The organism is Bradyrhizobium sp. Leaf396 (genome assembly GCF_001424605.1).
GTDB classification, from domain to species: domain Bacteria; phylum Pseudomonadota; class Alphaproteobacteria; order Rhizobiales; family Xanthobacteraceae; genus Bradyrhizobium; species Bradyrhizobium japonicum_C.
The window spans coordinates 170010-227680 of record NZ_LMQJ01000045.1; the positions used below are offsets into that span (position 1 = coordinate 170010).

Below are 57671 nucleotides of genomic sequence, written 5' to 3' on the forward strand. Positions count from 1 at the left end.
ATCGCCGTGTTGACGCCCATCACCTCGCCGTTGGTGTCGAAGGCCGGACCGCCGGAATTGCCCTTGTTCACGGGCGCGTCGATCTGGATGAAGTCGTCGTACGGACCGTTGCCGATATCGCGGCCGCTGGCCGAAACGATACCCGCGGTCACGGTGCCGCCGAGGCCGAAGGGATTGCCGACCGCAAGGACCCAGTCGCCGATCCGCGGCTTGCCGTCGGCGAGCTTGGCAAACGGGAAGTTCGAGCCGCCCTCGACCTTGATCAGGGCGAGGTCGGTGCGCTGGTCGGTGCCGATCACCTTGGCGGTATAGGTCTTGCCGTCATCGGTGGTGATCTCGACCTTGTCGGCACCGTCGACCACGTGGTTGTTGGTCACGGCATAGCCGTCAGCCGAGATGAAGAAGCCGGAGCCCTGGCCCTGCACGACGCGGCCCCGACCGCCCCTCATGCCCGGTCCCGGGAAGCCATCCGGTCCGCCGAAGCGGCGGAAGAAGCGCTCCATCGGCGAGCCCGGCTGGAACGGCGAGGATGAATCGTCGCCGTCATCATTGCTCGCGGTCTTCTCCTTCATGTTGACCTTCACCGAGATCACCGACGGCTTCACGCGCTCGACGATATCGGCGAAGCCGATCGGGCGTTCGACCTTGCGAACCTCGTTGTTGACCTGCGCATGCGCCGGACTGGAGAACAGGTCGGCCGGTGACGTCGACGGACTGAAGCCATAGACGGCCGCGCCGAGCCCCGCGACGACCGAAGCCATCAGCGCGAGCCTGCGCGCGGAGAACACCGACCGGCGCGGCTGCCGGTACGACGGAAGGTTCGAGAGGTCGATACGGTCGGTCATGCAGAAATCTCCAGGCCTTGAATTCCTTTTGGTGCCGGATGCCAGCACCTTGCGGACCTGAAGATGGGGACTCCCGCCTTACCGCGCGCTGGCGGCGGGGTTAAACTTTCGTAATGAAGGGCCGCGCGGATGCGGCGGTTTATCGCAGACCGAAAGTTCCGATATTACAGGAACTTACGCGAGCTTCCGCCGAGCGGGGAAAATCGAGATATTGAGCTCTCAGCTCGCCCTGACACTGGCGATGAACTCGTCGACTTCGCGCTTCAAGGTCTCGGCCTGCTGCGACAGGTCGACCGCGGAATCTCGCGCCTCGGCCGCCATGCGGCCCGTCTCGGCCGAGGTCGAGGTGATCTGGACGATATGGTTGGAGACATCGAGAGTGCCGTGCGCGGCGTCCTGGGCGCTGCGCGTGATCTCCTGCGTGGCATTGCGTTGCAGGTCAGTATCGACCTCAATGCCAGACATGATCGACGAAATCTCTGAAAGCGTCTTTGAAATTCCGTCGATCGCGCCGCGCGTCTCCGCGGTGATCCCCTGAATGCTGGCGACATGGGAGGTGATTTCCTCCGTCGCCTTGCTGGTCTGATGGGCCAGATTCTTCACCTCGGAGGCGACCACCGCAAATCCCTTGCCGGCCTCCCCTGCCCGTGCCGCCTCGATGGTGGCATTGAGCGCCAGCAGATTGGTCTGGGATGCGATTGCCTGCACCAGCTGGACGACCTCGCCGATCTTGTCGGCGGCATCGGACAGCGTGTGGATGGTGTCACGGCTCTTTTCCGCCTGGGACGCTGCGCCTTCGGCGCGCTGGGTCGCATCCGTGACGCGGCGGCTGATCGTCACGATCGAATTCGTCATCTCCTCGGCCGAGCCTGCGACCGTCTGGACGCTGGCGCTGGCCTGGCTCGCTGCGCTCGCGACCGCATTGGCCTTGGAGCTGGTGTCGTTGGCTGTCCGCGACAGCGTCTCGGCATTGGTCTTCAGATGCACGGCCGAGGACGCCACGCTGTCGACGACGCTGGCGACGAGATCGTTGAAGCGCTTGATCCGATCGTCCAGGAATCTCGACCGCTCGGCCTGATGCTGAGCCTCGTGCAGCTGCTGCTCGGAGAGGCGGCGTCGCTCGAGGCCGTTCGTCTTGAACACCTCCAGCGCACCGGCAAGCAGGCCGATCTCGTTGGTGCGGCCGAGCCCGGGAACGGACGTCTCGAATTTCTGGTCGGCGACCTCGCGCATGGCATGCACGATCGCCGCCAGGGGATTGAGGATGCCGTTACGCACGGCAAACCAGGTGGTGATGCAGATCGCGACGGCGAGGACGGCGATCACGCCGCAGGCCATCAGGAAATAGGAGAACGCGGTCTGCGCCTGCTGATAGATCTGCATCGCATGGTCGCGCGCGGGACCGCTCAGGGCCGCGAACTGCGAGGACAGGCTGGTGATCTCGTTGTTGAGATAGAGCACCGCGATGAAGCCGGTGCCGCCGCCGATGCCCAACAGGAACAATAGTGCAGCGACGACCGCGCCGACCAGGAATCGGATCGTCAGATTGCTGTTCGCGAACATTGGGGAGGCACTCAGGGTCTGGATTGAAATCCCGGACAAGTTTCCAGACAAAGGTCAACATAGCATGAAGCACGCGCCGCGGGCCGGTGGCCCACGTAGCACTACGTGGCTCGGCTTCAGGAGGACTTGGCGTCGTCCGACATCAAGGCCGCGAGCCGCGCCTCTTCCTCGGGCGTGAGGGGCGCCGCCGGTACATCAACACCATTCCGCGAGCGCCGTCGGATTTGCAGCCAGAGTGCCAGACCACCCCCAATCAGCAGCAGAGGTCCAAGGAGCCACAGCAGGATGGTCTGCCGCTCGAAGCGCGGCTTCAGCAGCACGAACTCGCCGTAGCGCGCGACCAGGAAGTCGAGCACTTGCGAGTTGCTGTCGCCGGCCGCAATGCGCTCGCGCACCAGAAGCCGCAGGTCACGCGCCAGCGGCGCATCGGAATCGTCGATGGACTGGTTCTGGCAGACCATGCAGCGCAGCTCGCGCGACAGCTCTCGCGCGCGCGATTCCTTGGCGGGGTCCGCCATGATCTCGTCGGGCTGGACGGCGTGGGCCGCAGGTAGGGCCAGCAGCAGCAACGCGACGAAGGCGGCCATCATCCTGCGCATCGGATCACTCCGCCGGCTGGAGGCGCTGCCTGGCCCGCGCGGGCTTCGGCGCACCGACCCGCAGGCGGCGGTCGGAGAGCGACAGCACACCGCCGAACGCCATCAGCACCGGCCCCCACCAGATCAGGAGCACCAGCGGCTTGTGATAGATGCGCACGGCAATGGCGCCTTCGGCGGTGGCGTCGCCGAGCGAGACGTAGAGCTGGCTCGCGCCGCTGGTCAGCAGCGCGGCCTCGGTCGTCGAGGAGCCGCGCGTCGTGAAGCTGCGCTTCGAGGGCGCCATCACCGTGAGTGGCTCGCCATCGCGGCTGACCTTGAACTCCGCGATCATCTCGCGATAGTTCGGGCCCTGGCGTTGAAACAGCCCGTCCAGCTTCAGATCGTAGCCGGCGACATGGGCGACGTCGTTCTGCTTCATGGTCGCGATGTATTCGCTGTTCCAGGTGGTCTCGCAGACGATCCCGATCAGAGCGACGCCGAGGCCCGCATGAGCAAAGGCGGTGCCCCAGGCCGACCGGGGCAGGCCGCGCGCACGGTGCAGCACACTTGCGAACGGCAAGCGGACCAGGCCGGTCCGCTCGACGATGTCGGTCACGGCGCCGGCGATGACGAAGACGCCCAGCCCGATCGCGAGCGGCGCCAGCGCGCTGCCGCCGCGCGCCCAGCCCCAGACGATGGCAACCACCACGAGCCCGGCCACGCCCGCCGCGAGCAGGCGCTGCGCCACGCCAAGCAGATCGCCGCGCTTCCACGCCAGCATCGGTCCGAACGGCACCGCAAGCAGCAACAGGGCAAACAGCGGAGAGAAGGTGAGATTGTAGAAGGGGGCGCCGACCGACATCTTGAAGTCGGCGAGCATCTCCATCGCAAGCGGATAGAGGGTGCCGAACAGCACGACCGCGCATGCGACCGTAAGCAGCAGATTGTTGAGAACCAGCGCACCCTCGCGCGAGATCGGCGCGAACAGGCCGCCCTGCTTCAGCGAGGTGGCGCGCCCTGCGAACAACAACAGGCTTCCGCCGATGAACAGGCAGAGGATCAGCAGAATGAACACGCCGCGGGTGGGATCGGTGGCGAAGGCATGCACCGAGGTGATGACACCGGAGCGCACCAGGAAAGTGCCGAGCAGCGACAGCGAGAAGGTCAGAATCGACAGGAGGATGGTCCAGACCTTCAGCGCATTGCGCTTCTCCATCACCAGGGCCGAATGCAGCAGCGCGGTGCCGGCGAGCCACGGCATCAGCGAGGCGTTCTCGACCGGGTCCCAGAACCACCAGCCGCCCCAGCCGAGCTCGTAATAGGCCCAGTACGAGCCCATGGCGATGCCGAGCGTGAGGAATATCCAGGCCACCAGCGTCCACGGCCGCACCCAGCGGGCCCAGGCCGCATCGATCCGCCCTTCCAACAGCGCCGCGATTGCGAAGGAGAACGAGATCGAGAAACCGACATAGCCGAGATAGAGCATCGGCGGATGCACGGCGAGCCCGATGTCCTGGAGCACCGGATTGAGATCGCGTCCCTCGATCGGCGGAGTGGCGATGCGCAGGAATGGGTTCGATGTCACGAGGATGAAGAGGTAGAAGGCGCTGGCGACCCAGGCCTGCACCGCGAGCACGTGCGCACGCAGCGACAACGGCAGATTGTTGCCGAAGGCTGCAACCAGTCCGCCGAATAACGCAAGGATCGCCACCCACAGCAGCATCGAGCCTTCATGGTTTCCCCAGACTCCCGTGATCTTGTAGAGCAGCGGCTTCATCGAGTGGGAGTTCTCGTAGACGTTGGCGACGGAGAAATCCGAGTTCACGTGCAGCATCACGAGCGCGGTGAAAGAGGCGCCCACGAACAGCAGCTGCGCCAGCGCCGTCGAGCGCGCCACGTTCATCAAGGCGGCATCTTGCAGCCGCGCGCCGACCAGCGGCACGATGGACTGGATGAGTGCGAGCGCCAGCGCCAGCACCAGCGCGTAATGTCCGGATTCTGCGATCACCGCATCGCTCCCTGCGGATTGCCTTGTGCGGTCGTGGCCGCAGGTTTGCTCTCGCCCGAGGCCTTGGTGTCCGAGGCCTTGGCATCGTAATCGTCCTTCCAGTGCCCCTGCTTCTTCAGGGCGTCGGCAACCTCCTTGGGCATGTAGGTCTCGTCGTGCTTGGCAAGGACGGTATCGGCCTTGAACACGCCGTTGCCGTCGAGTGCGCCTTCGGCAACGACCCCCTGCCCTTCGCGGAACAGGTCGGGCAGGATGCCCTTGTAGGCAACCGGCAGCTTGGCATTGCCGTCGGCGACCTCGAAGGTCACCGCGAGATTGTCGCCGCGCTGCAGCGAGCCCGGCTGTACCAGCCCGCCGAGGCGAAACCGCTTGCCCGGCTCGACGTGCTTCTCGGCGACCATGGTTGGCGTCGAGAAGAACACGATGGAGTCGCGAAGTGCGTTGAGCACCAGCGCGGCTGCGAGCGCGAGCACGGCGAGCGAGCCGCCGATGATGGTCATACGTCGCTGCTTGCGCGTCATGGCGTATCCGTTCTCCGCTCGTCTCGTCCCGACATCGTCATCCGCCGAGCCCGAGAGTCTTAAGTCCTTCGTCGAGCTGGCGCAGCCGTTCGGCGTCGCTGGCGACCGCCTGCCGGGCGTCGGCGGAGGCCCCCTTCGCCTTGTCCCGCTCGCCCATCACGAGATAGGCGCGCACCAGGCGCAGCCAGCCGTCGACGTCATCGCCGTTCTGCTTCAGCCGCGTGGCCAGACGATCGACCATGCCGCGCACCATCGCGTTGCGATCGCCTTCGGCCAAATCCTTGGAAGCGGCAATCGTCTCGTCGGACAGCGCAGGCATCGTATCGCCTCCACCGACCCGCGCCAGCGAGGACTGCACCAAAGCGCGCCACGGCGCATCCGCGGGCGCCTTTGCAAGCAAGGCGCGCCAAATCCTGGCTGCTTCGTCCTTGCGGCCATCCTGCTCGGCGGCGAGACCGAGGAAGTAGTTCGCCTTGGGGTCATCCGCATTCAGGGCGTGCGCACGCTCGAATTCAGTCTTGGCCTCGGCCGTCACCACGCCGCCCGCTGCAGCCGAGATCGCTTCGCCGAGATCGGACCGGCGCTCCGCGCTTTCGCCATTATAGGTGAGCGAGTTGCGATAGGCGCGCACCGCGTCATCGAAGCGACCGAGCCGCTCCAGGACCGGCGCGAGCACATTCCAGCCGCGCCCGTCGGTCGGATTTTTCTCCAGATGTTGCTCGACCTGGGCGACGAGGGTCTCGAGCGACTGGGCCATGCCGGACCCCGTCCCACGCTCCCGCTGCGCCAATGGAAAATCCTGAAGCCTGGGTGAACCGAGCGGCATGTAGACGCCGATGGCGACGAGCGGCAGGCCGCCGAGCGCCAGCACAGCCGCCGCACGGCGCCATTTGAGGTTCGACTTCGGCGCCATTGCAGGCTCGCTGGCCGCCGCCGCAAGCAGCCTGCGGCTGATCTCGACGCGCGCGGCCTCGGCTTCCGGGGCTGGGATCAACCCCGCGGCGAGATCACGCTCGATCTCGGCCAACTGGTCTTTGTAGACCGCGACCTCGCTGCCCTGGTCCGGCGCGCGGCTACCGCGGCCAAGCGGCCAGAGCACGGCGAAAATCGCCGCGACCGTCATCAGCGCGAACACGAACCATAGCGTCATCTGGCAAGCTTCCGGCGGCGCGCGAACCGCGCCTATAGGTGCCTTTACACCACGGCCGGACAATGCGGCAATTGACAATTGTCAATTCCACGCGACCCCATTTCAGGCTCGAAAATGTGATACTCCAACGGCTTAGCCGATCTCGAAATCCGCGCTTTGCGCCGCGTCCTCGCCGTGCCCGTTGAAGGCCCTCAGGAAGTATGTTCCCGGCTTGATCGCATCCGGCAATCTGATGCGCACCGCGCCGACCGGAACCCGAGATGCAACCCGCGTGATCGTCTCAGGCAGTTGCCGATCGCTTGCCTTCTCGACCAGCACCACTTTGGCGCCAACCATCAGCCTGCGGTACTTGGCTACGATGACTCGGTTCTCGATTTCGATAGAGCTGATGACGGGTTTCATGCGCCCACAAACGGAAATTCCCCGGATTTTCACGGGGACCGTACGGCCCGCCACCGGCACCGTCAACCAGAAATTGTGATCACGAAAACATGCGCTCAATCAGCTTGCGCGTGACGATTTGCGCTCGCCCGTGAGCGCATTCTCTGCCGCGCGACTCATCAGGGAGGCATAATCGTCGCCGAACAGAACCTGGCAGAAGCGGATAGCGGCCTGCACCTGCTGCTGCCGATAGGTGCGGACCTTGTGATCGGCGGCGCGCAGAGACTGCACCAGCTGCTCGGTCGACCGTTCCACATATTGCTGGAGATCGGAATAGGTGCGCAGCGTCACCTCGTTGATGGCAAGCTCGCTTGCATAATTGCGGCACGTCGCGACGAAGTCGATCAGCGCGACCGCTTCCTCGACCTCGGTACTGTCGATCCGCGCGCCCGGCGGAATGTCCTTCTCCGGGCGCTGGCGAAGGATGCGGCGGACGCGGCCGGGAACGCTGTCGATCTCGGATTGCAGGGCATTGGAGATGTCGGCCCGGATCGAGGTCAACTGCTTGCCCCAGGCAGAATCGTTGCGCAGATCGAGCTCGGTGCGCAGGCCGCGCACGCCATCGTGCAGCGTCTTGAGATTGCCGGCGACGTTGTCGAAATGGCCGCGCTTGATGTCCATGCGAAGGATCGCGGCAACGCAGGACAGATCATGCAGCGCGATCGTGACCGCAACGCCATAAGGCGTCGCCGCGACGCGGATCTCGTCGTCGGACGCGGCAATCTTGATCGCGAGGCGGATGATCTGCCAGGGCGCGGTCATCCGCTGCACGACCATCGAGAGCGCGAAGGGCAGCATCTGCGGCGTTTGCAGCACCGGAATGTTGAGCGCCGACGTCACCGAGGCGATCTGGGAATCGCCGAATGCGCGCAGGAAGCGCGGGAGCCTCTCGTTCAGGCTGGCGATGGCCTCCCGGACCTGAAGCACCGCACCGATCGAATAGAGATCCTCGATGACATTGGGCGGGCCGACCCGGGCCAGCGCGCGCGTCTTGTCGCCGCCGCCAGGTCCGGTCAGCTCGAAAATCGCGTCCGCGGCTACCGCCTGGAGCTTCTGCGCCAAGGCCTCGACCTGGCCTGCAGCATCGGCAGGCATGCGCGCCAGCGCCGCCTCGAATTCGTTCACCTTGGCCGGCGCTCCGTCACGGCCGAGCCATTGCCAGATCGGCTGCAGCGAGGAGCGGCGGATCTGGCCGGCCCGGATCGGGGTGCCTGCCTCGACCAGGAACGGTTCCAGGACCTGGAACAGCAGCCGCGACAGATCGTCCGTGCGCGGCGCGGGCGCTTCATCGGCTTCGCTCTTGCGGACGATCTTGCGCAATTGCTCAAGGACGAGGGTCGCAACCGCCGTATCCTGGCCGCGTTCCAGCGCACGCTCGAACTCCCGCATCAGCAGCGCCTGCGACTGCGGCGGGAGCTGCGCGAGATATTCCCTCAGCCGCTCGATCGATGTCTGGCTCATGCGCCCGGGTAATGCACGGTAAAATGGCGGACATGGGATGCGTCCGGGCGCGATCATAGGAGACCCCACTTAAGAAGCCGTTTAGGAAGTGCGGTCGAATGGCCAAGGCCCCCTCCAGACGGTGAGCAGCGAGGACAAAAAGCCGCGTCCAAACAAGGGGCTACAGTCCCGGCAGGACCAATTCGGCCCGCAGGCCGCCGGTCGGAGCAGCGCCGAGCGAAAGGCTGCCGCCATAGAGCGCGGCGAGTTCGACCACGATGGACAGCCCCAGTCCCGATCCCGGCTTGGACTCGTCGAGCCGCTGGCCGCGCCGGGAGACCTGCGCGCGCTCGGCTTCCGACAGGCCGCGGCCGTCGTCGTCGACGATGATCCGCAAATGCGGGCTGGCGCCGGCCTGGTGCGGGGTCTGGACCACGACTTCGATGAAGACGCGCGATGCCGCCCATTTGCAGGCATTGTCGACGAGATTGCCGACCATCTCCTCGAGATCCTGCCGCTCGCCCCGGAACTTCGCGGATGGATCGGCCTTGGCCTCCACCGTGATGCCGCGGTCGCGATGGATCTTCTCCATGGTCCGCCGCAGCGCCTCGATGGCTGGCGCGACCTCCGTCACCGTCGCGACCACCGAGACCCGCGCCGCAATGCGCGCGCGCTCCAGATGGTGGGTGACCTGGTCCCGCATCACGTCCGCCTGCTCCAGCACCTTGGCCGCGAACGGATCGGCGGCGTGAGCGCCAGCCTCGTTGACGATGACGGAGAGCGGCGTCTTGATCGCGTGCGCGAGATTGCCGACATGGGTGCGCGCGCGCTCGACAATCTCGCGATTGGCGTCGATCAGCGCGTTGGTCTCGCGCGCCAACGGCGCGATCTCGACCGGGAATTCACCCTCGAGCCGTTCCGCCCGCCCGGAGCGGATGTCGGCGATCGCTTCCGAGATGCGCTTGAGCGGTGCAAGGCCGAAGCGGACCTGGAACACGGTCGTCAGCAGCAATACGATGCCGAGCGCGGTGAACGTGCCGCCGAGATAATAATCGAAGCTCCGCGTCTCGTCGAAGATCTCGGTGTCGTCGCCGGCGACGCTGACGAGAAACTTGCCGTCGGCGCCGAGATCGACCGGCCGCTCCACCATGCGCAGGTTCTGCCCTTCCGGCCCATCGACGTAAGCGAGCCGGATGCCGGCGGCGGTGAGCTCGGCTCCCTGGTCCTCCAGCTTCGGCAGCTTCTTGTCCCAGAGCGAACGCGAGGAGCGCACCTCCGGCTTCTCGGTGTCGATGCGCGTGATCTGCCAATACCAGCCGGACAGCGGCAGCTCGAACAAGGGCTCGCCGAGGGACTGGAACTGGCGGTCCGGCGGCTCGTCCGGGGTCGCGACCTCGGCGATCAGCGTCCGAAGATAGAGATTGAGCCGGCGGTCGAAGGCGCGCTCCGTGGCATCCTTGTAGACCGACGACAGCACGACGCCCGTGATGGCGAGGATCACCACGAGCCAGGCTGTCGCCGACAAGAACAGTCGGTTCGCAAGCGAGCTAGCGGCCATCGGAACGGTCCCGGCAGGGGCTGGAAGTCAGGTTGTCGGACGTCATGGGCCGAACAAGGCCCGTGTCAGCGCGGCCGTCAAGCCCGGACCGCTCGACGTCCCGCCCTTACGCGCCGGGCGCAGGCGGCGGCGTCAGGAGATAGCCGAGGCCGCGGACGGTCTGGATGATGTCGACGTCGAGCTTCTTGCGGATGCGGCCGACGAAGACCTCGATGGTGTTGGAGTCGCGGTCAAAATCCTGGTCGTAGAGATGCTCGACCAGCTCGGTGCGCGAGACCACCCGCCCGGAATGGTGCATCAGGTAGGCCAGAAGCCGATATTCGTGCGAGGTCATCTTGATGGGATTGCCTGAAACGCTGACGCGGCCGGTCCTGGTGTCGAGCGTGACAGGACCGCAGCTGAGCTCGCTCTGGGCGTGTCCGGTCGAGCGGCGCAGCAGGGCGCGGATGCGCGCGAGCACCTCCTCTAGGTGGAACGGCTTTGCGACATAGTCATCGGCCCCGGCATCGAAGCCCTGCACCTTGTCGCTCCAGCGGTCGCGCGCGGTGAGGATCAGGACCGGCATGGTACGGCCATTGCGGCGCCAGGCCTCCAGCACCGAGATGCCATCCTTCTTCGGCAGGCCGATGTCGAGCACAACGGCATCATAGGGCTCGTTGTCGCCGAGATAATGCCCCTCCTCCCCGTCGAAGGCTCGATCGACGACATAGCCGGCGTCGGTCAGCGCCTTGGTGAGCTGGCGATTGAGATCGGGGTCGTCCTCAACAACGAGCAGGCGCACACGTCTCTCCAAAGATAGCCGCAAGAACTGGCTGCATGAACACCACCCGAGATGAGCAATTCCGGCGTGAACTGGATATGAACGAAGGGAACCGCCTGCGTTACTTTTTGGTCATATACGACCTGCAACCAGCAAATGCTATTGCGCCCGCCATGCCGCGGGACGAGCCGGCGGCATGGCGGGCGCAAGTGATACTTCGAACCGCGAGCCGGAAAGATCCCGGCTGTCCGGATCCGGCCGTCAGGTCCGGAAGAAGACGAACCAGACGACGGCGAGAATCAGGATTGCAAGGCCGGTCGAGATGGCGAGCAACGCTGCCACGGACGGCCCGGGCTCGCCCTGGCGCGCCTCGGTCGGAGTTTCCACGATGCGCTTCTGCTCTCGTGTGGTTGCCATGGTGTCCTCAATCTGTGGCTGTCGCGTCAGGTGGCCGCGACTTCCTCGCGGCGTCTTATTGGCGGGGCAACGCGTGATCGCGGGCGATGTTCCGAACCATGGAGCCGCCGGGCAACTCGGCGCAGGCGGCGATTAACGCCGTTGCAAGATTCCGCGCCGGCGGTTGCTATGATTCGCACCTCGGCAATGTTATCCTCAACACTTGTCCTCTGTTGCGTCTGGAGTAGCCCATGGCCCCCCGCGCCAATTGGAAGGGTTTTCTGCGTCTGTCGCTCGTGACCTGCCCGGTCGCGCTCTATCCGGCCACTTCGGATACGGAGAAGGTCTCGTTCAACCAGATCAATCGCAAGACCGGCCACCGCATCAAGTATCTCAAGGTCGACGCCGAGACCGGCGACGAGGTGACCTCCGAGGACATCGTCAAGGGCTACAAGGTGGACACCGACACCTACATCGAGATCACAAAGGACGAACTCGACGACATTGCGCTCGACTCCACCCACACGATCGAGATCGACGAGTTCGTTCCGAAGGCCGACATCGACAGCCGCTATCTGATCCGTCCCTATTATCTCGTGCCCGACGGCAAGGTCGGCCACGACGCCTATGCGGTGATCCGCGAGACCATCCGCAGCATGGACAAGGTCGCGATCGGCCGCGTGGTGCTGACCAACCGCGAGCACATCATCGCGCTGGAGCCGCTCGACAGCGGGCTGATGGGCACGCTGCTGCGCTATCCTTACGAGGTCCGCAGCGAGAAGGAGTATTTCGACGACATCCAGGACGTGAAGCTGACCAAGGACATGCTCGATCTCGCCAGGCATATCGTCGAGAAGAAATCCGGCACCTTCGAGCCTGAGCTGTTCGAGGATCATTACGAGACTGCCCTGATCGATCTCATCAACAAGAAGCGCAGCGGCATGCCGATCAGCGCGAAGGCTGCGCCGAAGACCGGCGGCAACGTCATCAACCTGATGGACGCGCTGAAGAAGAGCATCGCGAACGAGAAGGACGCTGCGCCAACCGCGAAAGCCGCCAAGGAAACTGGCAAGGAAACTGCCAAGACCAAGAAACCGAAGAAGCGCGTCGAGGGTCAGCGCGAGATGCTGCTGCCGATCGCCGGCAAGGGCGGCAAGGATGCTGCGGCGAAAACGCCGGCGAGGAAGGCCGACAAGCCGGTACGGGCACCGGCGCGCGCGAAGAAAGCCGGCTGACAGCAACCGGCTCGCGGTCGCGCCGTGATGTCTCTCTTCGCCGATCGGCCGGCCTGACATGCCGTGGTCGACCGCGTTCGACGATCCCGTTCGCGTGAGCAACAAAATCAAGCTGCTCACGCTTCAAGATGCGGCTGACTACATCATGCAGCTGCCCGACGACGTTCAGCACGAGGCGCACTGGCAGACCGCGATCGAAACCTTGATCAATGCGGCCGAGACGGGCGGCGGCTGGGTGATGTTCGCCCGCATCGCGACATTGCGGGCGCTGAATGCAACGGGCCGGCGCGGATGAGCGGCAGAGACGTCCCTGCCGGCAAGCTCAACAAACGGTTAAGAAGCCGCGCGAACCACGGCCCTGCAGCGCATCCCGCCCTCAGAGCCCCGAGGGCACCCGATTTGAGTCCATTTGAACGAATCGATGGAACCCAAATTTAATGGATGCCGTCGTATGAGCGGTGGCGGGCTCGCCCTGACTTAATTCTATTGGCGGATAAGACTTGTTCGATTGATTGATGCTTCCGATGAGACGCGGCCATACGTTGGATCGGATGAACAGGAGGTGGCAATGCGTCTGATCAGGTGTTTCCTTGCCGATGAGAATGGCGCAACCGCAATCGAATATGGCTTGATCGCCGCCGGCATTACGCTCGCTATCGTCACCGTCGTGAACAGCACGGGCGGCGCCCTCCTGAACAACAAGTTCAACTCGATCAGCGCAGCGACGAAGTAGGCGGCCCCCCGACCTATGGCGCCTCCTGAGCTCGAGGATGTCGCGACAGTACGCGAGTCTGCCACTGTCGCAGGCCATGATCTGAGTCAACAGCATCAGGACGGCGACGTCTAAGCATGGAGATCCAACTCCCTGCTGCCGGCCCGCCCATGCATCCAGACCTTCCGCACTCCCGACTGAAAATCCGCCGTGTCCGCCTCGATACCGGCCGCGAGAACGTCGTCGTCGTCTCCAGGCATTCGAAGGCGCTGCGCGCGGAGATCTTCCGCGGCTTCAGCCGTGTCGAGCTTCGTCAGGGCGGCAAGGTTCTGCTGGCAACGTTGCTGATCACGGACGACGAGATGCTGGCCGGTCCGGACGAGATCGGTCTCTCCGAGCCTGCGTTCCGGCGCTTTGCGGAGCCCATCGGCACACTTGTCACGGTCAGGCCCGCCTCGCCTCCGGAGAGCCTGGAAGCCGTGCGCGCAAAGATCCGGGGACGAACCTTGAGCCAGGCCGAGATCGGCGCGATCATCAGCGACCTCGCGCATTATCGCTACTCCGACATGGAGATCGCCGCGTTCCTGATCGGTTCGGCGAGCTTCATCACCAGCGACGAGCTTCTCGCCCTCACCGGGGCAATGGCGCAGGCAGGGACGCAACTGGTCTGGCCGACCCCTGTCGTCGTCGACAAGCATTGCATCGGGGGCATTCCCGGCAATCGCACCTCGATGGTCGTGGTGCCGATCGTCGCCGCCCATGGCCTGCCGATCCCGAAGACCTCCTCGCGCGCCATCACTTCGCCTGCCGGCACCGCCGACACGATGGAGGTGCTGGCCCGGGTGAACATCGGCGTCGAGGAGATGAAGGCGATCGTTTCGGACTGCAACGGCTGCCTGATCTGGGGCGGGCACGTGAACCTGTCGCCGGCCGACGACGTCCTGATCTCTGTCGAACGCCCGCTGAGTCTCGACACCCGCGAGCAGATGGTCGCCTCCATCATGTCCAAGAAGATCGCGGCAGGCTCGACCCATCTGTTGATCGACATTCCGGTCGGGCCGACCGCCAAGGTCACCGGCGGCGTCGAGGCCATGCGTCTGCGCAAGCTGTTCGAATTCGTCGGCGACCGCTTCGGCCGCGCCGTCGAGGTGATCACGACCGACGGCAGCCAGCCCATCGGCAACGGCATCGGCCCGGTGCTCGAGGCCAACGACGTCGTGGCTGTTCTCGGCAACGAGAAGGACGCGCCGCGCGACCTGCGCGAGAAGTCGCTGCGGCTCGCCGCCCATCTGTTGGAGTACGATCCGAAGCTGCGCGGCGGGGCCGGCTATGCGCGCGCGCGGGAGCTGCTCGACAGCGGCGCGGCGCTGAAGCAGATGCAGAAGATCATCGAGGCCCAGGGTCCCTCCACCTGCAGCACCGAGCTGGGACCGCTCAGCTTCGACGTCAAGGCAACGCATGATGGCGTCGTATCCGCAATCGACTGCCTGCGCATGAATCGCCTTGCCCGCACCGCCGGCGCGCCGCTCGACAAGGGCGCGGGCATCCGCTTGTTCAAGAAGATCGGCGACCGCGTCGAGCAGGGCGAGCCGCTCTATCGCGTCTACACCTTCGATAGCCCCGAGCATGATCTGGCCGCAGCGGCCACCGCAGAGGAGACCGGCTACCTGATCAACGGTCATGAGACGCCCCCGGGCAAGACGACGCCGTGAGCACGATCGCGCTCCAGACATTGTCGTGCGGCGCCGATGCGGCGAAGCGGCTCGCAGCGCGGCTTGGGCTCGCCTGCGGCGAGATCGCGGTGCATCGTTTTCCCGACGGAGAACTGCGCGTCGCCGTCGCGCCGGCGACCGACACGACGATTCTCTACGCCCCGCTCGATCAACCCAACGACAAGCTGATCACCCTGCTGTTCGCGGCCGAAGCCCTGCGACGTAACGGCACGAGGCGGCTGGTCCTGGTCGCGCCCTATCTCTGCTACATGCGGCAGGACGCAGCATTTCATGCCGGCGAGGCCATCAGCCAGCGCGCCATGGGCCGTTTGCTTGCAACGACAATGGATCGCGTCGTCACCGTGGATGCGCACCTGCATCGCACTCCCGACATCAGGTCTGTTTTTCCCGGCATCGAAGCGGAGAATCTGTCAGCCATGCCGGCCGTCGCGAATGCACTGGCAAAGGACAGCGTCGGTCCGTCGACCGTCGTAATCGGCCCCGACGTGGAGTCCGAGCCATGGGTGAGCGATGTCGCGAGGCGATTGCGATTGCAGCACACAGTGGCGCGAAAGACCCGGCACGGTGACCGTTCCGTGGCGCTCAGCTTTGCCGATCCCGCTCTGCTCTTGGGACGACCGACGCTCTTGGTCGACGACATCGTCTCCTCCGGCACGACCCTGATCGCCGCGGCAAAGGCGCTGACAGCAATGGGCGCCATCTCCGTCGATGCAGTCGTGACGCATGCCCTGTTTCCAGCCGCGATGGTGGCTGCGTTCGCTGAGGCCGGCATACGGTCTGTTCGCTCGACCGACAGCGTACCGCATCCGACCAATGCGATTGCGCTCGACGAAATTCTCGCCGCCGCTTTGCGGTCCGAACTGACGACGACACATCTTCCGGGAAGGACGACATGAGCATCACCGTTCGATTCTGCGGTGCCGCCCGCACCGTAACCGGCTCGAGCTACCTGTTCCAGACGGCGGCCGGCCGTTTCCTGGTCGATTGCGGCCTGTTCCAGGGCCAGAAGACGCTGAAGGAGCTCAACTACGGCGCCTTTCCGTTCCGCCCCGCCGATATCGATGCCGTTCTGCTCACGCACGCCCACATCGATCATAGCGGTCTCTTGCCAAAACTCGTGCGCGCGGGATTCGAGGGGCCGATCCTGGCGACGCGTGGCACGATCGACCTTTGCTCCTACATGCTCCCCGACGCCGGCAGCATCCAGGAATCGGAAGTCACGCAGCTCAACCGGCGCAACGCCTCGCGCGGGCGCAAGCAGGTAGCGCCCATCTACACACAGGCCGATGCGATCGCATCGCTCCAGTCGTTTCGTCCGGTCGATTACGAACGCTGGACCGACGTGATCCCGGGCGTCCGCGCGCGCTACTGGAACGCCGGCCATCTGCTCGGCTCCGCCTCGATCGAGCTCGAGATCGCCGAGCGAGCCTCGACGCGTCCGCTGCGCGTGCTGCTCTCCGGCGACGTCGGACCCGAGGCCAAGCTGCTCCAGCCCGATCCCGAAGCGCCGACCGACTTCGATTACGTCATCTCGGAAGCGACCTATGGCGACCGGGTACGTGAGGCCACGACACCTGCGCTCCGCCGCAAGCACCTCGCCGCCGAGGTGCGCGATGCTGCGGCGGCGGGCGGCGCGCTGCTGCTGCCCGCCTTCGCGGTCGAGCGCACCCAGGAGCTGATCGTCGACCTCGTCGACCTGATGGAGCACGGCGAGATACCGACGGCACCGATCTTCCTCGATTCTCCGCTCGCGATCCGCGCGACCGAGGTATTCCGGCGACATGCCGAGAGCCTCGACCCGTCCGTCGACGTCACCCGCCTGCTCAACTCGCCGCATCTCAAATTCACCGAGACGGCGGACGAGAGCAAGGCCATCATGCGCCTGTCCGGGTTCCACATCATCATCGCCGCGAGCGGCATGTGCGATGCCGGCCGCATACGCCACCACCTGAAGCGCTGGCTGTGGAACGAGCGTGCGACCGTGCTGCTCGCCGGCTTCCAGGCCAACGGCACGCTCGGCCGCTTCCTCCAGAACGGCTCCAAGGCCGTGCGGATCCAGGGCGAGGAGATCAAGGTCGCCGCCCGCATCCGCATGATCGACGAATATTCGGGCCATGCCGACGGTGCCGGCATGGCCAGCTGGATCGCGGCGCGCCGGCCCATCTCCCGCGGGCTGTTTTTGGTGCACGGCGAGGAAGAGGCGATTGCCGGGCTGGCCGAGCGCGTGGCCGGACGCATCATACCGGCAGCCAAGGTCTACCAGCCGATGCTGGACGACATTTATGAGCTCTCCGCACCGGAACCGCGCGTGCTCGACCCAGATCATCGCCGGCGGCTCTCGCCGGAGGCCGTGACCCGTCTCGACTGGCACAACGAGATGTCCGAGCTCATGCTCGATATCAACGATCGTATTGCCGCCGCCGCCGACGACCGCGTCCGCGGGGTCATCATCCGAAGGCTGCGCCGCGCGTTGGAGGAAAACGCGTAGAGCAACGCTGATGGCCGAGATAGCTCTCAGCGTTACTCCCAACATTCGTCATAGCAAGGAGCCCTTGCTGCGAAGCGATCCAGAATCTTTCCGCCGAGGGGCTTTGGATGCTTCGCTGCAGCTCGTTGCATAGCTGACCTACCGGGCTGTTGGCCGCTCCCGCTTTACGCCTCAACGAATTCCTGATCCTCTCACCTTTAATCAGCCGGACCAACCGGCCTAGCCCAAGGAGAGAGACGCCATGAAGCTCGGCACCGCCATTGCGGAAATCATGAGGCGCGAGGGAATCGAGATCCTCTGCGGCTATCCCGTCAACCATCTGATCGAGCATGCGGCCAAAGCCGAGATCCGCCCCGTGATGGTGCGGCAGGAGCGCGTCGGGATCCACATGGCGGATGCGATCTCGCGGGTGACGTCGGGGCGCAGCATCGGCGCGTTCTGCATGCAGCATGGGCCGGGCGCGGAGAACGCGATGGGCGGCGTCGCGCAGTGTTTCGGCGAATCCGTGCCCGTCCTGGTGCTGCCGATGGGCTATCAGCGCCGGCTTGCGCATATCGAGCCGAACTTCAATTCCAGCGAGGCGATGAAGCCGTTTTCGAAATCGTCGGAGCCGATCATTCTCGCCACTGAAGTCGCCAACATCTTCCGCCGCGCCTTCACCAGGCTGAAGAACGGCCGCGGCGGGCCCGTCATCGTGGAAATTCCCGCGGACATGTGGAATGAGGAGGTGCCGGAGCCGCTCGACTATACGCCGGTGCTGCGCACCCGCTATGGCGCCGACCCTGTTCACGTCAAGGAAGCAGCCAGCCTGCTCGTGAATGCAAAGCGGCCGGTGATCTATGCCGGCCAGGGCGTGCATTACGCGCAGGCGTGGCCACAGCTGAAACGGCTTGCGGAGCGGCTGGCGATCCCAGTCACCACCAGCTTGGGCGGGAAATCCTCCTTTCCAGAAACGCATCCGCTCTCGCTCGGCTCCGGCGGGCTCGCCGTGCCGCGCGCGGTGCCGAAATTTCTGACTGAAGCCGATGTCATCTTCGGCATCGGCTGCTCCTTCACCGAAACCAACTTCGGCATTGCGATGCCGAAGGGCAAGACCATCATCCATTCCACGCTCGATCCCAATCATCTCAACAAGGACGTGGAAGCCAAGATCGGCCTGGTCGGCGACGCCGGCCTCGTGCTGGACGCGCTGCTGGAGGAGATCGGCAGGACCGTCACATCCGATCGTGACGCCTCCGCGGTCGCCGCCGAGATCGCGGCCTCGCACAAGGAGTGGCTGGCGAAATGGATGCCGAAGCTTACCAGCAACGACGCGCCCCTCAGCCCTTATCGCGTGCTCTGGGACTTGCAGCACACCGTCGACATCCGCAACACGATCATCACGCACGATGCCGGCAGCCCCCGTGACCAGCTCTCGCCGTTCTGGAAATCCGTCGAGCCCCTCACCTATCTCGGCTGGGGCAAGACGACCCAGCTCGGCTATGGCCTTGGGCTCGCGATGGGCGCCAAGCTGGCAAAGCCCGACAAACTCTGCATCAATATCTGGGGCGACGCAGCCATCGGCTTCACGGGCATGGATTTCGAGACCGCGGTGCGGGAGCGCATCCCGATCATGTCGATCCTGCTCAACAATTTCTCGATGGCGATCGAGTTGAAGGTGATGCCGATCTCGACCGAGAAATATCGCTCGACCGACATTTCCGGCGATTATGCCGCGATGGCGCGCGCCTTCGGCGGCTATGGCGAGCGGGTGACGAGCCCGGAGGACATCATACCCGCGATCAAGCGCGGCATTCAGAAGACGCAGGAAGGCGTTCCGGTGCTGCTGGAGTTCATTACCAGCAAGGAGACCGAGGTGTCGCGGCCGGGCACATGAGCGAGGCGGATTTCAGCAAGTCTTCCGACACTGGTTCCAGCAGCGGAGGATGTGATAATCCGGCCCGGTGAGGTGGGAGGTGCGGCATAGGGCCGGATTGCGAATGATTAACCCTCCGACGAACAGCGCCGATGAGCTCGCCGCCGAGAGCGCGCGGCTGCGCAGCGAGCTTGCGATTGCGCGGGATCGACAGAGCGCCAGCGCCGAGATCCTCCGCACCATCGCGGCCTCTCCTTCCGATGCGCGGCCGGTCTTCGCGGCGATCGCCTCCAGCTCCAAGCGCCTGCTCGGCGGCTTCTCGGCGACCGTGCTCCAGTTCATCGGCGACGAGCTGCACCTCGTGGCATTCACGCCGACCAGCCCGGAGGCGGACAAGGGGCTCGAAGCGTCGTTCCCGCGCAAGATCTCCGACTTCCCGACCTTTGCCCTCGTGCGCGACGGAAAGACGATCCAGTTTCCCGACAGCGAGGCGGCCGAGGTTCCCGAGCTGAACCGGGAGCTGGCACGGCTTCGCGGCTTCCGCAGCGTCCTGTTCATGCCGCTGATGAACCGGGGCACGCCGGTCGGCATGATCAGCGTCACGCGCGCCGAACCCGGTGCGTTCGCGCCTGATGTCGTCCAGCTGCTCCAGACCTTTGCCGACCAAGCGGTGATCGCGATCGAGAATGCGCGGCTGTTCAATGAGACACGCGAGGCCCTGGAGCGGCAGACCGCGACAGCTGACATCTTGAAGGTGATGGCCGCCTCGCCGTCCGATATGCAGCCGGTCTTCGACGCCATCGCTGCCAATGCCAACCGGCTGATCGATGGCTTCTCCACCGCGGTGTTGCGCTATATCGACGGCGCCGTGCATCTTGCGGCATTCACCTCGACCGATCCCGCCGGCGATCGCGTGCTCCAGGCCTCGTTCCCAGTACAGTTCGCACGATTCCCGCCCCACCAGCTCGTGGCCCATGGTCACGCGGCGCAATTGCCCGACACCGAACTCGAGCCCGCCGCGCGCGACATCGCGCGCGCCCGCGGCTATCGCAGCATGCTGTTCACGCCGCTAATGAGCGAGGGCGAAGCGATCGGCATCATCATCGCAACGCGGCGCGCAACGGGCAGCTTCGCCGATCATCATGTGCGGCTACTCCAGACCTTTGCCGATCAAGCCGTGATCGCGATCAAGAACGTCAGCCTGTTCAACGAGGTCGCGACCCGCACCAGCGAGCTGGCCAAATCGCTGGACGATCTGCGCGCGGCGCAAGACCGGCTGATCCAGACCGAGAAGCTGGCTTCGCTCGGCCAGCTCACCGCCGGCATCGCCCATGAGATCAAGAACCCGCTCAACTTCGTCAATAACTTCGCATCGCTCTCCGCAGAGCTGACGGACGAGCTGAACGAGTTGCTCGCGCCGGTCACGCTCGCAGACGACGTCCGCAGCGAAGTCGATGAGCTGACGGGACTCCTGAAGGACAATCTGCAAAAGGTCGTGCAGCACGGACGGCGCGCCGATTCCATCGTCAAGAACATGCTGCTGCATTCACGCGAGGGCGGCGGCGAGCACGGGCTGAGCGACATCAACGCACTGGTCGAGGAGAGCCTCAACCTCGCCTATCACGGTGCCCGCGCCGAGAAGCCGGGGTTCGATGTGAGGCTGAAGCGCGAGCTCGATCCGGCGGCCGGGCAAGCCGAAGTGTTTCCGCAGGAGATCACCCGGATGCTGCTGAACCTGATCTCGAACGGATTCCACGCGGTCACCAGACGCAAGGCCGACGGCGTGGCCGGTTACGAGCCGGAGGTGACCGCCGCAACGCGCGACCGCGGCGACAGCATCGAGATCCGCATTCGCGACAACGGCACCGGGATTGCGGACGAGGTCAAAGAGAAGATGTTCGATCCGTTCTTTACCACCAAGCCGGCCGGCGAAGGCACCGGCCTCGGGTTGTCGATGAGCCACGACATCGTGGTGAAACAGCATGGCGGAACGATCGACGTCGCGACCGTGCCGGGCGAATTCACCGAGTTCACGATTCTGCTGCCGCGGAAGAGCAGCTTTGCGGGCGGACGGGGCTAGCCGCTACTCCACCATCTCGGCGGATTGCTTCGCCGAAGGACCGGCCAGCGGCCGCTCCTCCATCGCGATCAGGCAGAGAGCAGCAGCGGTCATCAGCGCAGTGGCCGCGCCGAACACGTAGCGGAACGCGTGCCGCATGTCCTCGGCGGGAATAGCGACGCTACCTGCGGCGTGATGCTCGCCGAGCGGAATGTCTGCACCGAGCGCGATCAGCAGGATGGCCGCGAACGCCGCAACCGTGAACGACGACATCAGCGAGCGGAAGAAGTTCAACGCGCCGGTGATTGTGCCAACCTGCGGACGTGCGACAGAATTCTGCACCGAGACCACGCAGACCGGAAAGGTTGTGCCGAGGCCGAGCGCAAACGCGGCCATCAGCGTCAACAGGCCCCACAGCGGCAGCGTCGTGAGCGTGAGACCAAGGCCGCACAGCGCGGCCCAGGACGTCCCGATGATGGCGACACGCTTGTAGTGCTTGGCCCGCGCCATCGTACGTCCGGCGATCGCCGCACCGCAGGTCGAGACAGCCGCAAGCGGGATCAGCGCTAGGCCCGCCTCGCTGGCGCTGAGGCGGTAGACCGATTCGTAATAGAGCGGGAGCTGGACCGTGAGGCCCGTGATGGCGCCGAGCGCACAGCCCCCCGCCATCAGCCCGAACGGCACGACGCTTCCACCCAGCAGCGGCAGCGGCAGGAAGGGCTCGTCCGCGCGCCGGGCGTGCCAGACGAAGGTGACGGCGAGCGCGACCGCGCCGCCCACCATCGCGAGCACGGTCGGCGACAGCCACGGAAAACGCGTGCCGCCCCAGGTCAGCACCAACATGAAGACGACCGCGGAGGCCATCAGCAACACGCCGCCGAGCCAGTCGACCTTGCGCTTGCGGTGGAACACCGGGATCTTCTTCATCTTCGGCAGCAAGAGCGCGATCGCAGCGGCCGAAAGCGGCAGATTGATCCAGAAGATCATCGACCAGTGCAGATGCTCGGCGAAGACGCCGCCGATGACCGGGCCGAGAATGCCGCCGACCATCCAGACGCTAGAGAAATAGGCCTGGTATTGCCCGCGCTCCCTTGGGCTCACCACGTCGGAAATCACGGTCTGCACCACCGGCATGATGCCGCCGCCGCCGAGGCCCTGGAGGCCGCGCGCCAGAATCAGCATGGGCATGTTCGGCGCGACCGCGCACAGCACCGAGCCCGCGACGAACAGGCTGAGCGAGGTGATTATCATGGCCTTGCGGCCGTAGATGTCGCTGAGCGTACCGAACACCGGCGCGACCGCGGTCGAGGCGAGCAGATAGGCGGTGATCACCCAAGACAGGTTCGAGACGTCCTGGAACTGGCGCCCGATGGTCGGCAGCGCAGTCGCCACGATGGTCTGGTCGAGTGCGGCCAGGAACATCGTCAGCATCAGGCTGATGACGATGGTGCGGACCTCGTCCTGCGACAGCGGTACCGGCGGCGCGATGGACGGGGCGTCATCGACGCTGATGACCTCGCTGGGAAGCCGGGACAGCTCTTCGGCGATATCGTCAGGCAACGTCTGGACGTCGGCAGCGCTCTGCCGTTCGAACTTGTTCATCTCGATCGGGCGTCGTGAGGCGGCGCAACGCCGCGAAGGAATTCGTTCTATGCAGTCCAATGTAGACAGCAAAGCTTTCCCCAGGCAGGCACCGCGGCGCATGGGTGCATCCCGCCACCGGGTCATCCCGAACGCGTGACCCGCATCACGCGGCGGTTCAGTCCTTCGGACGTCGCTTCAGGCGAGCCCGCTTCGGCAAGGTCGCCGGCCATTGCACGATATGATCCTCCAGCTCCTCGTCCGGGATCTGCTCCTCGCTGCCTTCGACCCGGCCGCGCACGGAGACGCCGGCCTCATGCACCGTGTTGGGATCGCCTGAGACCAGCGGATGCCACCAATAGAGGTCGCGCCCTTCGGCGACGAGCTTGTAGCCGCAGCTCGGCGGCAGCCAGTTCAGGGTGCGGACATTGGCCGGGGTCAGGCGAACGCAATCCGGAACCTTGTCGGAACGATTCGGGTAGTCCTTGCAGGCGCAGCTGGCTCCATCGAGCAGCTTGCAGCCGACATGGGTGAAATAAATCTGACCGGTGTCCTCGTCTTCCAGCTTGTTCAGGCAGCAGCGCCCGCAGCCGTCGCACAGGCTTTCCCATTCGGGCCCCGACATCTCTTCCAACGTCTTGGTTTTCCAGAAGAATCCTTCCTGTCCGGAAGGTCGTTTGGGAGCTGCGGTCATGCGCCTCGATAAAATTCGAAAAGAGCTACGGCGACGCCATCTAGGGCGCGCGGCCGCAAAGGTGCAAGCAAGGCCTTGTCGAAGCCCGTAATTGCCCGGGGGCATTTATGCCTGTTGTTCAAAATCGCGAGCGTGACCATTGGTTTATGGGCCCCGCTCGGCTAGAAGAAACAGCAAGTCCCTCGGATGCTGGCCGGGCGCCTTGGGTTTGCCGCAACATTCCCTCAAGACGTCTCGATGCCGCCCCGGCCGGGTGCTTGAACGCTTTCGAAGCAAGCCTCAAGGGTTCTAGGTGCGCCAGATCATACCACCGCATTGGAAGCAGAGGGTCCGGAATTTCTTCCTCGACCTCGATGCGCGCATCGACTCCTCGCTGTTCTCCTCGGCCAAGGGCATCCGCGAGCTCTACGAGCGTTACTCGACCTTCATGGACCGGTTCTATGTCGGACGATGGAAGCGCTGGGTGTTCATCGAGCCGCTCTCCGAAGCTGCGACGCTCGGGCTCGGCGGCCTCGTCGTGATGCTCGCCCTCGCCATCCCCGCGTTCCGCGAAACCGCGGACGAGGACTGGCTGAAGAAGTCCGACCTCGCCGTGAGCTTCCTCGACCGCTACGGCAATCCGATCGGCAGCCGCGGCATCAAGCACAACGACTCGATCCCGCTGGAAGATTTTCCCGACGTGCTGATCAAGGCGACGCTGGCCACCGAGGACCGCCGGTTCTACGAGCATTTCGGCATCGACATCGCCGGCACCGCCCGCGCGCTCGTCACCAACGCCCAGGCCGGCGGCGTCCGCCAGGGCGGCTCCTCCATCACCCAGCAGCTCGCCAAGAACCTGTTCCTGAGCAACGAGCGCACCATCGAGCGCAAGGTCAACGAAGCATTCCTCGCGATCTGGCTGGAATGGCGCCTGACCAAGAACGAGATCCTCAAGCTGTATCTCGACCGCGCCTATATGGGCGGCGGCACCTTCGGAGTCGACGGCGCGGCGCACTTCTACTTCAACAAGTCCGCGCGCGACGTGACGCTGGCGGAAGCCGCGATGCTCGCCGGCCTGTTCAAGGCGCCGACCAAATACGCCCCCCACATCAACCTGCCCGCCGCCCGCGCCCGCGCCAACGTCGTTCTCGACAATCTCGTCGATGCCGGCTTCATGACCGAGGGCCAGGTGTTCGGCGCCCGCCGCAATCCGGCGTTCGCCGTCGACCGCCGCGACGAGGCCTCGCCGAACTATTATCTCGACTACGCCTTCGACGAGATGCGCAAGCTGGTCGACACCTTCCCGAAGTCCTACACCGAGCGCGTCTTCGTGGTGCGCACCGCGATGGATTCCAACGTGCAGAAAGCGGCCGAGGACGCAGTCGAGAACCAGCTGCGCCAGTTCGGCCGCGACTATCACGCGACGCAGGCCGCGACGGTCGTTGCCGATCTCGACGGCGGCATCCGCGCCATGGTCGGCGGCCGCGACTACGGCGCCAGCCAGTTCAATCGCGCCACCGACGCCTATCGCCAGCCCGGCTCCTCGTTCAAGCCTTACGTCTACACCACCGCGCTGCTGAACGGCTACACGCCGAACTCGGTCGTTGTCGACGGTCCCGTCTGCATCGGCAATTGGTGCCCGCAGAATTATGGCCATTCCTATTCCGGCTCGGTGACGCTGACGCAGGCGATCACGCGCTCGATCAACGTCGTGCCGGTGAAGCTGTCGATCGAGATTGGCCGGCGGGAACAGCCGAAGGCGCCGAACCCGGCCAAGGTCGGCCGCGCCAAGATCGTCGAGGTCGCCCGCCGGTTCGGTCTCAAGGCGCCGCTGCCCGACACGCCGTCGCTGCCGATCGGCTCGGACGAAGTCACCGTGCTCGAGCATGCGGTCGCCTACGCCACCTTCCCGAACCGCGGCAAGGCGGTGACGCCGCATGCGGTGCTGGAGGTGCGCACCGGCGCAGGCGATCTCGTCTGGCGCTGGGACCGCGACGGCCCGAAGCCGCGGCAGGCGATTCCCGCCTCCGTCGCCGCCGACATGGCGGGCATGATGAGCCACGTCGTCAGCGAGGGCACGGCGCGCCGTGCTGCGCTGGACGGCATTCCGACCGCGGGCAAGACCGGCACCACCAATGCGTATCGCGACGCCTGGTTCGTCGGCTACACCGGCAATTTCACCTGCGCGGTGTGGTATGGCAACGACGACTATTCGCCGACCAACCGCATGACCGGCGGCTCGCTGCCGGCGCAGACCTGGCACGACATCATGCTTGCGGCGCATCAGGGCGTCGAGGTCAGGGAGATCCCCGGCGTCGGCATGGGCCAGAAGCTGCCGCCGCATCATGTGAGCAACGCGCACGCCAATGCGGCGCCGAAGGTGCTGGAGACCAAGCCGGGTCCTCCGCCGGTGCTGACCAAGCGTGGCGCCGACATTCTGGTGCGCGTCGAGAGGCTGCTCGACAATGCGGCCAGGACTGCGAACAAATCGACGGATGCCGACAGCAATCCGGCCAAGCCGTCCTCGTCGACGAGCGCGCTCGCCTTCCCGCAGAACTATGCGGAAGAGAACGCCAACACTTCCGCCCCGCGCAAGAACTGATCGAAACCCGTGCGGCTGATCCTGATCACATTGACGGCGCTTCTTCTCGCGACGGTGGTCGGCCTGGGTGCGACCTGGATGACGACGACGCGCGGCACCGAGATCGGCGCGCTGACCATCGGCCCCTGGACCGCCCGCCCGCGCACCGGCACCGCCGACGTCGATCCCTATTCGCGCGCCACCATTGTGCGCAATGGCGAGTTGCCGATCGGCACCGGCGACGGTGTCGCCTTCACCGCCACGACCGACGACAAGAGGAAGGCGCTCGACGGCCGCTGCGACGTGATCGTCTCCGGCGTGACGCCGCCGGCGCGGTTCTGGACGCTGACGCTGTATGACCGCAAGGGCCATCTCGTCGCCAATTCGCTGCAGCGCTACGGCTTCACCAGCCAGGAGATCGTGCGCCAGTCCGACGGCTCGTTCGAGATCCGCATTGCCTCGCGATCGCGCGCCGGCAATTGGCTGCCGACCGGCGGCATCGAGCGCTACGCCTTGATGCTCCGGCTCTACGACACGCCGGTCGGGGTTGCGACGCGCACCCAGCGCGATGCGCCGATGCCCAGCATCACGACGGTGGGCTGCTCATGATACGACTCGCATTCACGATCGTCGCGGGCGTGGTGCTGGGCCTCGTGGTCCATCTCGTCAGCGTGCTGGCGCTGCCGCGGATCGCGACGCAGGATGCCTATTCGCGGCTGACGCCGATGACGAAGGTGAACGCGGTCACCCAGCTTCCCCTCGCCGACCCCAGCACGTCACCGATGCCGTTCATGGATCCTGCCTTTGCGCTGGCGATCTGCCGCTACGATCTGTCGAGCGGACCGATCAAGCTCACGGTGCCGGTGAGTCAGGCCTATACCTCGCTGTCGTTCTACACCCGCAACGAGATCGCCTATTACGCCATCAATGACCGCTCGGCGGGCCGCAAGGTCATCGAGCTCGACCTGATGACGGAAGCGCAACACAGCGAGCTGCCCGAGGACGAAGAAGTCACCGCGGCCGACCGCCTGATCATCGATTCCCCGACCACGACCGGCCTGATCCTGATGAAGGCGCTCGCCCCCGAGCCCGGCCTGATGGCGCAGGCGCAAAGCTCGCTTCAGGCTGCAACCTGCACCCCGCAGACCGAGCCGCCGGCCAAGGCCGAGGCGCCGCGCCGCCGGCGGTGAGCGCGGCCATGGCGGCAACGCAAAACGAAAACTGCGAAAACAACCCCATGCACAGTAGCCGGAGCATTGAGATCAATGTGCTCTTCGGTCAGCGACGACGAAGCTGCCGGGCGACGCGCGCGCTCCTTTGACTCGTCGGGCAAAACACCGGCATACTGGCAGCATCGAAAGTTCGTCACACCCGCGCGGAGCAATCCGCCGCGGGTTTCTTCATGCTCGAGTGCCGGCGGACCCCAGCGGCTGAAACTGCGATCTCGTACGTCGATCCAGCAAGCGTGCGAAAGCTGACCCGCATCTGTCGCTTTCCTGAGACCACACAGCGGCAAGATATCACCACCACTCGACATGGTAGCCGAGCAACATAACGAGATGCTGGGCCCGATCCGGCCTCTGCGCGTTTGACTCGGTCTTCCGCTGTGATACCTGTGCGCGGGGGGCAGGTGAATGACGGGGTTCGCTTACAAGCGACGGATCGGCCGGGGCACTGCTATTGTTGCAGCCTATGCGTTGGTCTTGAATGTCATCCTGTCCGGCATGCTGGTCGCAAGCATCTCCCCTCTGGCCGGCGCGGCGGCTCAAGAGCTCTGCATCAGCGGCGACAACGGAGATGCCGCTCGGACCGATGATGCGGACAAGCACGGCAAGAAGACGAACGTACACTGCCCGCTCTGCGTGGGACACCACGTATCCGGCGCTCTGCCGCCGCCTCAACCCACGTTGACCGATCGCATTCCGCTCACGGCAAGTGCTGCCTATTGGTTTCGGCAGCGGATCGTCGCCTATGCGCGATCTTTCGACCATTTGTCGCGTGGACCACCCGCACTGACCTGATGTTGCCCTCAGGCGGGCGCGAATATTCGCGCTCCCGGCTCTGATCCGCATGCCTGCCCCAGCGGCGGGACGTGCGCGCAGAGCTCGAGCGGGCTTGGCCATCGCTCATTTCCGACATCATCGGCAGGGCCGCCAGCGCGCGCCCCGCTTCCGTCATGCGCCGGCGTGATCGCTGGCCTCACATAGAAACGCTCATGTCCAACACATCAACCAGCCTGCGCCGGTCCATCCTGGCCGCGACGACGGCGCTCATCTCACCTGCCCTGCCTTGTGCGACTTCGCTGCTTCCGCCTTTCGTCACAACGGCCTCCGCGCAATCGGCGGAGCGGCTGCCACCCGTGACGGTCAATTCTCCGCAACAACGCAAACGAAAGCCGCGCGGCGTCGTCGCGGCCGCCCCACCCGCGGCAGCACAAAGCGGCGACATCTCTGCGCCAGATCAGAGTCCGAGTTCAGTGCCCGCATCCGCCAGCCTGCCGCCGAGGGCGGGTTTCGATCGCGGCCTTTCGTCGAGCGACTCCGCCTCTCTCGTCACTGCCCTGCCCGGCGGTGCGGCATGGGGTGCCGGCGGCGTCTCGAGCCTGCCCGCCATCAACGGATTTGGGGCCGACCGGCTGCAGGTCGCGATCAACTCGATGCTGATCAGCCCCGCCTGTCCGAACGAAATGAATCCGCCCCTGTCGTTCGTCAATCCGGCGATGATTGCGAAGATGCGGGCCTATCTCGGCGTCGGACCTGTATCGGTCGGAGGCGACTATATCGGCAGCCGTATCGACGTCACCACTGCGCCGCCGGCTTTCACGCCGGCACAGGCCGGCTGGGTTGCCAGCACCCGGCTTTCGAGCTTCTTCCGCAGCAACGGCAACGCCTATGGCGTCGATGCAACTGCAACCCTGGCCAACCACGACACGAGCGTCACCTACACGGGTGGCTGGGTCCGCTCGGGCAACTACAAGGCCGGCGACGGAACGACGGTCAAGTCAACGCTCTACGAGACGCAGAACCATGCCATCAGCATCTCGAAGCAGGCGCTCGGCAATCTCTTTGCTTTCCAGATTGGCGGTCAGTTCATTCCGTACCAGGGCTATGTCAACCAGTACATGGACATGGTCTATAACCGCGGCCTCTATGCAAACGGCCGTTACGAGGGCGTGTTCGACTGGGGCAAGTTCGAAGCCAGCGCCTTCGTGCACCAGATCCGGCACACCATGGGATTCATTGCGCCCGACAAGATCGGCGAGATGCCGATGGACACGAAGGCTCTCGACGCCGGCTATTCGATGAAGGCGACAGTGGCCCTCTCCGGTCATGACCTGCTTCGCATCGGCAACGAGCTGGCCGTCAACCGGCTCGACGATTGGTGGAGCCCCGTGGCCGGATCGATGATGATGAGCCCGAACGCGTTCATCAACATCAACGGCGGCACGCGCGATCGCCTCGGCACGTTCGTCGAGTGGGAACGCCACTGGGATCGGCAGTGGACATCGATCCTCGGTTTGCGCAACGACGTCGTGTGGATGAACACCGGCAACGTGCAGGGCTACAATGCGATGAGCTACGGCGCGGATGCGGCTGCCTTCAACGCGCTCGACCGTGCCCGCGCCGACGTTCATGTCGACGGCTCCGCCCTCCTCCGCTACGAGCCGAACGACATCAGCCAATACGAATTCGGCTTCGCCCGCAAGACGCGCTCGCCCAATCTCTACGAACGCTACGCCTGGTCCACCAATGCGATGGCGATGAAGATGATCGGCTGGTTCGGCGACGGCAACGGCTATGTCGGGAATCTGGACCTCAAGCCTGAGAAAGCTCACACCGTCAGCTTCACTGCGGGCTGGCACGATCCTGCGCAACGGGTCTGGGGCGTGAAGCTCACGCCCTATGCCAGCTATGTGCACGATTACATCGATGTCGATCGCTGCTCGACTGCGAGCTGCCTCGCGAGCAATCCCGCGAACCTGACGGCGAACACCGGCTTTGTATACCTGCAGTTCGCCAATCACGACGCGACGCTCTATGGCATCAATGTCGAGGGGCGGCTGACCGTATGGGACAATCCAATCTATGGTCAGGGGCAGGTGCGCGGCCTGATCGGCTATGTTCGAGGTCAACGAACCGATGGCGTTGACCTCTATCACATGATGCCGATCAACGCAAAATTCGCGCTCGACCATCTCCTTGGCGGCTGGACCAATAGCATCGAACTGCAACTCGTCGGCTCGAAGGATCAGGTCAGCCAGGTTCACAATGAGCTCACGACACCGGCGTATGCGCTGCTCAATTTGCGTACGGGTTACCAGTGGCAGCACGTCCGACTCGACCTCGGCATCGATAATCTGTTCAACCAGAATTACCACCTGCCATTGGGTGGCGCCGACCTGGTCGACTACAAGGTCGACTCGATGATGGGGTCCTCGGCCGCCTACGGCTACAACGTGAAGGGACCAGGCCGCTCGTTCAACGCGCGGCTCAGCGTCAACTTCTGACCGGACCAGATGCCACGCGGCGATAGACTCGAAGTCGCCGCGTGGCGGGCCGGGGCCGTCGAACGTCCGTTGCGTGAAGCCACCGTCCAGTCGCGGAAACAGCCAATGCGCCGTCACTTCCGCTGCCGACTGCGCCGACTGATCGGGAATCTGGAGCAGCGCGGACTTCTGCAGACACGGGGTCACCGGCGGTTTCCAGGGGTGGACAGCGGCTTTTCACGGACACGGCTACGGTGGGGCGCGATGCGCTGCGCAGGAGCGACCTCCAAACGCGCAACACTCTGAATCCGGTCAACTTTCCCCGCCGCAGTCATCCGCGCCGCTGCGATTGGCCCGCAACTTGCTCATGCGAGTATGATGATCGACTCAAGTCGTCATACTCATGTATGACGACTTACACCAAACATCATACCGCGTGAGGCCGTCGATCGGCCGTCGGTGCGGTAGCGGGGGGCAAGTTGCGTAGAATTTCCTGGCGCGTGGTTCTGGCCGGCATGGCGTTATCAGGCGCTTCTGCCGCAAATCCAGTTCACGCGCAGACGGGACCTGGCGGATCTGCGGCGGGGGCGTTGCCGCCGGTCACTGTCGCGGCGCCCGAGACGGCGCTCAGACGCGTGCGGCGCCCAGAGCTCTCGGCAAGGACAAACGCCGCGCGTCAGGCGCAGCGATCGCCCGTCACGCAGCGCGCATCGCCGCAGCAAGCGGGCACGGGCTTCTCCGCTGGTGCGACGCCGGGACGGGGCGACGTGTCGAGCGCGGTGACCGCGCTGCCGGCGGCCGTAACGGTGATGGACGCACCGGCGATCAGCCGGCTGGCGGTTGCAACCTATGGCGACCTGTTCCGCTCGCTGCCAGGCTTCAATGTGTCCAACTATGGCCAGGGCGGAATCGGCTACGGGCTTTCGCTGCGCGGCTATACCGAATCCGAACACGGCCGCGACATCGCCTATTACATCGACGGCGTCCCGCTCAACGAGGTTTCCTCGCTGCATACGCCGAACTATGCCGACCTCAACGTGCTGTTTCCGGAGACGGTCAAGAGCATCGAGATCGTGCGCGGGCCGTTTTCGGTCGAGTACGGCGACTCCAATATGGGCGGCTCGGTCAACATCACGACCAAGCAGGCCGAACTCTTTGCGAGCCTCGGCATCTCCGGAGGCACGCAAGGCACGGCCCGGGGCGTCGCGACCTACAGCACGACGCAGGGCGCGTGGCTGCCCTATCTCGCGTTCGAGGGCTATCACACCGACGGCTACCGCGATAACAGCTTCATCAATCGCTACAACTCGTTCAACAAGGTCACGACGACGCTTCCGGACGGCGCCACCGTGTCGTTCCGTGCGCAGGCCTACGGCACCGAATACGGCTCGCCGGGCTATGCCAGTCGCGACGCCATTGCCGCAGGAACGATCTCCGAACGCTCGGCGACCAATCCGACCGACGGCGGCAACAAGCAGCTCGAAAACCTCGTCACCAATTACAGCTCCGGTGCACAGGACCAGGAGCTGAAAGGCACCCTGTTCGTCAGCCACCAATTCTCGAACCGGTTCGCGGATTTCGGCGGCGGCCAGCGCGTGCAGCACGAGGATCGCACGATGGTTGGCGGCCGCGTCAGCAAGACCTGGAGCGGAGCCATCGGCGACGACATCCCCGTGCAGGTCCTGCTCGGCAGCAATTGGCGCACCGACTTCATCGAGGCGTTCCAGGCGCCGACCCTCGCCCGCGCCGTGTCCGGCCCGGCCGCGGTCAATGTCGGGTTGACCGAGACGAACATCGCCGGCTTCGGTCAGGTCCAGGTCAAGCCGTTGCCCTGGCTCAAGTTCACGGCCGGTGGGCGTTACGACCAGTACTACTACGACATCAACGACCGCACCACGCCTGGCGGCACGCCGAATCATTCGAACGGCATTGCAAGCCCAAAGGCCGGCGTCGCCATCGCGCCGTTCAAATGGCTGGAGCTGTTCGCCAATTACGGCGAGGGTTTCCGCAGCATCGACGTACCCGCAGAGCTGATCGGCAATCCCGGCATTCAGCCATTCAGGATCGTCAGCCGCGAGGGCGGCGTCCAGTTCACGTTCGATCGCTTCAGGCTGCTGGCGAGCTATTGGACGACGGACTCGGCCAACGAAGCGTTCCAGGCGGCGCCCGGTCTGCCCGTGACGTTCCTGGGCAAAGCCCGGCGCAACGGATACGACGTCGATGCCCGCTGGTTCGTGATCAAGGATCCCGTCAACAACGTCTCGTTGTTCGCCAACTATGGCGGCGTCTCGGCTCGCCTCGTCGACGCTGCGCCCTCCTACTTCGTCCCGAACGTGCCGAGCTACGTCGCCAATGTCGGCGTTGATTTCAACGTCGCGACGGTCAATGCGCAAGTCCTGTCCGGCTCGGTCTATGTGACCTTCGTCGGCAAGAAGAACCTCACGCAGGACGGTCTCATCACCACCTCACCCTACTCCCGCGTGACCGGCAAGCTCGCCTATTCCTGGCCCGAGGGGTGGACCGCGTTCACGCAGGCGACCTGGTATCCCGGCGATCGCCTCAGCGAAATCGCCATCAATTTTGGCGATCCAGTCGACGCAAGGACATCCGACATCTTCGTCAGCGCGCAGCCGACAATCGCCGTGCTTGCGGGCGTTTCGTATCGTTTCCCGACCGTAATAGCGGGGGCAACTCCAAGGCTGGTGACCAAATGAGCCGTACCTTCCCTCGTCTCGCGCACACGCTGCTCGCAACCGGGCTTGTTCTCGGATCGACAGCATCCGCCTCGGCACATGATGTCTGGCTCACGTTCTCGGGGCCAGCCAGCGCACGTTGCGCCATCGTCAATTACGGTCATCCGGACGACCGCCCGCCCGCTTTCGCGGACAAGGTCGTGGACCTCTTCATGATCACGCCGAAAGGCCGCAGCTCGCTGCTCGACGGGCTTGCGATCGCATCCGACAAGGGCATCCAGATCGCACGAACGAAACCGTTCGACGATGCCGGGCATACGCTGCTCGCGGCGCGTTACGACAACGGTTTCTGGGTCAGGACGACAGACGGCCTCTATCGCAACGCAACCCGGCGGCTCGTGCCTGACGCCGCCGAGAGCTTCTGGTCCGGCAAGTTTGCAAAAGCGATCACGGGGGCTGACGCACCCTGGCAGGAGGTGCTTGGACACGACCTCGAGCTCGTGCCACTCACCGATCCAGCCAAGGCGAGGCCTGGTGAGGCGCTCAAGGTCAAGGTGCTGTTTCGCGGCAAGCCTCTCGCCGGAGCGGAGGTCGAACGTGGCGACGGCAAGACCGCGGCTGCGGAGAAGGACATTCCAAAATTCAAGACGGACGCGGAAGGCGTGGCGGCTGTCACCATCGTCAAGCCGGGTCCCCATCTGCTGGTGATCGATCACCGTGCGGCGCCGTCAGTCACGCCCGATCAGGCAAGGGCCGACCTCTACAATGCGACATTGTGGTTCAGCACGGCCGCCAAGCAGCGCTGATCGCAGTCGTGACTTTGTCGCTCTGCCGCTGAACCGGCCGCTGACCTCCTCCGGAGCCGAGCTCGGATCAGCGCGCGTGGCAGCAGCTGTCACGCGACAGTAGGACGCAACCTCAGATCGCCTGCGCTGTTGAAGCCACGCGTCTCGATGGCTATCGGTTCAAGAAATCGTCTGAATCGGAGGAACGCATGAGCACCATCACCGGCGGCTGTCACTGCGGCGCAATCCGCTACGAAGTCGAGGGCGACGCGATTGTGCATGCGCTGTGCCACTGCCGCGATTGCCGGCTCCACGCCGGCGCCCCGGTCGTCGGCTGGACGATGTACCCGGACAATGCCGTCAAGGTGATCAAGGGCGAACCGAAGGTCTACCACTCCTCGGAACACGGCCGACGGCAGTTCTGCGGCGACTGCGGCACCGGCCTGTTCTACTTCAATGCCAGCATGCTGCCGGGGATCATCGACGTCCAGAGCGCGACCTACGACGATCCCGAAGCCGTGCCGGCGACGATGCAGATCCAGGTCGCCGAGCGTCTTCGCTGGATGGAGCATGCGCACGAATTGCCGGCGTTCGACCGCTATCCTCCACAGCCTTAGCGGCGGAAGGAACATCCGGCTCTTTCATCCAGAGACCGGCAACCCTCAAGTCGTGCGTCAGCTCAGCGATGGTGGTGGTGCCGTCGCGCAGCGTCGCTGGACGTGTACCCGCGCAGCTCGGCGTATCTTGCCAGTTGCGCCTGGTCGAGAAGCACCGCAGTGCGCAGGTGGTATTTGAGATGGGCTTGCCGCAGCTCGCCCTGCGTCGTCGCGATGGCCGCGATGGCAAGAGCCAGAGTCTCGGCGGTGATCGTGCGGCTGGCGAATTGCCGATCCAGGTCCGCTTCCTTCTCGATCAATTTACTACCGATGGGCGTGGTCTCGGCCTTCATCTCGGAGAACATCTCCTGGACCTTGCTCCGCTGCTCCTGATTCAACCCGAGCTTGTCTGCGAGCTCAAGCACGTGGGAGGGCCCGGGATATCCGTTGAGCTCGGCCGCCAGCGCCAGCCCCATGCCGCGTCCCGCCTGCAGATCATCAATCTGCTGCTCCGAGAGCGCCTTGATGTGCCGGGACTGCATGCCGGCATACGATGTCTGTGCCGAAACGGCGGCCGGCACGAGCAAAGCGATGATCAAAACGAGAAGCTTCATGACTTTCCACCCATGTTGCGGGACATCAACCACGATCATGCTTCGAACAATAACCCAGATCGCGATGGCAATTCATCCCAATCTCGTCGCGCCGTGCTCCGCCATCAAGGCTCAATCGATCGCCTGCGAGCCGACAAAGCGCATGTATGGCCTTTGCCCCTCGGCACCAAACAGCACGACCTCGTAACGCTGCGGCCTGCCGCCTTCCATCCCGGGCGATCCGATCGGCATGCCCGGCACGGCGATGCCCCGCGCATTGGGACGCTCCAACAGGAGGCGCCGTACGGCCGTCGCCGGCACATGCCCCTCGACGACATAACCGGCGACCTCCGCTGTGTGACACGCGGCCAAGTCCGGGGGGATACCGAGACGGCTCCGAATCGCGTCGAGGTCGGCGGTCTCCTCCACCTGGACGGTGAATCCTCTATCGCGGAGATGCCGCACCCAGCCATCGCAGCAGCCGCAGTTCGGATCCTTATGGACCCTGACGACAGTTTCGTCGGCCTGCGCCGCGTCGGCAGGCCCGGCAAGGAATGCCGCCGCCATCAGCCCTGCGAACGACCGGCGGGTCATCACATGTGCGCGTTCCTTCATCTTAGACTTCCTTTCTCTCATCGTTGGACCGCAAGGTCGGAGGGTCGCGGGCATCAACGAGGGCCCGCCTGGCCCTCGTACATAAACGTCATTGGCTTCAGCCCATTCATGTACCCGGTGCGCATCTCGTCGATGCGAAAGCCGTTCCGGGTCAAGACGTCGGCAATGTCCCGATTGAGATGACAACCGCCGGAGATGCGCATCCATGCGGGGGTCAGTCGATCCTGCCACCAGCGCACGCGCGGTTCGGGCGCGCGGCCATGCTCGACGAAGACCAGCTTCCCTCCCGGTTTCAGCACGCGCCGCGCCTCTGTCATCGCGCGATCGACGTTCGGAATGCTGCACATGGTCCAGGTCGTCAGAACCGTATCGATGCTGCGGTCGTCGATCGGAATTGCCTCGGCCGAAGCTTCAACGAGATCGACTGGAGTTTCCGGCTGTGGAGCGGCTCGCGCCATCTCGAGAAGCTTTGCAGCGGGTTCAAGCCCCACGAGCTGCGTCACAGTAGCTCCGTAGAACGGCAGGTTGCGGCCGGACCCGATGCCGATCTCGAGTACCCGGCCGTGAGCCGCACGGGTCGCGCGTTGCCGATAGGGCGCAAGCTCTTCGTTGCGCATCGCAAGGTCGCAAAGCCGTGGAAGAATGAAGTCGTTGTAGAAGCCCATGCGCGCATCTCCTGGCATCGCCGCTCAATGGTCTTGCTGATCTGTTCAGGTGCGGCAAAGATCCCCTCCGCACGATCGCCCATCTTGCCGGCGCCGCCCCAATATTGGAACGAAAACGACCGATGTGGCGATCAATTCCATGATCCCGAACATCGCCGACATGATGTCGTGCGCCATGGCTCGCCTCATTCGGCAGGCTCCAGCAGCCGCAATCCCGGACCAATCGACTTTGACATTTCGGTCGGTTGTCCGCTGTCCTCGGCCCTGGGAGGCAAGCCGAAGCCTTTCACCAGCCCGAAGATCGCCGGGATCACGATCAGCGTGAGCAGCGTCGAAGAGATCATGCCACCAATCATCGGCACTGCGATCCGCTGCATGATCTCCGACCCGGTTCCGGTGCTCCACATGATCGGCAGCAGGCCCGCCATGATGGCAACCACGGTCATCATCTTGGGACGGACACGCTCGACGGCGCCCACCATGATGGCCTCGTTGAGATCCCGCCGGGTGAAGACGCTCCCCTCGGCGCTGCGCCTGGCCTTCAGCTCGGTCAGCGCGTGCTCGAGGTACATCAGCATCACGACGCCAGTTTCGGCGGCGACACCGGCGAGCGCAATGAATCCGACGGCGACGGCGACCGACAGGTTGAATCCGAGCCACCACATCATCCAGATGCCGCCGACCAGCGCGAAGGGCAGCGACAGCATGACGATGAGCGTCTCGGTCATGGCCCTGAAGTTCAGGTACAGCAGCAGGAAGATGATCGTCAGCGTGACCGGGACCACGATCTTCAGGCGCGCTGCCGCGCGCTGCAGATACTCGTACTGACCGCTCCAGACGACATAGGTGCCGGCAGGAAACTGGATGCTGTCGCTCACGGCAGCCTGCGCGTCTTTAACGTAGCTGCCGATGTCGCGATCGCGGATGTCGACGTAGACATAGGTCGCGAGCTGGCCGTTCTCGGTCCGGATCGACGTCGGCCCCCGCGCCGGCTCGACCTTCGCGACCTCGCCGAGCGGCACCGCGCCACCGGCCGGCATCGGCACCAGGATGTCGCTGGCGATGGCCTTCGGATTGTCGCGCAGATCGCGCGGATAGCGCATGTTCACCGTGAAGCGCTGCCGGCCCTCCACTGTCGTCGTCACCGTCTGACCGCCGAGCGCGGCCGCGATGGTGTCCTGAACGTCCTGGATCAGGATGCCATAGCGGGCGAGCGCCTCGCGGTCCGGGACGATCTCGAGATAGTACCCGCCGATGCCGCGCTCGGCATAGGCCGAGGACGTTCCGGGGACGGTCTTGATCACCTGTTCGACCTGCCGCGCCAGCCGGTCGATTTCGACGAGATCGGTTCCCATGACCTTGACGCCGACAGGCGTGCGGATGCCGGTGGACAGCATGTCGATGCGCGCCTTGATCGGCATGGTCCAGGCGTTGGAGACGCCCGGAAACTGCAGCGCCTTGTCCATCTCCGCGATGAGGCTGTCGACAGTGACGCCGGGGCGCCACTGCTCCTTCGGCTTCAGGTTCACGACGGTCTCGAACATCTCGGTCGGCGCCGGATCGGTCGCGGTCGCCGCCCGACCCGCCTTGCCGTAGACGGACGCGACCTCCGGAAACGACTTGATGATGCGGTCCTGCGTCTGCATCAGCTCGGCGGCCTTGGTGACCGAGATGCCGGGCAGCGTCGTCGGCATGTAGAGCAGCGTGCCCTCGTCCAGCGTCGGCATGAACTCGGTGCCGAGCTGCCGCGCCGGCCATATCGTGACGGCGAGCACGACGAGCGATGCCAGGATCACCGGCGTCTTGGCGCGCAGCACGCCCTTGATGACCGGACGGTAGATCCAGATCAGGAATCGATTGATGGGATTCCTGTGCTCCGGCACGATCCTGCCGCGGACGAAGATCACCATCAGCGCCGGCACCAGAGTGACGGACAGCAGCGCCGCCGCGGCCATCGCGAAGGTTTTCGTGAAGGCCAGCGGGCTGAACAGCCGCCCTTCCTGCGATTCCAGCGTGAAGATCGGCATGAAGGAGACGGTGATGATCAGCAGGCTGAAGAACAGAGCCGGGCCGACCTCGGACGCCGCATCGATCAAAGTCTGAACGCGCGACTGACCTGGCCCGGCGCGTTCGAGGTGCTTGTGCGCGTTCTCGATCATGACGATCGCGGCATCGACCATGGCACCGATCGCAATCGCGATGCCCCCGAGGCTCATGATGTTCGATCCCAGGCCCAGCAGCTTCATGGCGCCGAACGCCATCAGCACGCCGACCGGCAGCATCAGGATCGCGACCAGCGCACTGCGGACATGGAGCAGGAACACGATGCAGACCAGCGCGACAACGATGCTTTCCTCGACCAGCGTGTGCTTGAGGGTATCGATGGCCGCGTAGATCAGGTTGGAGCGATCGTAGACCGGGACGATCTCGACCGACTTCGGCAGGCTGCTCGCGATCTCCTTGAAGCGCTTCTTGACGTTTTCGATGACGTCGAGGGCGTTGACGCCGAAGCGCTGCAGCACGATGCCGCTTGCGACCTCGCCCTCGCCGTTCAGTTCGGCGATGCCGCGCCGCTCGTCGGGACCAAGCTCGACATTGGCGACGTCCCGCAGCAGCACCGGCGTGCCATTGCTCGTCTTCAGGACGATGTTGCCGAGATCGTTGATGCTCCTGACGTAGCCCTTGCCGCGAATGACGTATTCGAACTCCGACAGCTCGACCGTGCGCCCGCCGACATCGGAATTGCTGGCGCGGATCGCCTCCCGGATCTTCTGCATGCTGATGCCGCGATCGCGCATCCGCTGCGGATCGAGCACCACGTTGTATTGCTTGACGAAGCCGCCGATGCTGGCGACCTCGGCGACGCCTTCGGCCTTTGCCAGCGCGAACTTCAGATTCCAGTCCTGGATCGTGCGCGTGTCCGCCAGATTCAGTTCCTTCGACAGGACGGCGTATTGATAGACCCAGCCGACGCCGGTCGCATCCGGTCCGATGGTCGGAGTGACGCCGGCCGGAAGCCGCGACGCCGCGCCGTTCAGGAATTCCATGACGCGCGAGCGCGCCCAGTAGATGTCCGTGCCGTCTTCGAAGATCACATAGACGAACGACACGCCGAAGAAGGAGAAGCCGCGCACCACCTTCGATTTCGGCACGGTCAGCATCGCCGTCGTCAAGGGATAGGTGACCTGGTCCTCGATCACCTGCGGCGCCTGGCCGGGATATTCGGTGTAGACGATCACCTGCGTGTCCGAGAGATCCGGGATCGCATCCAGCGGCAAGTGAACCAGCGCATAGAGGCCGGCCGCGGCCGCAAAGCCGGTGCCGAACAGCACCAGCAGCAGGTTGCGCGCCGACCAGGCGATGATACGGGCGATCATTTGTGCTCTCCGGTCGCATGGCCCGCGTCGGAAGCTTGAGGAGCAGCCTCGGCAAAGCCCTTGAGCGCGGCCTTCAGATTGCTTTCCGCATCGATCAGGAAGTTGGCGGAGGTGACGACGGCCTCGCCGTCGGCAAGTCCGTCCCGCACCTCGATGTAGCCGCCGCCGCGCCGGCCGAGCTTCACCTCGCGCGGCTCGAAACGCCCGCTCCCCTTGTCGACGAGCACGGCCTGGCGCGTGCCGGTGTCGAGCACCGAGCTGTCCTCGATCGCCAGGACCGGCGTCGTATCGGCCGTGTCGATCTCGGCATCGACATACATGTCCGGCAGCAGCGCCGCGTCGGGATTGGCGAGCTCGATCCGGACGCGAACCGTCCGCGTTTCGCGGTTCACCTGCGGATAGATCACCGCGATCCTGCCGGTGAATGCCCGGCCGGGAAAGCTCCGCGCGCGCACCGCAACGGACTGCCCCACCGCGATATTGCCGAGATCGCGCTCGGCAACGTCGACCAGAGCCCACACCAGCGAGGTATCGGCGATGCGGAACAGCACGTCGCCGGGATTGGCGCGCATGCCTTCGATCGCGTTGCGCTCAAGCACGACCCCGTCGCGCGGCGCCGACCACTGGATGGTGACGGGCGCGACGCGCGTTCTCTCCATTCCGGCAATGACCTGATCGGGAACGTCGAGATTGACCAGCCGTTGCCGCGAGCCGCGGCCGTAGGCCTCGACCCCGCCGGTTGTTTTGGAATTGATCGTCGAGAGATATTCGGCGGCGGCAGAGGCGACCGCAGAACTGTAGATTTCCATCAAGGGCTGGCCCGCCTTCACGCGGGTGCCGGTGGTGACGTCCGCGACCTTCTGCACGAAGCTTTCTGCGCGCATCGCGATCACCGAGACGCGGCGTTCGTCGAGCTGGATCGTGCCGGGCGCCTTCACCAGGACCCGGATCGACCGCCGCTCGACGGCCTCGGACTTCACGCCGCTGCGCTGGATCTTGCCGGGCGAAAGCTTCACCGTCCCATCGTCGACATCGTCGCCTTCGTAAACGGGGACATAATTCATCCCCATCGGATCCTTCTTCGGCACCGGCGAGGTGTCGGGCAACCCCATGGGATTGCGGTAGTAAAGGATCTTGCGCGATCCTGCCGGCTGTTGCGGCTTCGGCTCCGCCGGGGCAGCCTGATCGTCGTCGTAGACCGGCAGATAGTCCCGCCCGTCCTCGTCCTTCCTGGGCCCGGCCGACCAAAGCGGCGCACCGCTCGGATCGCGGTAATAGAGCGGAGTAGCGCCGTCTGCGGTCGCCGAGGCGACCTCGGCGTGGACGGACCAAGGTCCATCGATCAAGAACAAGGAGGCGCCCAGGGCCAGGCTGCCGGTGAGCGCGAGTGCTGTGAGAAGACGTTGCGTGTTCATCGCCAGATACCGCGCGCCGCGGGCGCGCGTCCATGTGAATGAGGAAGAGAAGCTCGGGCGTCGTCCGACGCCCGAAGGCTCACTTGGTGGCCTTGATGATGACCTTGCCGTTGACGGTGTCGGGCTCGCCCTGCACCTTCGCGGAAAGCGTGACCTGGTAGCGGCCTGCCATCGACAAATCCGTCTTGAAGACGTAGATGCCCGGCTCGTTTGACGGCAGCGGCGTGACGTCCGACTCCATCTCGGCCATGCCGTCGGGCGCCATGTCCACGCGCGTTCGGAAAATGACGGCGTCCGGCACCGGCTTGCCGGTCCGCTTGTTGGTCAAGCGAAGGGCCAGCGTGACGTCGTCGCCCTTCTTCATCTCGGGATTGACCGGCTCGAAAGCGTAGTCACCCGCGCCGGCCATGGCACCTGATGCGGCGAGCGAAAGGGTGGCGGCAAGAGCCGCGGTGCTGAATCTGGAGAGCATTGTCCTGTCCTCATGAATTGATCTTCCGCCGTGACGCTGGAAGCGCGCACGTCAGTCATCGTCGCGCGCAGGCGTGCCGCACGCGTCGCTGGCTTGGGAGGTCAGATTCGAGGAGGCCGGAAGGGAGGGCTGCCGCCGCGGAAGGAGACGACCTGGTCGGCGGGAATGGCGGTTTTCCCCGCCGCTATGGCAAGTAACGCAAGCGCCAGGGGGTGGATGTCTGCGAGTGCGATGGTGCTGCCGACGCAGCAGAAGCCCATGCCGCACATGTAGCCGCCGGTGTCGGAACCCGTTCCTTTCATGTCGGGACAGCAATCGTCCACCGACATATCGCCGCCGCCGCCCATCTGCATGGTCGCATGCATCTGATCCGACGATATGGCGAGGCTTGAAGCGGACACGCCAGCCGGCAGCATCGCCAAGGATACGGCGATGGCGAATGCCAGGATGGTACGGACGATCCGCATCAGGATGTGCTTAACCTTTTCGATACTTCTTGGAACCGCAGCAGGTTCTTCTAGCATAATCCGCCGCCGAAAGCATTCTTTGATCCGGGTCAAGCATTCGTGAGCGAGGCTCCGACGAATGCCATCGCGCAAGCTACGAATGCTCGCCTGCCGTCGCTTGGGCGTTCTGATCCGCACGAAGCAGCAGAAGCGCGAACAAGGCGGTGACCGAGGCCAGTGCGCTGATCCAGAGCGCGCTGCTGCCGACATGCTCCACCAGCAGTCCCAGCGCAAGCGGCGCGAAAGCGCCTGTTGCCCTGGAGGGCAGCGAGATCACGCCGACACGCCGGCCGAATCCCACCGGCCCGAACAGCGCCAATGGCAGCGTACCACGGGCAATGGTGATGATGCCGTTGCCCGCGCCATACAGCACCGTGAAGGCCGGCGCGAGCCAAGGGCCGCCCGCGACCAGCGCAAGCACGCCGATCGGATTCATGAGCATCGCGAGCCTTGCCGACAGCAGCGGATGAAACCGGCTGAGCCATCCTGCTTCGAGCAGGCGGGCGCCGACTTGCGCAGGTCCGACCAAGGCGCCTGCGAACAACGCCTGTGCCGGCGTCGCGCCGAACGCAACCAGCATGGTCGGCAGAATGGCCGAGACTCCCGAGCTCACGAAGCTCGCGGCCGCAAACATGTATGCCAGCAGCAGCATTGCGAAGGTCTCGCTCTGGCCGCTGGACTGTCGGCTCGCGCTCGTGGTCGATCGGGAGTCCTCGGCCAATGGAACGGCACGGGGCAACGAACAATTGAGCGGCAAGGCAACGCAAATATGGATCGCCGCCCATACCTGGCAGGCCGCGCGCCAGCCGTACTCCGAAGCGAGCCATGTCGTGAGCGGCCAGCCGAGAGTGCTGGCAAAACCGGCGATCAGGGTGATGCCGGTGATCGTTCCTCGCGCATTGGCGCCGTAGATGCGCGCAAGCGTCGCGAACGCCGCTTCATAGAGGCCCATGCCCATGCCGATCCCCAGCAGGATCCAGGCTGCTATCAGCACCGCCACATCATAAGCCGCGGACAACAGGAGCAGACCCGCGACGAAGACAAGGTTCGAGACCGCAAGCAGGCTGCGCCCTCCGAACGTATCGATGGAATGCCCGACGCGTGGGCCGAGCAGACCGGAGATGACGAGCGCTCCCGACAGCGCGCCGAACACGTAGGTCGGCGCAAGGCCGAGATCGCTTGCAATCGGCGCGGCCAGGATCGCAGGGAGATAGTAACTCGACGCCCACGCGATGGTCTGCGCGGTACCGAGCGCGATGACGACGGCGAGCGATCCCGCAGCGCCTCGTCTCATGAGCAACCGCATCCCGCGCCGCCTGCCTTCTTGGCCGACTCGTCGGCGGCGCAGCAGGCCGAAGGCTCGGTTTTGGCAGGACCGCCGCAGCATCCCGCTGCGCCGACGGACTCGACGTCGCCACGCGTGCAGACGCCGGTCTCCGGCAGCACGAGTTCGACCCGTGCCGCAGCCTCCTTGTCGCCGGCGATGTCGGCGACGATCGAGCGGACCTGCTCGTATCCGGTCATCATCAGGAAGGTCGGCGCCCGGCCGTAGGATTTCATGCCGGCGAGATAGAAGCCGGGCTCATCATGCGTCAGTTCCCGCGCACCATGAGGCCGCACCGTTCCGCAGCTATGCTCATTGGGATCGATGAGCGGCGCGAGCGCGACGGGCGCCTCGATTGCCGGATCGAGCCGCAGCCGCAGCTCGGATAGAAACGAGAGATCGGGACGGAAGCCGGTCGACACCACCAGCTCATCCGCAACCACACTCCGCGCACCGCAGCAGGCACCTGCTGAAATCCTGAGACGCCCCTCGAAGTCCGAGAGGTGGGTGACACCGAAGCCGGTCTCGACCTTGATTTTTCCAGCAGCTACGAGCGCGGCGAAGGTGGAGCCAAGTTCGCCGCGGGCGGCGAGCTTGTCGTTGCTGCCGCCGCCGAAGGCCTTGGCAGGATCGCCGCCGCGCAACAGCCAAACGGGCTTGGTGCCGGGCACCTCCTCGGCGAGCTGCGCGAGATCGATCAGCGTGCCCAGCGCGGAATGGCCGGCGCCGAGCACGGCAACGGTCTTGCCGGCATATCTGCCGCGCGCAGCGCCCCGCACGTCCGGCATGCCGTACGCGATGCGGTCGCCGCACTCGGATTCGCCGATCGCAGGCAAGCCGTTGCTGCCGGCGGGATTGGGCGAGAACCACGTACCTGAGACGTCGATGACGGCATCGGCGCGCAGCACCTCAGGGCCCTTGCCGTTCTGATAGCGGATTTCGAAAGGCGCTTGCTCCCGCCCCTTCGTCTTCGCCTTGTCGAAGCCGACGCGGCTGATGGCCGTGACACGGCTCGAGGTCCGGATGGTGTCGCGCAGCGGCGTTCGCGTTGCGAGCGGCGCGAGATAGCGCTCGATCAGCTCGCCGCCGGTCGGATAGGAGCTCGGGTTCGGCGAGTTCCATCCGGTCGGCGCAAGCAGCCGCGTCGAAGCCTTGTCGACGTTGTATTCCCACGGCGAGAAGAGCTGGACGTGCTGCCATTGACGCACCGCATGCCCGGCCTCGGGCCCGGCTTCGAGCACGATGGGGGAAATGCCGCGCTCGAGCACATGCGCGGCGGCTGCGAGACCGACCGGGCCCGCTCCGATGATAGCTACCGTCTTCTTATCCATGTCGAACTCTCCATCCTTCTAGAATTATGGAACAAGAAGCCAAATGAATCAGGCTGCCGTCTGGGCATCCCTGCATCCGGTTTCTTCGGCACAGCACTCCGCAACCAGGAAGTCGACCAGCCCGCGCACGGCGTCGAAATTGGCGCGGCAGATCAGGGTCGTCGATTCCCTGCTCTGACTGACCAGTCCGACCAAGACGAGCGCCTTGATGTGGTGCGACAGCGTCGATGCGGGGATCTTCAGCTTGTCCTGCAAGCGGCCGACCGGCATGCCCGCGTGCCCGGCCCGAACCAGCGCCCGATAGATCTGCAGGCGGGTCCGATTTCCCAGGGCTTCCAGGCGTGCTGCTGCGTCGTCGATCTTCATGAGCCACACGATGCGCCGGTGCGGACCGATTGTCAAACGATATTTCTAGAATATTCGAAACATTGCGCCGCGAGATGCGGATTCCGGGTTGACGCCGCCCGCATAAATCCATAAATCTGGATATATGGAAACGGAGCAAGCTGTCCTGGCGCTCGCCGCGCTGTCTCAACCGACACGTCTGGAGGCGTTCCGGACGCTGGTCAGACACGAGCCTGACGGTCTTGCGGCCGGCGACCTCGCGCGCCTGCTGGAAGTCCCCCAAAACACGCTCTCGGCGCATCTGTCGATTATGAGCCGCGCGCGCCTCGTGTCTTCCGAGCGGCACAGCCGCTCGATCATCTATCGCGCCAACCTCGGCGAATTTCGTGACATCGCGCTCTTCATGCTGCGCGATTGCTGCGGCGGACGGCCGGAAGTTTGCGAACCCGTCGTCGAGAGCCTGCAATCGTGCTGCGCTCCCAATCGAAAGGAGAAGGCCCGTGCCTGATCGCGTATACAACGTGCTGTTCCTTTGCACGGGCAATTCAGCCCGTTCCGTGCTCGCAGAATCGATCCTTCGCAAGGACGGTGCCGGGCGCTTTCGCTCCTTCTCCGCAGGGAGCACGCCGAAGGGCGCCGTGCATCCGCTGGCGCTGCGCACGCTGCAGAGCATGGACTACCCGATCGACGGGATGCGCTCCAAGAGCTGGCTGGAATTCGCAGCCGCCGACGCACCGGTGATGGATTTCGTCTTTACCGTCTGCGACAACGCCGCCGGCGAAGCATGTCCCGTCTGGCCCGGCCAACCGATGACTGCGCATTGGGGCATCGAAGATCCTGCGGCCGTCGAAGGCACCGAGATCGAAAGACTTGCGGCCTTCTCGCGCGCGTTCCGTTACTTGAAGAACCGTATTGGCGCCTTCGTGAACCTGCCCCTCAGCGGCATTGACCGGCTTTCCCTCGGGACCAAGCTTCGGGAAATCGGCCGATCCGAGGGAGCGACCTCCGGCAAGAGCGACGTGGCTTAGCGATGAGCATCTTCGAACGATACCTCACGCTGTGGGTCGCGCTTTGCATCGTGGTCGGCGTGGCGCTGGGCCACGTGATGCCCGGCTTCTTCGGCGCCGTTGCGGCTGCCGAGGTCGCCAAGGTCAACCTGCCGGTCGCGATGCTGATCTGGCTCATGATCGTGCCGATGTTGCTGAAGATCGACTTCGGCTCGCTGGGCCAGGTCCGGGAGCACTGGCGGGGCGTCGGCGTGACCCTCTTCATCAACTGGGCCGTAAAGCCGTTCTCGATGGCGCTGCTCGGCTCCTTCTTCATCGGTCACCTCTTCGCACCGTGGCTGCCGTCCGCTCAGATCCCATCCTACATCGCCGGCCTGATCCTGCTTGCGGCTGCACCGTGCACCGCGATGGTGTTCGTGTGGTCCAATCTTTGCGAGGGAGAGCCCCACTACACGCTGAGCCAGGTCGCACTCAACGACGTGATCATGGTCTTCCTGTTTGCGCCGCTGGTGGGGTTGCTGCTCGGAGTCGCCTCGATCAGCGTCCCCTGGGACACACTGCTACTGTCCGTCGTGCTTTACATCGTGGTTCCCGTGGTCGTCGCTCAGCTGTGGCGCAAGATGCTGCTGCGAGAAGGCCCCGATGGCTTCAACCGCGTCATGCGAATGCTGCAGCCACTATCGCTTGTCGCACTCCTTGCGACCCTGGTCCTGCTCTTCGGCTTCCAGGGAGAGCAGATCGTCAGGCAGCCCGGCGTCATCGCGATCCTTGCCGTCCCTATTCTCGTGCAAGTCTATCTCAATGCGGGCCTGGCCTATTGGCTGAGCCGGCGGTTCGGCGTGGCCTGGTGCGTGGCGGCCCCAGCGGCGCTCATCGGCGCCAGCAACTTCTTCGAGCTGGCAGTCGCCGCCGCGATCAGCCTGTTCGGTTTGGAGTCCGGCGCGGCGCTGGCAACCGTGGTTGGCGTCCTTGTCGAGGTGCCGGTGATGCTGTCCGTCGTCCGCATCGTCAAGGCTACGCGGGGGTGGTACGAAGCGGGAGCGGGTAAAGTCCCGGCGGCTGCCGAGGCCCACCAATAAATCATCATTCGCCGGCGGCAGAGCGGCATGCCGGTCTGCCAGTTACCGAGAGATACGTCGATGAGCGTCACGATCTATCACAACCCGGCTTGCGGCACTTCACGCAACACCTTGGCCATGATCCGGCAGAGCGGTGTCGAGCCTGTCGTCGTCGAGTATCTGAAGACCCCGCCGTCCCGCGACAGGCTGGTCGAGCTCATCCAGGCGATGGGGATCTCCCCTCGCGCGCTGCTGCGAGAGAAAGGCACGCCCTTTCGCGAGCTTGGCCTCGACGATCCCAAATGGACCGATGACGAGCTGATCGATCAGATGGTCGCCCATCCCATTCTCATCAACCGTCCGATCGTGGTGACGCCAAAGGGGACGCGCTTGTGCCGACCGTCGGAGGCCGTGATTGATCTCCTGGACGATCCCGTCGGCCGCTTCGTGAAGGAAGACGGCGAAGTGGTCGAAGCGCGATAGGCTTCCAGCGCGTCTCCTCGCGCCGCTCGATCGGCGCGCAGAACACGGAGCGTGGAATCAGGCGGGACCCGCCTGCTGCGAGCCCGCGTTGAGGAGCTGGGAAACAGCCGCGACGACCTGGGCCGGCGCGAACGGCTTTTGAAGCAAAATGCTGTTTGGCACACCGAGTACAGGCCACTTGTCGGCGGCGCCGCCGGTCATGTAAACCACGGGAAAGTGAGGATCGATCTCACGGGCGGCTCTCGCGACTTCCCAGCCGTCGCGATCACCGAGCAAATTGACGTCGGTTACGAGAGCGCGGTAGGGCACGAGACCACCCTTCAGCAGCGCGATAGCTTCCTTGCCCGTCTTCGCAGTTGCGATCTGAAAGCCTCCCTCTGCAAGGGCGTCTTCAACAACAGCCAGGATCGCATCCTCGTCTTCTATCACCAAAATTAATGGCAGTTCCGTCGCCATGTCGTCCCCCGTTACCGCTACTCTGTCTAAAAGTGCACACAACGTGGTTTGTTCCGGCGGCAGAACGGAATCTGCAGCAACGGGAGAGGAACCGGCGGCGTCCGGCCCTCATCCATAACCTTGCGCCGCCTGGACACCTCTCGACTTGAGCTTGAGACGGGAACAATCCTGCGATTGCCAAGTTTTCCCGATGCCCTTCCCCAAGGGCACCCCGAATGGCCCCAGCTCAATGCCCCCCGATATCCCCCGCGAGCTGGGGCCTCTTTTTACGAGCCTTACTTGCGGTGCCCATAGCGGCAAACGCCGCGAGCGAGCCGCGTGGATGCGGACCTATCCGAGCAATCCCTTCAACCCCGCATAGATCGAGCCGACGCCGGTCGCGGCAACGCCGGCCAGCGGCCCCAGAGTCTGCATGAGATCCTGAATCAGGCGGGCTCGGCGACGCAGTTGCTCTTCGCCGACATGCTGCCCCAGCAGGCGCGCCACGCGGAAGGCGAACGCGTTCGGCTTGCCGCCTTGGGTCAGCACACGCGGTGCGATCTGGAAGATCACGACGCTGAGTATGTTACCTGAGACGAAGGCAAGCAGGATGCTGGCACCATATTCGAACACCTCCCGCCACTCGATCCAGACCGTCGGGAGAATGGGAACACCATCGTGCACTCCTGTCACCGTGAGCATCGCGAGGATACTGACACTTGCGGCCAGGAACGCCAGCACGAGGGCCGTCAGCGCGGACACCCGGTGCAGCGGATAGGCGAGAAAACCGAACAGGAGCGGTATGACGATCGATGCAATCCGAAGCGGGACCGGCGACACGTTGAACGTGATGGTCACCAGCACATGCGCGATCACCAGCAGCAGCGATGGAATACCGACATAGAGCACCGCATGCGTTGCGTAATAGCGCAGCGGATTGTTGTAGCGCTCGAGCCGGACATTGACCCGATCAAGGTCCCGCCTGAGCTTGTCCAGATCGGCAACGATTTCTTCGATTTCGAGCAGCATCGGTCGCACGACGCGTAAATCCCGCGAGCAATGCTTGCACGCGATGGCTTCGTCCTTGATCGTCTCGGCGCAGAACGGACATTCCATCGCTAGAGCGACTTTCTCCGCCTCATGAAAGCCTCGACCTCGCTCCTGGCCCGCTTCAGCTCGTCGCGCAGTTCCTCGCGCTTGCGCAGGAGATCATCGCGCTCCGCAACCAGTGTGGCGGGAGCGGCGATGTCGCGCCCGCAGGACGCGCAAACCAGCGCGCCCTCCATATTCTCGGAAAGGCAGTAAGGACATGTCACCTGGGTGCGACCTTCAGCGTGAAGACGGTCGTGCCCGGCCGGCCATCACTGTCCTTGATGTCGACCCGCACCGCGTATTCACCTGGCGGCAGCTCTGCATCCTGCATGTTGATGCCATCGGGTTTCACGAAGGGCTTGATCCGAGGGGTCAGGTCGACGTTCGGCGTCCGGAGGAAGATCATCTTGACGGACTCCGGATCGATCTTGGTCCCGCCGAACGACTCGAACTTCAACATCAGCTGCATCGGTGAGCTGACGGAAGCGCCGGGGGAAACGAATTCGACTTTTGGACCGCGCAAGATGCCGCGCCTGTCCGCAGCGACCGCGCCTTTCGGAGGCGGCAGCTTGGCTTCCTCCTCCGTGATCAATTGAATCGCATGCGACGTCCCCGGAACCAAGAGACATGCGGCAACGAACCCGACCAAGACATTCCGCTTCATTCCCTGCCCCCCTTCCCTCATTTGATCGTCAACGTAAGCCGCCATCGCCGATGATCGTGTACGGCGCCCAGAACAGCGGATGCGCATAGGCGAACTCTGTCTTGCCTTCGCTGTTGAGATAGCCCGAACCATCGACGAGCGCCATCGCCGCCTGGCGCAGCGCTTCGCTGCGCGGCAGCTTGGGATCCTCGGCCTGCCGCTTGAACAGGTCGGTCACGAGCTGCCGCGCCGACTGTGAATGCACCGACCAGTTCGTCACCAGCAGCGCGCGCGTTCCGGCATAGAAGAACGCACGCCCGAGCCCGGACGCTGCCTCGGCCCCTGCTCCGGCCCCGGCTCCGGTGTTGCAGGCCGACAGGATAACCCAGTCCGCATCGAGCTTGAGACCGAGTATCTCCTCCATGGTCAGGAGGCCGTCGCCGCCCTCGCCCGTCACCGCCGGCGACGACAAGGCGAGCGCCGGCTGCGTCAACCCGTTCAGCTCGCCCGGGACCAGTCCATGGGTGGCAAAGGCCAATATCCTGAAGCCGGACAGGTTCATGCTCTTGACCGCGCTCTCGGTCGCGCTCTTGCCGAGAAACAGCACCTTCGAGGGGTCCGCCTGCAGGGCCAATGCGATCGATTTTAGCTCGTCGGCGGTGTCGGGCAGGCGAGGCAACAGACCGAGCTCGGCGCTGTCGACACCTTCGAGCTTGGGACTGTTGCGCCGCTTCAGCGGACCGCCGCGCGTGATATTGCCGCCGGCATCGGCGACCTGGATCTTCTCCCCGCCGCCTTCCGCCTCGGCGTGCTGTTCGCTGTTGAAATAGGGATCGCCGAAGGCCACGAGGTCGCCGCGGCCGGGCTTGCCCGGCGGCAATTGCCGCAGGGTGCGCAACGCCGCCGCCGACGGCACCGTCGACACCGCATGGGTTCGCGCCAGCCACGGCACGTTGCGATAACCGACGAAGAGTGGGTCCTCCTCCGAGGCCACCTCCGCCGGTGCGGTCGGCAACAGAGACAAAGGCAGCAATCCCAGCGCCCCGTTGGTCACGACGATCAGGTTCTTGGCCGGCTTCCAGCCGCTCTCGACCGGCTTGAGCAGCAGCTCGTAGAGCTCGTGGCCGAGCTTGAGATCGAACGGCGGAATGTCCGAGATCATCGCGGCCTGCGGCTCCAGCGCTTCGCGCAGCTTGCGGATCTTGGTCTCGATGTCGCCGCTCTTGGCCTGGACCGGCGCGAACACCACCGGTCCCGACCTCGGCACCGCCCAAACAAAGCTGCCGTTCTGACCGAAATAGAACGACAGCATGGCCTCGTCGTCGGCCAGCGTCGCGCGGATCTCGGCGACGCTCGGCGGCTTGGGCGACACGAGATCGGCATAGGTCGGGAATTTCTGCTTGATCTCCTGCCGCGCCTTGTCGCGCTGGCCGCGCAGAGTCCCGATCGAGGCCTGAATCTGCTGGACGCCTTTTTCGTCGCGCTCCGCTGCGGGAAGCGCGAGCACATTGTTGAGCGTGCCGAGCTGGGCGTTGACCTGCTTGGTGAGATCCTGCTCCTTGCGCACGAGTTCGGCGAGCGCGGGATCCTTTGCCGCCGCACGCGCGCTCGAGGCTGCCAGCGCCTGCTGCACCGAGCGGCCGCGGACGGCATCGGCGAGGCTAAACGTTTCTTCGCCGATATCCTTGCCTGCTCCTTCCCTCCCGAGCAGCAGCAGATAACTCTCGACGATGGTCTGCAGCCGCTGGCTGCGCGCGGCCACCACAGTCGTGTTCTCGTCATCGGCGTTTTCGTTGGCGCTCGCCATCATGACCGGGATGGCGGCCTTGAACTCGCGGATGGCTTCTGCATCGCGGCGGGCGCGCATCAATCCGACCGCCAACGTGCCGCGCGCCGAGGCGGTGTCGAAATGATTGTCCCCGACCCGGGCGATCTGCTTCTTCACGAGCTGCTCGGCGGCGGCAATGCCCGCGTCCAACTGCCCGGAACCATAGAGCGACAGGATACGAGACGGATTGAGCTCGAACACCTGACGGCGCTGCGGATCCCATCCGGCGACGGCCTTGTCGATCCGCGCAAACATCTCGCTCGCTTCGGCGTTCTGGCGCCGGAGCGTCAGAATGCCGGCGAGCTGCGACAGCAATTGCACCGTTGCCTGCGAGTCCTCCGGCACGCCCACGGTCTTGTTGATCTCGAGCGCGACGCGGCCGAGCTTCTCGGCCTCTTCGTAACGGCCCTGGTCGACCAGAATGCCCGCCAGGCCCATCACGAAACGCGGCGTGACAGAGTTGTACTTGCCCGTGTCCTTCAGTCGCGAGAGCAGCGCGCGGCGCGCATCCACCTCGGCCTCGGCGAGCCTCCCCTGCTTCGCTTTCATGCGCGCCTGGCTCAACACGGCCCCGTCGATCGCCTGCAGCAGAATGGTCTCCGCCGGCGGATCGTCCGAGTCCATGATTGCCTTCATGCTTGCGCGCTTGCGCAGCTCGGCATTGCGGTAGGCGGCCTCGGCATCGGCAAACTGTCCGCGCGCCTCGAAGATCAAGGCACGAGCGAGCTCCAGTTCACCTTCCCAGCTCTGGCCGAACTTCGCATAGGCCGCCCGCCAATTGGGATGGCCGCTGGTGCGGGCCTCCTGGATCGCGGTCTGGCTGCGGCGGAGATAGGCTTCGGCCTGTGAGAGATCGCCCATCTGGATGAGAACAGCTGCAATCCCGCGGTTCGTCACGAACTGCATGCCCTTGGCACCGGGCATGCTGGCCGATTCGCGCAAGAGCCTCTGCATGATCTCGAGCGAGCGCCTCGGATCGCCGGCAACGGCGTGCTGCAGGGACTGAAGCTGCAGCATCCGGCCCAGCAAGTTCGGATTGACGGCGCCCCGCCCGACTTCCACGGCCTTGTCAGCGTCGGACATCGCTTCGCCGAGCCGGCCGAGCTGCGCGCGCGCGTTGGCGCGATCGAAGTAGAGCTGAGCGAGGTCCTGACGGGATTCCTTGCCGGTGGGTACGGCATCGGCGTCCGACTTCAATTCGGCGATCATCTTCTCGTCGGGCTTGTCGCCGTCGAGTACCGCCGTGATGTCGGCAATGCTGCGCGGCGGCGCGACGAAGTCCTTCGGAAGTGCAGTGCCGGCTTCAAGCTTGGGGGCAGTCTCCTTTGGAAGCTCGACGGCAACATTGGCGCGGCCATTGGCGGCGTTCAGCGCCGCCATCGCGCAGGCCCTGACCTGGGGCGAAGCCTTGGCGCGGCAAGCTTCGAGATTGGCGCCGCCGGAGCGCATGCAGGCCTGCACGATCGGCTTGCCGACCGTCATCCGGCAATTCTCGATCGCCGCCTCCCTGGACAGCGCGGCCGCGGAGCCGGTCGATAGAAGCAGAATGGCAAGTGCCAGCAGCTGGCGCGAGGTGACGTCCGGACGGCTCTTAAACGGACCAATGGCGTCTAAGCTCATCGAAGGACCTTTGGGAAAATGACTTTAAGAAACGAGCTGATCCTATCCCGACCGCGGGGAAGGACAAGGGCAATCAATGAGGTTCCCGGCCGCCTCAACGGGGCCGGCCCGGCTCTGGCCGGCATGCGATCCGAGGATCACGCACGGATACGCGGCTCCAGGCCGGTCGCGCAGATGGACCGCGGCGAAAGCCGCGCGTCACCCCTTGGAGACGACCGCCCGGCCGTAAGGCGGCTGCGCCGCGACCGGCGGGTTGGCGGTCTGGGCGGCGAGTTCCCCGATCAGGCGATCGGCGTCGGCGGCCATGCCGTCGGGCGCCTGGATCACCAGGCGCTCCAGCGCCCAGCGATAGGATGAGATACGCTGCTCCAGGCACTGCTGCACCCACTGGATGATCAGCGAATTCTCCTGCATGCGCGCGACCGCGTCGGCCTTCTCCCGCGGCGAGAGCGCGGAGACACGCGCCATGCTGGCATCACGCTTCCTGTCGAGATCGATGACACGGATCGCAGTGCCGAAGAACGGCTCGAAGCGGGTGATGTCGTTGCGCACGTCCTCGATCAGCTGTGCATAGCGCGAGGAGTGCGAGCGGTGCGGCTCGTCGATCAGCGTGCGTCCGTACATGGTTCGGTCGAATACGACCTTCTGCCGCCAGGGCGAGGGCAGCGCCTTGTAGTCGCCGAACACGCTCTTCCACGCCGGGCGGGATAGCGGCGGCTCGATCATGGGATAAGCGAGATCGCGAAGCTGGCGCTCCTCGTCGGTGAGCTGGAATTGCGATGGTCTCAAGCCGACGCTGGACGTGACCTCCGCGCCCAGCCAGCGATGCATGTCGTCGCTGCGCATGCTCTCGCGGGTGCGGCCGAAATCGCCGCCGCTGCAGGCCGCGAGCAACGCGCCTACCAGCGCGAGCAGGGCGGCCGATAGGAGGGGCCGGATCTGGCGGATGGCGTCCGGCATTGCATGGAGCCGGATGTCAGCGGCGACGACGACGGCGCCTGGGCGCCGTGCCCTGCTCCGGCCCGCGGTCGCCGCTGGTTTCGTCCGCCTCGCGCTCGATACGGATCACGGGAAGGATCAGGACCGTTCCCTTGTCCGCGCGCGGAGCGACATCCCCCGACGAGCCCACCCGGCGACCGGCCGGAAATTCAATGATGGTCCCCATGTCAGCTCTCTTCGATTGCCGCGCGACCGAACGCGCCCCTGCAACATGCATTCATTAAGATCAGCTCATGGTTAACGGGGTGTAAACGCGGTGGCCGGACCGTAGCCTCACGGCACGGGCATGCCGTCCCGTTGCGGCACGACAACAGCTCAAATTACGGGGCCGGCTTCACGCCTCGTTTTCCTTAACGAGGCTTTAAAAGAACCTGCGCTAAGTTCCTTGGGAAGTACTCTTTTCCGAGTTGCGTAAGTCTCCATGACCAAGTCGCTGTTTCCCGGATTCGACGGGCTGATGACCCTCTCCCGTCGCGAAGGTGTCGATGTCCGTCCGACGCTGCTCCGCGTGCTGACCGACCTGTATGTCCAGACGAGCACCCACAGCGACGACGAGCAGCGGCAGTTCGTCGAGCTTGCGACACGGCTGATCGACCAGGTTGACGATGCGACGCGCGCGGCCGTCAAGGCGCGGCTCGCGGTCTATCCGCATACGCCCGTCCCCGTTCTGCAGAAGCTCGGGCTGGTCGCGACGCAAGAAGGCCGCCGGGTGCCGTTGGCCAGGGAGATTCCCGCTCCGCCGGCCGCGCCCTTACCGCCGCGCGAGCGGACCGATGCCGAGCAGCGCATGGCCGCCAACATGGCGATGCAGCCGAAGGAAGCGGCCGAGATCCACGACATGTTCTTCCGCGCCGGCGCCTCCGAGCGCGCGCTGATCCTGCACAATCTTGCGCAGACACCGCTGAAAGCCGCCCCCCGCATTCCGACCGTGCGCGCCAAGCGCGCGATCCAGATCCTGGAGATGGCCGCGATCGCGGGCGACGTCGAGAGCTTCGCTTTCGAGCTCGGCGACAGCCTGATCCTGCCCTCGCGCGTCGCAGCCCAGATCGTCGACGATGCCGGCGGCGAGGCACTCGCGGTCGCCGCGCGCGCGCTCGACATGCCGAGCCCCGTCTTCCAGCGCATCCTGCTGTTCTTCAAGCCGGAGATCGGGACGTCCGTGAACGCCGTATACCGGCTGTCGCGGCTCTACGATCGCCTCAGCGACCGCGCGGCCCTGGTGATGCTGGCAGCCTGGCGCGGCTCGACGCTTGCCGTGACGCGGGCGAAGTACCAGGCCGGTCTGCACGACGGCGAACGCCAGCGCGCCCGTGCCGGAGCAAGTCAGACGCGGCAGAGCATGCAGCCCGGTGCGATACCGCCGCGCCGCACCGGCACCGATGGATCTTCGGAGCGCTGATTTGCACGGCCGCTGCCAAGCGTGAGGCGCGCGGCATCTCGGCTCGTCATTGCGAGGAGCTCCTGCCACGAAGCAATCCAGAACCCCTCCGCGGACGGAGTCTGGATTGCTTCGCTGCGCTCGCAATGACGGTGAAGCAGCGGCTACGTCTTCGCCAAATCCAGGAAATGCCGCCCGGCGCGATCCTCGGTCTCGACGATCCAGGCGTCCGGATCGAAGCGGATTTCCTTCGTCAGCCGTTCCTCGACGGTTTGCTCCGGCAGTGGCTGCGGCGCGACCGGCACGAAGAAGCGATCGACGGGCCGGCCGTCGTCGTAGACGGTCTGCGGCGCCGGTGCATAAAGCATCGCATTGCCGTCGAGCAGCGACACCTTGACGAACACCGCCCCCGCCTCCTCGGCGCCACGACGCCGCACGGCGCCGAACACGCCCTCGGTCTGGCAGCGGCGCAAGTAAGCCGCCACCCAAATGTTGGATTTCAAACGCATGAGTCCGACGATAGGCCAGCGCGAGGCCTCACGCCAGCCTCACCTCGTACGTCTCACGCCTTCCGCGTGCCGTCCTGACCACCGCGAATCTGCGTCGCGATGAAATATGACAGCGGCATTGCGAGTGCAAATCCCACCGCCACGGCATAAGGAATGTTCCTGATGGCATCGGCGGCGAAGCTCGGGACCATCAGCACCACGATGAGGCTGATGCCCGCCAGCGTCGTGCCGAGCATGATCCAGACGAGAATCGAGACCTTGAACATGATGACCTCTCTTCCTTGATAAGATGAGCCATCATGGTCCTGCGGCCGCCGGCCGTCATTGATCCCACTCAAATCGCGATTGTAGCGGATCCCGCCTGTCGTGCCGACGCCGGCAATTGACTTGCGTCAATGACAATTGACGTTCGGCTATTCGACGGGATGGCCTATCGCAGCGGCAAGTTCGCGCAGCAGCCGATCGGACAGCTGCCCGGTGACCGGCATCTTGTGCTCGCGCTCGAATTTCTGAATCGCGGATTGCGTCTCGCCACTCATCGTGCCCGTGATCTTCAGATTGCCATAGCCGTATTCCGAGAGCGCGCGCTGCACGCCGGCGATACGGCGCGCGGCCGGGCTTTGCACCGGAACCGGCGCAGGCGGACGGAGAGCCGAGGGCGGCGTCGAAGTCGTCGCCTTGACCAGATTGGCCATCGGATCATTCGCGCGCGTCGCCGCGGTCGTCTCGACGGCTTTTTCCGGCGGCTTCTCGGCGGCACGTTCGGCGTGTTTGGGCTCGATGCGGAACTCGGTCGCGCGCGGCTCGAGCGGTGAGGTGTCGGCGCCGACGGGCCGCGGACGCGGCAACGGATTCGACAGCGGCACCGCCGACGGCGCGGGAAGATTGATCACCGTGCCGAACATCGGCGCGGGGTGCCGCCCGGTCTGGAGGAACAGCGCATTGGCAACGATCGCACCGATCGCGCCGACGGCGACGAGGCCAGCCAGCGTATCCTTGGGGCTGTGCAGCAGCACGCGCATCACGAGGTTGCGCTCGGTCTCGACGTCGATGACCGCGGCCTTGGCGCCACGGCGGCGCGGAGCGGTTTCGTCCTTGGCAGGCTTCCTAGGCACTTTTCTTCACCGGTGCGGGTTCGTCCTGAGTTTGATCTTGAAGGTCCTGACGCAGCACAGGCGTCAGGGTCGCGATTTTGCTCTCGCTCGGCTTCTCGTTGGCAGGCTTGACCTGCGGCGGCGT

At 64.8% G+C, this 57671-nt stretch carries 55 protein-coding genes (2 of these 55 cut by a window edge); 21 read left to right on the plus strand and 34 right to left on the minus strand.

The features are described 5' to 3' along the window. From ASG57_RS28245 to ASG57_RS38865, 11 genes are all read right to left on the minus strand, one after another. Positions 1-845 carry the 5' portion of a Do family serine endopeptidase gene (locus tag ASG57_RS28245; RefSeq protein WP_024339854.1) on the minus strand. The gene continues 739 nt to the left of window position 1, outside the view, so the window shows 845 of its 1584 coding nt (coding positions 1-845); it begins with the start codon at positions 843-845; the stop codon falls past the left edge of the window. A 219-nt stretch (positions 846-1064) separates the two neighbouring features. Continuing rightward, positions 1065-2408: a methyl-accepting chemotaxis protein gene (locus ASG57_RS28250; protein ID WP_024339853.1), complete on the minus strand. Its 1344-nt coding sequence runs from the start codon at positions 2406-2408 to the stop codon at positions 1065-1067. Positions 2409-2524: 116 nt separating this feature from the next. Continuing rightward, positions 2525-3007, minus strand: coding sequence for a cytochrome c-type biogenesis protein (locus ASG57_RS28255; RefSeq protein ID WP_024339852.1), 483 nt, complete (start codon positions 3005-3007; stop codon positions 2525-2527). A 4-nt stretch (positions 3008-3011) separates the two neighbouring features. Beyond that, positions 3012-4994, minus strand: coding sequence for a heme lyase CcmF/NrfE family subunit (locus ASG57_RS28260; protein ID WP_024339851.1), 1983 nt, complete (start codon positions 4992-4994; stop codon positions 3012-3014). Beyond that, positions 4991-5515, minus strand: coding sequence for a cytochrome c maturation protein CcmE (gene ccmE / locus ASG57_RS28265; RefSeq protein WP_024339850.1), 525 nt, complete (start codon positions 5513-5515; stop codon positions 4991-4993). Before ccmE ends, ASG57_RS28260 begins: the two co-directional genes overlap by 4 nt. 37 nt (positions 5516-5552) lie before the next feature. Then, positions 5553-6665, minus strand: coding sequence for a c-type cytochrome biogenesis protein CcmI (gene ccmI, locus ASG57_RS28270; protein WP_024339849.1), 1113 nt, complete (start codon positions 6663-6665; stop codon positions 5553-5555). A gap of 132 nt (positions 6666-6797) precedes the next feature. Beyond that, the gene (locus ASG57_RS28275; protein WP_024339848.1) at positions 6798-7067 is read right to left on the minus strand and encodes a hypothetical protein; all 270 of its coding nucleotides are present in this window, start codon (positions 7065-7067) and stop codon (positions 6798-6800) included. A gap of 99 nt (positions 7068-7166) precedes the next feature. Further along, positions 7167-8567, minus strand: coding sequence for a hypothetical protein (locus tag ASG57_RS28280; protein WP_024339847.1), 1401 nt, complete (start codon positions 8565-8567; stop codon positions 7167-7169). Positions 8568-8727: 160 nt separating this feature from the next. Next, a complete protein-coding gene (locus tag ASG57_RS28285) occupies positions 8728-10104 on the minus strand; it encodes an ATP-binding protein (RefSeq protein WP_024339846.1) in 1377 nt (458 codons plus the stop codon). A gap of 106 nt (positions 10105-10210) precedes the next feature. Continuing rightward, on the minus strand, positions 10211-10885 hold the full coding sequence (locus ASG57_RS28290; RefSeq protein ID WP_024339845.1) for a response regulator transcription factor: 675 nt from the start codon (positions 10883-10885) through the stop codon (positions 10211-10213). A 240-nt stretch (positions 10886-11125) separates the two neighbouring features. Continuing rightward, the gene (locus ASG57_RS38865; RefSeq protein ID WP_196232375.1) at positions 11126-11281 is read right to left on the minus strand and encodes a hypothetical protein; all 156 of its coding nucleotides are present in this window, start codon (positions 11279-11281) and stop codon (positions 11126-11128) included. A gap of 230 nt (positions 11282-11511) precedes the next feature. On the opposite strand from ASG57_RS38865, the gene ku reads away from it, so the two are divergent. The 8 genes from ku (at position 11512) to ASG57_RS28330 (ending at position 21363) form a co-directional block, all read left to right on the plus strand. Beyond that, positions 11512-12495 carry a non-homologous end joining protein Ku gene (gene ku, locus ASG57_RS28295; RefSeq protein WP_024339844.1) on the plus strand — a complete coding sequence of 328 codons (984 nt, stop codon included), beginning with the start codon at positions 11512-11514 and terminating at the stop codon, positions 12493-12495. A 58-nt stretch (positions 12496-12553) separates the two neighbouring features. Beyond that, positions 12554-12790 (plus strand): hypothetical protein, encoded by a 237-nt coding sequence (locus ASG57_RS28300; protein WP_024339843.1) that lies wholly within the window; start codon positions 12554-12556, stop codon positions 12788-12790. A 273-nt stretch (positions 12791-13063) separates the two neighbouring features. Next, positions 13064-13228, plus strand: coding sequence for a Flp family type IVb pilin (locus ASG57_RS28305; RefSeq protein ID WP_057198509.1), 165 nt, complete (start codon positions 13064-13066; stop codon positions 13226-13228). A gap of 149 nt (positions 13229-13377) precedes the next feature. Continuing rightward, positions 13378-14919, plus strand: coding sequence for a thymidine phosphorylase family protein (locus tag ASG57_RS28310; RefSeq protein ID WP_024339841.1), 1542 nt, complete (start codon positions 13378-13380; stop codon positions 14917-14919). Next, the gene (locus ASG57_RS28315; RefSeq protein ID WP_024339840.1) at positions 14916-15836 is read left to right on the plus strand and encodes a ribose-phosphate pyrophosphokinase; all 921 of its coding nucleotides are present in this window, start codon (positions 14916-14918) and stop codon (positions 15834-15836) included. Before ASG57_RS28310 ends, ASG57_RS28315 begins: the two co-directional genes overlap by 4 nt. Next, complete coding sequence (locus tag ASG57_RS28320) at positions 15833-17428, plus strand: MBL fold metallo-hydrolase (RefSeq protein ID WP_024339839.1); 1596 nt, start codon at positions 15833-15835, stop codon at positions 17426-17428. The genes ASG57_RS28315 and ASG57_RS28320 overlap by 4 nt, the downstream gene beginning before the upstream one ends. A 241-nt stretch (positions 17429-17669) precedes the next feature. After that, complete coding sequence (locus ASG57_RS28325; RefSeq protein ID WP_024339838.1) at positions 17670-19304, plus strand: thiamine pyrophosphate-requiring protein; 1635 nt, start codon at positions 17670-17672, stop codon at positions 19302-19304. Between the two features lie 103 nt (positions 19305-19407). Then, complete coding sequence (locus ASG57_RS28330) at positions 19408-21363, plus strand: GAF domain-containing sensor histidine kinase (RefSeq protein ID WP_024339837.1); 1956 nt, start codon at positions 19408-19410, stop codon at positions 21361-21363. A gap of 3 nt (positions 21364-21366) precedes the next feature. Here the strand turns inward: ASG57_RS28330 and ASG57_RS28335 are convergent, their stop codons facing one another. After that, positions 21367-22944 carry an MDR family MFS transporter gene (locus tag ASG57_RS28335; protein WP_024339836.1) on the minus strand — a complete coding sequence of 526 codons (1578 nt, stop codon included), beginning with the start codon at positions 22942-22944 and terminating at the stop codon, positions 21367-21369. A 157-nt stretch (positions 22945-23101) separates the two neighbouring features. Further along, the gene (locus tag ASG57_RS28340; RefSeq protein WP_024339835.1) at positions 23102-23617 is read right to left on the minus strand and encodes a YcgN family cysteine cluster protein; all 516 of its coding nucleotides are present in this window, start codon (positions 23615-23617) and stop codon (positions 23102-23104) included. A 292-nt stretch (positions 23618-23909) separates the two neighbouring features. Between ASG57_RS28340 and ASG57_RS28345 the strand changes: the two genes are divergently transcribed. From ASG57_RS28345 to ASG57_RS28380, 8 genes are all read left to right on the plus strand, one after another. Next, positions 23910-26198 (plus strand): transglycosylase domain-containing protein, encoded by a 2289-nt coding sequence (locus tag ASG57_RS28345; protein ID WP_024339834.1) that lies wholly within the window; start codon positions 23910-23912, stop codon positions 26196-26198. A 9-nt stretch (positions 26199-26207) separates the two neighbouring features. Further along, entirely contained in the window at positions 26208-26786 is a 579-nt protein-coding gene (locus ASG57_RS28350) for a DUF1214 domain-containing protein (RefSeq protein ID WP_024339833.1), read from the plus strand. Next, the gene (locus ASG57_RS28355) at positions 26783-27367 is read left to right on the plus strand and encodes a DUF1254 domain-containing protein (RefSeq protein ID WP_024339832.1); all 585 of its coding nucleotides are present in this window, start codon (positions 26783-26785) and stop codon (positions 27365-27367) included. Before ASG57_RS28350 ends, ASG57_RS28355 begins: the two co-directional genes overlap by 4 nt. Positions 27368-27811: 444 nt before the next feature. Beyond that, on the plus strand, positions 27812-28198 hold the full coding sequence (locus tag ASG57_RS28360) for a DUF2946 family protein (protein WP_024339831.1): 387 nt from the start codon (positions 27812-27814) through the stop codon (positions 28196-28198). Positions 28199-28392: 194 nt separating this feature from the next. Next, complete coding sequence (locus ASG57_RS28365) at positions 28393-30684, plus strand: TonB-dependent receptor (RefSeq protein WP_024339830.1); 2292 nt, start codon at positions 28393-28395, stop codon at positions 30682-30684. Between the two features lie 746 nt (positions 30685-31430). Continuing rightward, positions 31431-33377, plus strand: coding sequence for a TonB-dependent receptor (locus ASG57_RS28370; protein WP_162250089.1), 1947 nt, complete (start codon positions 31431-31433; stop codon positions 33375-33377). Continuing rightward, positions 33374-34162, plus strand: coding sequence for a DUF4198 domain-containing protein (locus tag ASG57_RS28375; RefSeq protein ID WP_024339828.1), 789 nt, complete (start codon positions 33374-33376; stop codon positions 34160-34162). Before ASG57_RS28370 ends, ASG57_RS28375 begins: the two co-directional genes overlap by 4 nt. A 188-nt stretch (positions 34163-34350) precedes the next feature. Next, positions 34351-34758, plus strand: coding sequence for a GFA family protein (locus tag ASG57_RS28380; RefSeq protein WP_024339827.1), 408 nt, complete (start codon positions 34351-34353; stop codon positions 34756-34758). A gap of 62 nt (positions 34759-34820) precedes the next feature. On the opposite strand, the gene ASG57_RS28385 is transcribed toward ASG57_RS28380, so the two are convergent. The 10 genes from ASG57_RS28385 to ASG57_RS28430 form a co-directional block, all read right to left on the minus strand. Continuing rightward, positions 34821-35390, minus strand: coding sequence for a hypothetical protein (locus ASG57_RS28385; RefSeq protein WP_051160675.1), 570 nt, complete (start codon positions 35388-35390; stop codon positions 34821-34823). A gap of 72 nt (positions 35391-35462) precedes the next feature. Continuing rightward, a complete protein-coding gene (locus ASG57_RS28390) occupies positions 35463-35945 on the minus strand; it encodes a DUF411 domain-containing protein (RefSeq protein ID WP_057198511.1) in 483 nt (160 codons plus the stop codon). A gap of 53 nt (positions 35946-35998) precedes the next feature. After that, complete coding sequence (locus ASG57_RS28395) at positions 35999-36610, minus strand: class I SAM-dependent methyltransferase (RefSeq protein ID WP_024339825.1); 612 nt, start codon at positions 36608-36610, stop codon at positions 35999-36001. A gap of 185 nt (positions 36611-36795) precedes the next feature. Next, positions 36796-39987: an efflux RND transporter permease subunit gene (locus ASG57_RS28400; RefSeq protein WP_024339824.1), complete on the minus strand. Its 3192-nt coding sequence runs from the start codon at positions 39985-39987 to the stop codon at positions 36796-36798. Further along, positions 39984-41402: an efflux RND transporter periplasmic adaptor subunit gene (locus tag ASG57_RS28405; protein WP_024339823.1), complete on the minus strand. Its 1419-nt coding sequence runs from the start codon at positions 41400-41402 to the stop codon at positions 39984-39986. Before ASG57_RS28405 ends, ASG57_RS28400 begins: the two co-directional genes overlap by 4 nt. A gap of 79 nt (positions 41403-41481) precedes the next feature. Then, positions 41482-41874, minus strand: coding sequence for a FixH family protein (locus ASG57_RS28410; protein ID WP_024339822.1), 393 nt, complete (start codon positions 41872-41874; stop codon positions 41482-41484). Between the two features lie 101 nt (positions 41875-41975). Continuing rightward, positions 41976-42434: a hypothetical protein gene (locus ASG57_RS28415; RefSeq protein WP_349509764.1), complete on the minus strand. Its 459-nt coding sequence runs from the start codon at positions 42432-42434 to the stop codon at positions 41976-41978. 40 nt (positions 42435-42474) lie between these two features. After that, positions 42475-43674 carry an MFS transporter gene (locus ASG57_RS28420; RefSeq protein WP_028145913.1) on the minus strand — a complete coding sequence of 400 codons (1200 nt, stop codon included), beginning with the start codon at positions 43672-43674 and terminating at the stop codon, positions 42475-42477. Continuing rightward, on the minus strand, positions 43671-45035 hold the full coding sequence (locus tag ASG57_RS28425; protein WP_024339819.1) for an NAD(P)-binding domain-containing protein: 1365 nt from the start codon (positions 45033-45035) through the stop codon (positions 43671-43673). The genes ASG57_RS28420 and ASG57_RS28425 overlap by 4 nt, the downstream gene beginning before the upstream one ends. Before the next feature lie 48 nt (positions 45036-45083). Beyond that, on the minus strand, positions 45084-45401 hold the full coding sequence (locus tag ASG57_RS28430; RefSeq protein WP_024339818.1) for an ArsR/SmtB family transcription factor: 318 nt from the start codon (positions 45399-45401) through the stop codon (positions 45084-45086). Positions 45402-45525: 124 nt separating this feature from the next. Here ASG57_RS28430 and ASG57_RS28435 point away from each other — a divergent pair, with 124 nt between their 5' ends. Genes ASG57_RS28435 through arsC form a run of 4 tightly spaced genes read left to right on the plus strand, consistent with a single transcriptional unit; the run spans position 45526 to position 47928 of the window. Continuing rightward, the gene (locus ASG57_RS28435; protein WP_024339817.1) at positions 45526-45888 is read left to right on the plus strand and encodes an ArsR/SmtB family transcription factor; all 363 of its coding nucleotides are present in this window, start codon (positions 45526-45528) and stop codon (positions 45886-45888) included. Then, complete coding sequence (locus tag ASG57_RS28440) at positions 45881-46408, plus strand: arsenate reductase ArsC (RefSeq protein ID WP_024339816.1); 528 nt, start codon at positions 45881-45883, stop codon at positions 46406-46408. The genes ASG57_RS28435 and ASG57_RS28440 overlap by 8 nt, the downstream gene beginning before the upstream one ends. A gap of 2 nt (positions 46409-46410) precedes the next feature. Further along, positions 46411-47466 carry an ACR3 family arsenite efflux transporter gene (gene arsB, locus ASG57_RS28445; protein ID WP_024339815.1) on the plus strand — a complete coding sequence of 352 codons (1056 nt, stop codon included), beginning with the start codon at positions 46411-46413 and terminating at the stop codon, positions 47464-47466. A 60-nt stretch (positions 47467-47526) separates the two neighbouring features. Next, complete coding sequence (gene arsC / locus ASG57_RS28450; RefSeq protein ID WP_024339814.1) at positions 47527-47928, plus strand: arsenate reductase (glutaredoxin); 402 nt, start codon at positions 47527-47529, stop codon at positions 47926-47928. Between the two features lie 57 nt (positions 47929-47985). On the opposite strand, the gene ASG57_RS28455 is transcribed toward arsC, so the two are convergent. The 7 genes from ASG57_RS28455 to ASG57_RS28480 form a co-directional block, all read right to left on the minus strand. Then, positions 47986-48384 (minus strand): response regulator, encoded by a 399-nt coding sequence (locus tag ASG57_RS28455; RefSeq protein WP_024339813.1) that lies wholly within the window; start codon positions 48382-48384, stop codon positions 47986-47988. 330 nt (positions 48385-48714) lie between these two features. Next, the gene (locus ASG57_RS28460) at positions 48715-49479 is read right to left on the minus strand and encodes a hypothetical protein (RefSeq protein ID WP_024339812.1); all 765 of its coding nucleotides are present in this window, start codon (positions 49477-49479) and stop codon (positions 48715-48717) included. 2 nt (positions 49480-49481) lie between these two features. Beyond that, on the minus strand, positions 49482-49679 hold the full coding sequence (locus tag ASG57_RS38475; RefSeq protein ID WP_024339811.1) for a hypothetical protein: 198 nt from the start codon (positions 49677-49679) through the stop codon (positions 49482-49484). Beyond that, positions 49676-49915 (minus strand): hypothetical protein, encoded by a 240-nt coding sequence (locus tag ASG57_RS39510; protein ID WP_230646486.1) that lies wholly within the window; start codon positions 49913-49915, stop codon positions 49676-49678. The genes ASG57_RS38475 and ASG57_RS39510 overlap by 4 nt, the downstream gene beginning before the upstream one ends. Before the next feature lie 232 nt (positions 49916-50147). Beyond that, entirely contained in the window at positions 50148-53546 is a 3399-nt protein-coding gene (locus tag ASG57_RS28470; RefSeq protein ID WP_024339809.1) for a CHAT domain-containing tetratricopeptide repeat protein, read from the minus strand. 198 nt (positions 53547-53744) lie between these two features. After that, on the minus strand, positions 53745-54506 hold the full coding sequence (locus tag ASG57_RS28475) for a hypothetical protein (RefSeq protein ID WP_024339808.1): 762 nt from the start codon (positions 54504-54506) through the stop codon (positions 53745-53747). A 16-nt stretch (positions 54507-54522) separates the two neighbouring features. Beyond that, positions 54523-54711: a hypothetical protein gene (locus ASG57_RS28480; RefSeq protein WP_024339807.1), complete on the minus strand. Its 189-nt coding sequence runs from the start codon at positions 54709-54711 to the stop codon at positions 54523-54525. A gap of 255 nt (positions 54712-54966) precedes the next feature. Between ASG57_RS28480 and ASG57_RS28485 the strand changes: the two genes are divergently transcribed. After that, a complete protein-coding gene (locus ASG57_RS28485) occupies positions 54967-55944 on the plus strand; it encodes a DUF2336 domain-containing protein (RefSeq protein WP_057198513.1) in 978 nt (325 codons plus the stop codon). A 143-nt stretch (positions 55945-56087) separates the two neighbouring features. On the opposite strand, the gene ASG57_RS28490 is transcribed toward ASG57_RS28485, so the two are convergent. The 4 genes from ASG57_RS28490 to ASG57_RS28505 form a co-directional block, all read right to left on the minus strand. Further along, entirely contained in the window at positions 56088-56432 is a 345-nt protein-coding gene (locus ASG57_RS28490) for a DUF1491 family protein (RefSeq protein WP_024339805.1), read from the minus strand. Positions 56433-56485: 53 nt separating this feature from the next. After that, on the minus strand, positions 56486-56698 hold the full coding sequence (locus tag ASG57_RS28495; protein WP_024339804.1) for a hypothetical protein: 213 nt from the start codon (positions 56696-56698) through the stop codon (positions 56486-56488). Between the two features lie 147 nt (positions 56699-56845). Then, positions 56846-57547 carry a peptidoglycan-binding domain-containing protein gene (locus ASG57_RS28500; protein ID WP_057198515.1) on the minus strand — a complete coding sequence of 234 codons (702 nt, stop codon included), beginning with the start codon at positions 57545-57547 and terminating at the stop codon, positions 56846-56848. After that, on the minus strand, positions 57540-57671 hold the final stretch of the coding sequence (locus ASG57_RS28505) for a PAS domain-containing sensor histidine kinase (protein WP_057198517.1). It continues 1740 nt past the right edge of the window; the window shows 132 of its 1872 coding nt (coding positions 1741-1872); its start codon lies off the right edge, out of view — the gene reads right to left on this strand; its stop codon occupies positions 57540-57542. Before ASG57_RS28505 ends, ASG57_RS28500 begins: the two co-directional genes overlap by 8 nt.

Bases quoted from the DNA above. Each gene is read 5' to 3' on its own strand.
- ASG57_RS28250 (WP_024339853.1), bottom strand. From the start codon at position 2,408: ATGTTCGCGAACAGCAATCTGACGATCCGATTCCTGGTCGGCGCGGTC.
- ASG57_RS28255 (WP_024339852.1), bottom strand. From the start codon at position 3,007: ATGCGCAGGATGATGGCCGCCTTCGTCGCGTTGCTGCTGCTGGCCCTA.
- ccmE (WP_024339850.1), bottom strand. From the start codon at position 5,515: ATGACGCGCAAGCAGCGACGTATGACCATCATCGGCGGCTCGCTCGCC.
- ccmI (WP_024339849.1), bottom strand. From the start codon at position 6,665: ATGACGCTATGGTTCGTGTTCGCGCTGATGACGGTCGCGGCGATTTTC.
- ASG57_RS28275 (WP_024339848.1), bottom strand. From the start codon at position 7,067: ATGAAACCCGTCATCAGCTCTATCGAAATCGAGAACCGAGTCATCGTA.
- ASG57_RS28280 (WP_024339847.1), bottom strand. From the start codon at position 8,567: ATGAGCCAGACATCGATCGAGCGGCTGAGGGAATATCTCGCGCAGCTC.
- ASG57_RS28285 (WP_024339846.1), bottom strand. From the start codon at position 10,104: ATGGCCGCTAGCTCGCTTGCGAACCGACTGTTCTTGTCGGCGACAGCC.
- ASG57_RS38865 (WP_196232375.1), bottom strand. From the start codon at position 11,281: ATGGCAACCACACGAGAGCAGAAGCGCATCGTGGAAACTCCGACCGAG.
- ku (WP_024339844.1), top strand. From the start codon at position 11,512: ATGGCCCCCCGCGCCAATTGGAAGGGTTTTCTGCGTCTGTCGCTCGTG.
- ASG57_RS28300 (WP_024339843.1), top strand. From the start codon at position 12,554: ATGCCGTGGTCGACCGCGTTCGACGATCCCGTTCGCGTGAGCAACAAA.
- ASG57_RS28305 (WP_057198509.1), top strand. From the start codon at position 13,064: ATGCGTCTGATCAGGTGTTTCCTTGCCGATGAGAATGGCGCAACCGCA.
- ASG57_RS28310 (WP_024339841.1), top strand. From the start codon at position 13,378: ATGCATCCAGACCTTCCGCACTCCCGACTGAAAATCCGCCGTGTCCGC.
- ASG57_RS28320 (WP_024339839.1), top strand. From the start codon at position 15,833: ATGAGCATCACCGTTCGATTCTGCGGTGCCGCCCGCACCGTAACCGGC.
- ASG57_RS28325 (WP_024339838.1), top strand. From the start codon at position 17,670: ATGAAGCTCGGCACCGCCATTGCGGAAATCATGAGGCGCGAGGGAATC.
- ASG57_RS28330 (WP_024339837.1), top strand. From the start codon at position 19,408: ATGATTAACCCTCCGACGAACAGCGCCGATGAGCTCGCCGCCGAGAGC.
- ASG57_RS28335 (WP_024339836.1), bottom strand. From the start codon at position 22,944: ATGAACAAGTTCGAACGGCAGAGCGCTGCCGACGTCCAGACGTTGCCT.
- ASG57_RS28340 (WP_024339835.1), bottom strand. From the start codon at position 23,617: ATGACCGCAGCTCCCAAACGACCTTCCGGACAGGAAGGATTCTTCTGG.
- ASG57_RS28355 (WP_024339832.1), top strand. From the start codon at position 26,783: ATGATACGACTCGCATTCACGATCGTCGCGGGCGTGGTGCTGGGCCTC.
- ASG57_RS28360 (WP_024339831.1), top strand. From the start codon at position 27,812: ATGACGGGGTTCGCTTACAAGCGACGGATCGGCCGGGGCACTGCTATT.
- ASG57_RS28365 (WP_024339830.1), top strand. From the start codon at position 28,393: ATGTCCAACACATCAACCAGCCTGCGCCGGTCCATCCTGGCCGCGACG.
- ASG57_RS28375 (WP_024339828.1), top strand. From the start codon at position 33,374: ATGAGCCGTACCTTCCCTCGTCTCGCGCACACGCTGCTCGCAACCGGG.
- ASG57_RS28380 (WP_024339827.1), top strand. From the start codon at position 34,351: ATGAGCACCATCACCGGCGGCTGTCACTGCGGCGCAATCCGCTACGAA.
- ASG57_RS28385 (WP_051160675.1), bottom strand. From the start codon at position 35,390: ATGATCGTGGTTGATGTCCCGCAACATGGGTGGAAAGTCATGAAGCTT.
- ASG57_RS28390 (WP_057198511.1), bottom strand. From the start codon at position 35,945: ATGAAGGAACGCGCACATGTGATGACCCGCCGGTCGTTCGCAGGGCTG.
- ASG57_RS28395 (WP_024339825.1), bottom strand. From the start codon at position 36,610: ATGGGCTTCTACAACGACTTCATTCTTCCACGGCTTTGCGACCTTGCG.
- ASG57_RS28400 (WP_024339824.1), bottom strand. From the start codon at position 39,987: ATGATCGCCCGTATCATCGCCTGGTCGGCGCGCAACCTGCTGCTGGTG.
- ASG57_RS28405 (WP_024339823.1), bottom strand. From the start codon at position 41,402: ATGAACACGCAACGTCTTCTCACAGCACTCGCGCTCACCGGCAGCCTG.
- ASG57_RS28410 (WP_024339822.1), bottom strand. From the start codon at position 41,874: ATGCTCTCCAGATTCAGCACCGCGGCTCTTGCCGCCACCCTTTCGCTC.
- ASG57_RS28420 (WP_028145913.1), bottom strand. From the start codon at position 43,674: ATGAGACGAGGCGCTGCGGGATCGCTCGCCGTCGTCATCGCGCTCGGT.
- ASG57_RS28425 (WP_024339819.1), bottom strand. From the start codon at position 45,035: ATGGATAAGAAGACGGTAGCTATCATCGGAGCGGGCCCGGTCGGTCTC.
- ASG57_RS28430 (WP_024339818.1), bottom strand. From the start codon at position 45,401: ATGAAGATCGACGACGCAGCAGCACGCCTGGAAGCCCTGGGAAATCGG.
- ASG57_RS28435 (WP_024339817.1), top strand. From the start codon at position 45,526: ATGGAAACGGAGCAAGCTGTCCTGGCGCTCGCCGCGCTGTCTCAACCG.
- arsB (WP_024339815.1), top strand. From the start codon at position 46,411: ATGAGCATCTTCGAACGATACCTCACGCTGTGGGTCGCGCTTTGCATC.
- arsC (WP_024339814.1), top strand. From the start codon at position 47,527: ATGAGCGTCACGATCTATCACAACCCGGCTTGCGGCACTTCACGCAAC.
- ASG57_RS28455 (WP_024339813.1), bottom strand. From the start codon at position 48,384: ATGGCGACGGAACTGCCATTAATTTTGGTGATAGAAGACGAGGATGCG.
- ASG57_RS28460 (WP_024339812.1), bottom strand. From the start codon at position 49,479: ATGGAATGTCCGTTCTGCGCCGAGACGATCAAGGACGAAGCCATCGCG.
- ASG57_RS39510 (WP_230646486.1), bottom strand. From the start codon at position 49,915: ATGTTGAAGTTCGAGTCGTTCGGCGGGACCAAGATCGATCCGGAGTCC.
- ASG57_RS28470 (WP_024339809.1), bottom strand. From the start codon at position 53,546: ATGAGCTTAGACGCCATTGGTCCGTTTAAGAGCCGTCCGGACGTCACC.
- ASG57_RS28475 (WP_024339808.1), bottom strand. From the start codon at position 54,506: ATGCCGGACGCCATCCGCCAGATCCGGCCCCTCCTATCGGCCGCCCTG.
- ASG57_RS28480 (WP_024339807.1), bottom strand. From the start codon at position 54,711: ATGGGGACCATCATTGAATTTCCGGCCGGTCGCCGGGTGGGCTCGTCG.
- ASG57_RS28485 (WP_057198513.1), top strand. From the start codon at position 54,967: ATGACCAAGTCGCTGTTTCCCGGATTCGACGGGCTGATGACCCTCTCC.
- ASG57_RS28490 (WP_024339805.1), bottom strand. From the start codon at position 56,432: ATGCGTTTGAAATCCAACATTTGGGTGGCGGCTTACTTGCGCCGCTGC.
- ASG57_RS28495 (WP_024339804.1), bottom strand. From the start codon at position 56,698: ATGTTCAAGGTCTCGATTCTCGTCTGGATCATGCTCGGCACGACGCTG.